Origin of the sequence: Dyella nitratireducens, assembly GCF_014642835.1 — a bacterium.
GTDB classification, from domain to species: Bacteria; Pseudomonadota; Gammaproteobacteria; order Xanthomonadales; family Rhodanobacteraceae; genus Dyella_B; species Dyella_B nitratireducens.
In genome coordinates, this window is the sequence record NZ_BMJA01000001.1 from 493,656 (window position 1) to 551,326 (window position 57,671).

The 57,671-nt window shown below is 57.5% G+C and carries 54 protein-coding genes; 28 read left to right on the plus strand and 26 right to left on the minus strand.

Translation table 11 applies throughout. The features are described 5' to 3' along the window. Positions 1-214: 214 nt before the first annotated feature. Complete coding sequence (locus tag IEX75_RS02235; RefSeq protein WP_229720602.1) at positions 215-640, minus strand: hypothetical protein; 426 nt, start codon at positions 638-640, stop codon at positions 215-217. A 151-nt stretch (positions 641-791) separates the two neighbouring features. Between IEX75_RS02235 and IEX75_RS02240 the strand changes: the two genes are divergently transcribed. Continuing rightward, positions 792-1,370 (plus strand): TetR/AcrR family transcriptional regulator, encoded by a 579-nt coding sequence (locus tag IEX75_RS02240; protein ID WP_188792625.1) that lies wholly within the window; start codon positions 792-794, stop codon positions 1,368-1,370. Positions 1,371-2,048: 678 nt separating this feature from the next. Continuing rightward, positions 2,049-2,804, plus strand: a complete 756-nt coding sequence (locus IEX75_RS02250) for a nuclear transport factor 2 family protein (protein WP_188792627.1) — start codon at positions 2,049-2,051, stop codon at positions 2,802-2,804. A gap of 171 nt (positions 2,805-2,975) precedes the next feature. On the opposite strand, the gene IEX75_RS02255 is transcribed toward IEX75_RS02250, so the two are convergent. Together IEX75_RS02255 and IEX75_RS02260 are read right to left on the minus strand one after the other, a co-directional pair. Beyond that, entirely contained in the window at positions 2,976-3,719 is a 744-nt protein-coding gene (locus IEX75_RS02255) for an SDR family NAD(P)-dependent oxidoreductase (protein WP_188792628.1), read from the minus strand. 2 nt (positions 3,720-3,721) lie between these two features. Further along, complete coding sequence (locus IEX75_RS02260) at positions 3,722-4,138, minus strand: DoxX family protein (protein WP_188792629.1); 417 nt, start codon at positions 4,136-4,138, stop codon at positions 3,722-3,724. A 92-nt stretch (positions 4,139-4,230) separates the two neighbouring features. Between IEX75_RS02260 and IEX75_RS02265 the strand changes: the two genes are divergently transcribed. Next, positions 4,231-4,626 (plus strand): winged helix-turn-helix transcriptional regulator, encoded by a 396-nt coding sequence (locus IEX75_RS02265; protein WP_188792630.1) that lies wholly within the window; start codon positions 4,231-4,233, stop codon positions 4,624-4,626. A 374-nt stretch (positions 4,627-5,000) separates the two neighbouring features. Here the strand turns inward: IEX75_RS02265 and IEX75_RS02270 are convergent, their stop codons facing one another. Next, positions 5,001-6,563: a HEAT repeat domain-containing protein gene (locus IEX75_RS02270; RefSeq protein WP_188792631.1), complete on the minus strand. Its 1,563-nt coding sequence runs from the start codon at positions 6,561-6,563 to the stop codon at positions 5,001-5,003. A 417-nt stretch (positions 6,564-6,980) separates the two neighbouring features. Between IEX75_RS02270 and IEX75_RS02275 the strand changes: the two genes are divergently transcribed. Then, a complete protein-coding gene (locus IEX75_RS02275; protein ID WP_188792632.1) occupies positions 6,981-7,361 on the plus strand; it encodes a DUF6547 family protein in 381 nt (126 codons plus the stop codon). Positions 7,362-7,548: 187 nt separating this feature from the next. Further along, on the plus strand, positions 7,549-8,175 hold the full coding sequence (locus tag IEX75_RS02280) for a hypothetical protein (RefSeq protein ID WP_188792633.1): 627 nt from the start codon (positions 7,549-7,551) through the stop codon (positions 8,173-8,175). A gap of 331 nt (positions 8,176-8,506) precedes the next feature. Here the strand turns inward: IEX75_RS02280 and IEX75_RS02285 are convergent, their stop codons facing one another. After that, positions 8,507-8,779: an XAC0095 family protein gene (locus tag IEX75_RS02285; RefSeq protein WP_188792634.1), complete on the minus strand. Its 273-nt coding sequence runs from the start codon at positions 8,777-8,779 to the stop codon at positions 8,507-8,509. Positions 8,780-9,284: 505 nt separating this feature from the next. On the opposite strand from IEX75_RS02285, the gene IEX75_RS02290 reads away from it, so the two are divergent. After that, positions 9,285-9,545 carry a Rossmann-fold NAD(P)-binding domain-containing protein gene (locus tag IEX75_RS02290; protein WP_229720603.1) on the plus strand — a complete coding sequence of 87 codons (261 nt, stop codon included), beginning with the start codon at positions 9,285-9,287 and terminating at the stop codon, positions 9,543-9,545. Between the two features lie 188 nt (positions 9,546-9,733). Further along, entirely contained in the window at positions 9,734-10,540 is an 807-nt protein-coding gene (locus IEX75_RS02295; RefSeq protein ID WP_229720604.1) for a glutathione S-transferase family protein, read from the plus strand. Between the two features lie 268 nt (positions 10,541-10,808). Here IEX75_RS02295 and IEX75_RS02300 read toward each other — a convergent pair whose 3' ends face one another. Together IEX75_RS02300 and IEX75_RS02305 are read right to left on the minus strand one after the other, a co-directional pair. Then, positions 10,809-11,192: a VOC family protein gene (locus IEX75_RS02300; protein ID WP_188792635.1), complete on the minus strand. Its 384-nt coding sequence runs from the start codon at positions 11,190-11,192 to the stop codon at positions 10,809-10,811. Between the two features lie 350 nt (positions 11,193-11,542). Continuing rightward, on the minus strand, positions 11,543-12,610 hold the full coding sequence (locus IEX75_RS02305; protein ID WP_188792636.1) for a 3-keto-alpha-glucoside-1,2-lyase-like domain-containing protein: 1,068 nt from the start codon (positions 12,608-12,610) through the stop codon (positions 11,543-11,545). Between the two features lie 516 nt (positions 12,611-13,126). Here IEX75_RS02305 and IEX75_RS02310 point away from each other — a divergent pair. From IEX75_RS02310 to IEX75_RS02330, 5 genes are all read left to right on the plus strand, one after another. Beyond that, positions 13,127-13,636, plus strand: a complete 510-nt coding sequence (locus tag IEX75_RS02310; protein ID WP_188792637.1) for a YybH family protein — start codon at positions 13,127-13,129, stop codon at positions 13,634-13,636. 83 nt (positions 13,637-13,719) lie between these two features. Next, on the plus strand, positions 13,720-14,844 hold the full coding sequence (locus IEX75_RS02315; protein ID WP_188792638.1) for a sensor histidine kinase: 1,125 nt from the start codon (positions 13,720-13,722) through the stop codon (positions 14,842-14,844). Further along, complete coding sequence (locus IEX75_RS02320; protein WP_229720605.1) at positions 14,837-15,616, plus strand: LytR/AlgR family response regulator transcription factor; 780 nt, start codon at positions 14,837-14,839, stop codon at positions 15,614-15,616. Before IEX75_RS02315 ends, IEX75_RS02320 begins: the two co-directional genes overlap by 8 nt. A gap of 515 nt (positions 15,617-16,131) precedes the next feature. Further along, a complete protein-coding gene (locus IEX75_RS02325) occupies positions 16,132-16,527 on the plus strand; it encodes a carboxypeptidase-like regulatory domain-containing protein (protein ID WP_188792640.1) in 396 nt (131 codons plus the stop codon). Between the two features lie 244 nt (positions 16,528-16,771). Further along, positions 16,772-17,161 (plus strand): hypothetical protein, encoded by a 390-nt coding sequence (locus tag IEX75_RS02330; RefSeq protein WP_188792641.1) that lies wholly within the window; start codon positions 16,772-16,774, stop codon positions 17,159-17,161. A 60-nt stretch (positions 17,162-17,221) separates the two neighbouring features. Here the strand turns inward: IEX75_RS02330 and IEX75_RS02335 are convergent, their stop codons facing one another. Beyond that, entirely contained in the window at positions 17,222-18,091 is an 870-nt protein-coding gene (locus tag IEX75_RS02335; RefSeq protein WP_188792642.1) for a LysR family transcriptional regulator, read from the minus strand. A 107-nt stretch (positions 18,092-18,198) separates the two neighbouring features. Here IEX75_RS02335 and IEX75_RS02340 point away from each other — a divergent pair, with 107 nt between their 5' ends. Together IEX75_RS02340 and IEX75_RS02345 are read left to right on the plus strand one after the other, a co-directional pair. Then, entirely contained in the window at positions 18,199-19,272 is a 1,074-nt protein-coding gene (locus tag IEX75_RS02340; protein ID WP_188792643.1) for an alkene reductase, read from the plus strand. 203 nt (positions 19,273-19,475) lie between these two features. Then, complete coding sequence (locus IEX75_RS02345) at positions 19,476-21,485, plus strand: CocE/NonD family hydrolase (protein ID WP_188792644.1); 2,010 nt, start codon at positions 19,476-19,478, stop codon at positions 21,483-21,485. A 52-nt stretch (positions 21,486-21,537) separates the two neighbouring features. Here IEX75_RS02345 and IEX75_RS02350 read toward each other — a convergent pair whose 3' ends face one another. Then, positions 21,538-22,425, minus strand: a complete 888-nt coding sequence (locus IEX75_RS02350) for an NAD(P)-binding domain-containing protein (protein WP_188792645.1) — start codon at positions 22,423-22,425, stop codon at positions 21,538-21,540. A gap of 319 nt (positions 22,426-22,744) precedes the next feature. On the opposite strand from IEX75_RS02350, the gene IEX75_RS02355 reads away from it, so the two are divergent. Next, positions 22,745-24,703: a glycoside hydrolase gene (locus IEX75_RS02355; protein ID WP_188792646.1), complete on the plus strand. Its 1,959-nt coding sequence runs from the start codon at positions 22,745-22,747 to the stop codon at positions 24,701-24,703. A gap of 58 nt (positions 24,704-24,761) precedes the next feature. Here IEX75_RS02355 and IEX75_RS02360 read toward each other — a convergent pair whose 3' ends face one another. From IEX75_RS02360 to IEX75_RS02370, 3 genes are all read right to left on the minus strand, one after another. Further along, positions 24,762-26,315 carry a peptide MFS transporter gene (locus IEX75_RS02360; protein WP_188792647.1) on the minus strand — a complete coding sequence of 518 codons (1,554 nt, stop codon included), beginning with the start codon at positions 26,313-26,315 and terminating at the stop codon, positions 24,762-24,764. Between the two features lie 2 nt (positions 26,316-26,317). Beyond that, positions 26,318-26,662 (minus strand): helix-turn-helix transcriptional regulator, encoded by a 345-nt coding sequence (locus IEX75_RS02365; RefSeq protein ID WP_188792648.1) that lies wholly within the window; start codon positions 26,660-26,662, stop codon positions 26,318-26,320. Between the two features lie 603 nt (positions 26,663-27,265). Further along, positions 27,266-27,901 carry a hypothetical protein gene (locus IEX75_RS02370; protein ID WP_188792649.1) on the minus strand — a complete coding sequence of 212 codons (636 nt, stop codon included), beginning with the start codon at positions 27,899-27,901 and terminating at the stop codon, positions 27,266-27,268. A 341-nt stretch (positions 27,902-28,242) separates the two neighbouring features. On the opposite strand from IEX75_RS02370, the gene IEX75_RS02375 reads away from it, so the two are divergent. After that, positions 28,243-28,758, plus strand: coding sequence for a hypothetical protein (locus IEX75_RS02375; protein WP_188792650.1), 516 nt, complete (start codon positions 28,243-28,245; stop codon positions 28,756-28,758). Between the two features lie 43 nt (positions 28,759-28,801). Here IEX75_RS02375 and IEX75_RS02380 read toward each other — a convergent pair whose 3' ends face one another. After that, positions 28,802-29,932 (minus strand): acyltransferase family protein, encoded by a 1,131-nt coding sequence (locus tag IEX75_RS02380; RefSeq protein WP_188792651.1) that lies wholly within the window; start codon positions 29,930-29,932, stop codon positions 28,802-28,804. Positions 29,933-30,235: 303 nt separating this feature from the next. Here IEX75_RS02380 and IEX75_RS02385 point away from each other — a divergent pair, with 303 nt between their 5' ends. Continuing rightward, positions 30,236-31,843 (plus strand): MFS transporter, encoded by a 1,608-nt coding sequence (locus IEX75_RS02385; protein WP_188792652.1) that lies wholly within the window; start codon positions 30,236-30,238, stop codon positions 31,841-31,843. A 453-nt stretch (positions 31,844-32,296) separates the two neighbouring features. On the opposite strand, the gene IEX75_RS02390 is transcribed toward IEX75_RS02385, so the two are convergent. The 7 genes from IEX75_RS02390 to IEX75_RS02420 all read right to left on the minus strand — a co-directional run bounded on the left by IEX75_RS02390 (position 32,297) and on the right by IEX75_RS02420 (position 39,213). Next, positions 32,297-33,556 (minus strand): hypothetical protein, encoded by a 1,260-nt coding sequence (locus IEX75_RS02390; RefSeq protein ID WP_188792653.1) that lies wholly within the window; start codon positions 33,554-33,556, stop codon positions 32,297-32,299. A 3-nt stretch (positions 33,557-33,559) separates the two neighbouring features. Further along, the gene (locus IEX75_RS02395; protein ID WP_188792654.1) at positions 33,560-34,795 is read right to left on the minus strand and encodes an ABC transporter permease; all 1,236 of its coding nucleotides are present in this window, start codon (positions 34,793-34,795) and stop codon (positions 33,560-33,562) included. A 10-nt stretch (positions 34,796-34,805) separates the two neighbouring features. Continuing rightward, positions 34,806-36,131: an ABC transporter permease gene (locus IEX75_RS02400; protein ID WP_188792655.1), complete on the minus strand. Its 1,326-nt coding sequence runs from the start codon at positions 36,129-36,131 to the stop codon at positions 34,806-34,808. 360 nt (positions 36,132-36,491) lie between these two features. Beyond that, positions 36,492-37,058 carry a hypothetical protein gene (locus IEX75_RS02405; RefSeq protein WP_188792656.1) on the minus strand — a complete coding sequence of 189 codons (567 nt, stop codon included), beginning with the start codon at positions 37,056-37,058 and terminating at the stop codon, positions 36,492-36,494. Positions 37,059-37,341: 283 nt separating this feature from the next. Next, the gene (locus tag IEX75_RS02410; RefSeq protein WP_188792657.1) at positions 37,342-38,079 is read right to left on the minus strand and encodes a RibD family protein; all 738 of its coding nucleotides are present in this window, start codon (positions 38,077-38,079) and stop codon (positions 37,342-37,344) included. Between the two features lie 18 nt (positions 38,080-38,097). Beyond that, positions 38,098-38,754 carry a GTP cyclohydrolase II gene (locus IEX75_RS02415; RefSeq protein ID WP_188792658.1) on the minus strand — a complete coding sequence of 219 codons (657 nt, stop codon included), beginning with the start codon at positions 38,752-38,754 and terminating at the stop codon, positions 38,098-38,100. Positions 38,755-38,790: 36 nt separating this feature from the next. Beyond that, entirely contained in the window at positions 38,791-39,213 is a 423-nt protein-coding gene (locus tag IEX75_RS02420) for a DoxX family protein (protein WP_188792659.1), read from the minus strand. A gap of 233 nt (positions 39,214-39,446) precedes the next feature. On the opposite strand from IEX75_RS02420, the gene IEX75_RS02425 reads away from it, so the two are divergent. Further along, positions 39,447-40,091: a TetR/AcrR family transcriptional regulator gene (locus tag IEX75_RS02425; protein WP_188792660.1), complete on the plus strand. Its 645-nt coding sequence runs from the start codon at positions 39,447-39,449 to the stop codon at positions 40,089-40,091. A gap of 21 nt (positions 40,092-40,112) precedes the next feature. Here IEX75_RS02425 and IEX75_RS24280 read toward each other — a convergent pair whose 3' ends face one another. From IEX75_RS24280 to IEX75_RS02445, 4 genes are all read right to left on the minus strand, one after another. Then, positions 40,113-40,934: a hypothetical protein gene (locus tag IEX75_RS24280; protein WP_188792661.1), complete on the minus strand. Its 822-nt coding sequence runs from the start codon at positions 40,932-40,934 to the stop codon at positions 40,113-40,115. After that, positions 40,931-41,479 (minus strand): YcxB family protein, encoded by a 549-nt coding sequence (locus IEX75_RS02435; protein WP_188792662.1) that lies wholly within the window; start codon positions 41,477-41,479, stop codon positions 40,931-40,933. The genes IEX75_RS24280 and IEX75_RS02435 overlap by 4 nt, the downstream gene beginning before the upstream one ends. Positions 41,480-41,706: 227 nt before the next feature. Then, the gene (locus IEX75_RS02440) at positions 41,707-42,243 is read right to left on the minus strand and encodes an SLOG cluster 4 domain-containing protein (RefSeq protein WP_188792663.1); all 537 of its coding nucleotides are present in this window, start codon (positions 42,241-42,243) and stop codon (positions 41,707-41,709) included. Between the two features lie 236 nt (positions 42,244-42,479). Continuing rightward, the gene (locus IEX75_RS02445; RefSeq protein ID WP_188792664.1) at positions 42,480-42,827 is read right to left on the minus strand and encodes a winged helix-turn-helix transcriptional regulator; all 348 of its coding nucleotides are present in this window, start codon (positions 42,825-42,827) and stop codon (positions 42,480-42,482) included. Between the two features lie 140 nt (positions 42,828-42,967). Here IEX75_RS02445 and IEX75_RS02450 point away from each other — a divergent pair, with 140 nt between their 5' ends. The 5 genes from IEX75_RS02450 to IEX75_RS02470 all read left to right on the plus strand — a co-directional run bounded on the left by IEX75_RS02450 (position 42,968) and on the right by IEX75_RS02470 (position 49,147). Further along, a complete protein-coding gene (locus IEX75_RS02450; protein ID WP_229720607.1) occupies positions 42,968-43,558 on the plus strand; it encodes an SDR family NAD(P)-dependent oxidoreductase in 591 nt (196 codons plus the stop codon). Between the two features lie 251 nt (positions 43,559-43,809). Continuing rightward, positions 43,810-44,922: an NADH:flavin oxidoreductase gene (locus IEX75_RS02455; protein ID WP_188792665.1), complete on the plus strand. Its 1,113-nt coding sequence runs from the start codon at positions 43,810-43,812 to the stop codon at positions 44,920-44,922. A 406-nt stretch (positions 44,923-45,328) separates the two neighbouring features. Beyond that, positions 45,329-46,282, plus strand: coding sequence for an MBL fold metallo-hydrolase (locus tag IEX75_RS02460; protein ID WP_188792666.1), 954 nt, complete (start codon positions 45,329-45,331; stop codon positions 46,280-46,282). 6 nt (positions 46,283-46,288) lie between these two features. Next, positions 46,289-48,361: a M61 family metallopeptidase gene (locus IEX75_RS02465; RefSeq protein WP_229720608.1), complete on the plus strand. Its 2,073-nt coding sequence runs from the start codon at positions 46,289-46,291 to the stop codon at positions 48,359-48,361. 225 nt (positions 48,362-48,586) lie between these two features. Further along, on the plus strand, positions 48,587-49,147 hold the full coding sequence (locus IEX75_RS02470; protein WP_188792667.1) for a hypothetical protein: 561 nt from the start codon (positions 48,587-48,589) through the stop codon (positions 49,145-49,147). A gap of 102 nt (positions 49,148-49,249) precedes the next feature. Here the strand turns inward: IEX75_RS02470 and IEX75_RS02475 are convergent, their stop codons facing one another. Continuing rightward, on the minus strand, positions 49,250-51,163 hold the full coding sequence (locus IEX75_RS02475; protein WP_423373279.1) for a M61 family metallopeptidase: 1,914 nt from the start codon (positions 51,161-51,163) through the stop codon (positions 49,250-49,252). Between the two features lie 680 nt (positions 51,164-51,843). Between IEX75_RS02475 and IEX75_RS02480 the strand changes: the two genes are divergently transcribed. Together IEX75_RS02480 and msrA are read left to right on the plus strand one after the other, a co-directional pair. Continuing rightward, positions 51,844-53,838, plus strand: coding sequence for a M1 family metallopeptidase (locus tag IEX75_RS02480; protein ID WP_423373278.1), 1,995 nt, complete (start codon positions 51,844-51,846; stop codon positions 53,836-53,838). Between the two features lies 1 nt (position 53,839). Next, positions 53,840-54,346, plus strand: a complete 507-nt coding sequence (gene msrA / locus IEX75_RS02485) for a peptide-methionine (S)-S-oxide reductase MsrA (RefSeq protein ID WP_188792670.1) — start codon at positions 53,840-53,842, stop codon at positions 54,344-54,346. An 84-nt stretch (positions 54,347-54,430) separates the two neighbouring features. Here msrA and IEX75_RS02490 read toward each other — a convergent pair whose 3' ends face one another. Further along, on the minus strand, positions 54,431-55,060 hold the full coding sequence (locus IEX75_RS02490; RefSeq protein ID WP_188792671.1) for a CGNR zinc finger domain-containing protein: 630 nt from the start codon (positions 55,058-55,060) through the stop codon (positions 54,431-54,433). Between the two features lie 156 nt (positions 55,061-55,216). Between IEX75_RS02490 and IEX75_RS02495 the strand changes: the two genes are divergently transcribed. From IEX75_RS02495 to IEX75_RS02505, 3 genes are read left to right on the plus strand one after another with little or no spacing between them, the layout of a single operon-like run. Further along, positions 55,217-55,909 carry an alpha/beta fold hydrolase gene (locus IEX75_RS02495; RefSeq protein WP_188792672.1) on the plus strand — a complete coding sequence of 231 codons (693 nt, stop codon included), beginning with the start codon at positions 55,217-55,219 and terminating at the stop codon, positions 55,907-55,909. A gap of 54 nt (positions 55,910-55,963) precedes the next feature. Further along, positions 55,964-56,827, plus strand: coding sequence for an alpha/beta fold hydrolase (locus tag IEX75_RS02500; protein ID WP_229720609.1), 864 nt, complete (start codon positions 55,964-55,966; stop codon positions 56,825-56,827). Positions 56,828-56,841: 14 nt separating this feature from the next. Next, positions 56,842-57,612: an SDR family oxidoreductase gene (locus tag IEX75_RS02505; RefSeq protein ID WP_188792673.1), complete on the plus strand. Its 771-nt coding sequence runs from the start codon at positions 56,842-56,844 to the stop codon at positions 57,610-57,612. The last annotated feature ends 59 nt before the right edge of the window (positions 57,613-57,671 follow it).

The window sequence follows — 57,671 nt, forward strand, 5'->3', positions numbered from 1 at the left end:
GTAGTGTTGAATGGGCTGGCAAACATAGAGACTTCGGTTGAGTGGCAGATGCCTGTCTAGAGCGCGGCGAATTTTCCCCAGACAGCAATGGGCGAAGGCCGGAATGACGACTCGGTCATTTAATAGACCTTGGTTAGCTTGCCGATTTTGCTCAGATCATCAAGCAGAAACGTGGGGATACCTTGTCCTCCATCCTTTTTTACGCAGTTACTTCTCAAGCCGACGCAGCTTGCTGAATCGCCGCGCCCAATTCCTCGTTGGAATAGGCCCTGCCGCCAATACCCCAGGTACCATCAACGGCATAGGTTACGTTGACGAAGGTGCGCTCGCGTGGATGCGAATCCGCTTTGTGCTGGTCAATAATCTCGGTCACTTCGCTGATGAACGCTTGCGTCACTTGGGCATTGGGAAAGGTGATGGCTGGAACTTTCACTTCGACGACGGCAAGCGACTGGGGTTGGCCACCGACATAACTTTCGGAAGCCGCACTGATGACCAGGTGTCCGACGACATTCGGCGTCATGAACGCGTTGCCACTTAAACCGTGCGCACGCAGCAGTGCCTCGGAGATGAGGGGGAACACCTCGCGTTCACCCTGAGAAGTGAGAAGCCCTTGGGTAACTTGGACTGAGATAGGCATTGAAGTAACTCCTTGATCTAGATGGGTCATCGAAAAAGAGCTCTTGTTAACGCAGCACGACGGTCATATAACGATCGTGATGTAGTGATCGTTCCATAACGATCGTTATGTCGTCAAGTGCCGCATAGCGATCGTTATCTGGAGGTGTCGTATGGCGCATAGAGCAGGCCAAAAAGAACAAAGCAGGGCCAAAATTCTTAAAAGCGCGGGCCGTGTTTTTCGCAGCCACGGGTTCGGCGGTTCGGGGGTAGACGGTCTGGCAAAAGACGCTCACGTGACCTCCGGCGCGTTCTATGCACACTTCAAATCGAAGGCGGATGCCTTCCGCGAGGCCATGACGGTCGGTTTGCAAGATTTGGCACAAGCTGTCGAGCACATGCGTCAACAACTAGGAAACCGTTGGCGCGCCGGCTTCATCGACTTTTACTTGGGTGATCGGCGCACCTGCGACCTCGCAGACAGCTGTGCGCTGCAAAGCCTTTCCAGTGAAGTCGCTCGCGCAGGGGACGATGCCCGGCAAGCCTATGAGACGGAATTACGCGCCATTATCGACGCCGTGGCGGCAGGCCTTGAAGGAAAGCCGAAGGCTCGACGCGAAGAAGCCACCGCGCTGCTTGCGCTTTTAGTGGGTGGCGTCACGCTTGCGAGAGCGGTTCAAGATCCCGCGCTTGGCAATGAGATTGCGGCTGCCGTCCGTAAATCCGCACTTGCGCTGAGTGCCCATGCCTAGCATCGGCGGCCCATGGCACTGACTTAAGCATCGTCGCCCTGGCGAAAACCGGGGTCCAGTGACGTTGAGGATCTAAAAAAGCAAGTCGCGAAGCATGAAGGACGCGCGCGCCCCGTGGCTGACATACACGCATCTAGAGCACTCATCTATACTCGGCCGATGCACCCTACCCTGCCATCCATCCGACGTTCACTGCCGCTGCGCGTACTCGCGGTCGTCGCGTGGTGGACGCTGACGTTGCCGGTGTTTGCGGCGAACATGCCTATGACTGCAGTGATGGGCGCCATGCCGGCGATGCACGCCGCCAACGCAACGATGCATCGGTCGGCTTCCTCGTGCGGCGCCATGAACATGCAAACCGGCTGCTGCCCTGATCATCATCACAACGCGCACCATCCGGCTTGTACGTGCCACTGCCCCACGTCCTGCACGAACCTGCTTTTGTCGATCGATTATGATGCCGCACTGACATTCGCCATGCATGCAGACGAAGGCATGCTCGCTGTCGCCGATACGCCGTCACCGATCACTTCTCCTCCGCTCAGGCCACCAGCCGCCTGACATCGCAACGCCGTCGCACGCCATGCACCATCGCTAATCCGCGATGGCCCGGCGTGCATACACGGCCGATACGCGAATCGTGATCGGCCCTCACCCATGGCTATGAAAAATACATCGATGAAAATCTCAAACACCGCAACAAAGCGCTCTCTCGCTGTCGCCATCACCCTTCTGATGGGAGGGGTCCCTGTCACCAACACCTTCGCCCAGGCCAGCGACGCGCCGGCCGATGTCAGAAACCAGCTGTATGCCAACGACAAACTGCTGCTCAATGCCATTCATCGTGGAGATCGGGCGGCGTGGGCGCGGCTGACCACCTCCGATTTCATGTATGTCGAAGAGGGGCAAGTCGCCCGGCGCGATGAGTTCTTGCGTGAACTCGAAGAAGACGGCCTCCTGCCGCTGATTATTCGCAACTACGAGGTCAAGATCATCGGCGACACCGCGCAGGTCTTTCATCAGGACGACGTATCGCAACGCCCCGGCGATATTGACGTAAGCAAGGCTCACCTGCTCATGACGGAAACCTGGCAACGCATCGATGGCAAGTGGTTGCTGCGGATCGTGCATACCGACCGCATCCGCATCAATCCGCCCCCGATAACGCTTACCTCAAGCCAGATCGACGAATTGGCCGGCACGTATCGAAACGCCAACAGCACTTACGTGATCCGGCGCGAGGGCGATCGCATCCTGGGCGGCAAGCCCGGCGGACCTTTTGTGGCGTTGAAGGCGGAAACACGCGACGTGCTGTTCCAGCCCGACAACGTCTACAAGCGGGATGTGTTTCAGCGCGATGCGAGCGGACGCGTTACGGGTTTCGTCGCGAGGAACGAAAACACCGATCGTCCGTGGGCACGTGTCGGGACGTGATGGGCGCATTTAATGCCCGCTCGGCATGGCGCTGGCTTTGATGTGTACCATTTTTGCTCGTCATTCCGGCCTTCGTCGGAATGACGGCTCGCTTGGAAAGGGAATCGAAGCAACTCCGGATTTCGATCGCATGACAAGCGAAAACATGGGCTGTGTGCTGAACGTTCCGACTTAGCGCGCGCTATCGATGATCGAACCGCCATCCGGAGTGAGGCTATAGCCCGTTAAGTACTGTGCGTCCTTGCTTGCGAGGAACAGGACCACGGGTGCGATGTCGTCCTCCGGTGTTCCGAAGCGTCCCAGCGGATTACTCGGAGGCGGTACGTTAGCCTCCGGGCCCCACGTCTCTGCCAGAGGCAGAACATTATTCACGGTGATTTTGTCGACGGCCCACTCGCGTGCAGCGGTGCGGGTAAGCGCGCGTACCGCTTCTTTGGCCATGTTGTAGGGACCATAACCGACAAGGCCCAGCACACCGGCCATTGAACCAAAATTGATGACGCGCCCTGCCCCGCTTGCCTTGAGATAGGGATAGCAAAGCTGCATGGTTCTTAGGTAGGCAATAGGCCCCATATCCAAATTGCGCTGCAACTGCGTAACCGTCAGATCGACGATGGACGAGAACGGCGCAGAGAAATCAAACGCATTGTTCACGAGAATATCGATGCCGCCGTAAGTCGCGACCACTGTCCCGACAGCCGCGTTGACCTGCTCCCATTTGCTGATGTCGCACGTAACACCGATTGCATCGCCACCCGCGGCTTTAATGCTTGCAACGACGGCATCCACGTTGGCAGGTGTAAGCGAAAGAACGGCCACCTTGGCGCCTTCGGCTGCAAACAGTTTGGCGGTGGCGCGACCGATGCCGCGGCCCGCGCCGGTGACAATCGCTACTTTTCCACTGAGTCGGCCCATGGTTAGCTCCTTTCATTGAGGGTTACTTGATGTACTGCCGCGGTCACGCCATGCGGCGACGGAACACCGCGGGCAGTGTTTTGAGTGGTGAAAGACACCGTCAAAAGCACGAGCCCCACGAATGCCGGCAGCGCGGCACCTGGCTTGCGAACACCGACATGTGCCAGCAACGCAAGCAGCAAGTGATAGAAGATGCCTGCATAGGCAAGGTCGCTTAACGGCACGCTGAAACGCGACAGGATGGCGACTACGGCCAAGATTTTTACAACAGTGAGGACCGATACAAGGTAGCCAGGGTAGCCAAGCTCAACCAGGTTCTGACGAACCCATTCACGCTTGGCGATATACATCGTTGCAGAGGTGAGGTAGAGCAGCGACAGCAGCGCCGTGCTGATCCAGTACGCGTAGTTTGCGGCCATGTGCAGTTCCTAGAGGGCATTTACATCAACTTTCCCCTAGGATTGGCCGCTAGATGAAAATGCACAAGTAGGATGAAATCATTGGGGTTAGTATGAAAAAGAATACTCATGGCGATGACGAGATCAACATGCACGAGGAGATGCGCCGAGCATTCGCGCTGCTCTCCGGCAAGTGGAAACTCGAAATCATGTGGCTGCTCAATCAGCGCATGTATCGCTTTGGAGAACTGCGCAAGGCCATTCCAGGTATCACGCAGCACATGCTGACGGCGCAGCTTCGTGAGCTGGAAGCAGACGGCTTGGTGTCGCGCACGGTTTTCGCGGAAGTGCCTCCGCGCGTGGAGTATCAGATCACCCAAAAGGCTCGCGGGCTCGGGCCAACGATGGAGGCGCTTACGGCCTGGTGGAATGAGTATGGGAAGACGGTACCGGTGAAACCTGCATCGCGTGGCCGCAAAGCCAGGGTGGTGAAATCCAAGCCGAAGTGACGCCCAAAATAGCAGGGCCACGCAGGTCCAAGGCGGCAATATAAAAGTGCAAAAACACGGCGGAAGCAGCTAAGCAAGAGTAACCACTTCAGTCCCTAAGGTTTCCCCAAGTTTTCTGCTTGATGATCTGGACAAAATCAGCAAGCTAGCCGAGGTTTATTAAATTACCAAGCCGTCATTCCGGCGAAGGCCGGAATCCATGCTTCGTATTCACCATGGATTCCGGCCTTCGCCGGAATGACGCCGAAGTAAAAATGCCAAGTATTGGCCGCGAAGAAGCCCATCCTTGAACAGCTCGAAAAACGTGGGGATACCTCAGGGACGGAGATTATTTAATCTCACTTAATTACCTCCGCTCATTTTCGCTGCATCCATCAATGCCGCACAATCGCCTGCTCAATTTCGCGATAGGCCACTTCATCCATTTCGCTGCGACGGCTTTCCAAGAGCTCTAGAAGGCTAGACCGACGTGTTGGTCCCAGCGGCGAATAGCGATTGCTATCTGCGACCAAATCGCCCAGAACCGTCACGAACCAAAGAAGTTCACGTTGCTCACTTGGACGAATACTAAGAACCATAGCAAGCCTGTCCCAATGATTCAGTTCACGAAGCAATCGCCTCAATTGTTCCCGGGTGACTGACGTGGCCGCCTCTGACGTAAGCGTTGTCATGAGACGGTTCAGGTCGAACCGAACTGCCCCATTCCTTACCGAAGTAGCCAATTCCCCCTGTATCCGCGTCGAAGGCGTTGACAGGATCTGCAGGAACTCGTCGTCTGAAAATTCCCCACCTGCGCGGATGATTCCTCGCATGCACAATAGGCGAACAAGCCCTCCGGGGTATGGCAACCAACGTTTGAACCGAGAGATATCCTGCGACTCCGGGTTGTCTGTGAGCGACGTCAAGGCCCCCAAAGTTGGTCGCAAGGCATCGTTATCGATGACCGAACGCCAATATTCGATCGCGCTTTCCGAATACCTTTCCCTCAATAAAAAGGCTGCCAAAGACCGTACGCCTGCGGCTTTGTCCCCCAGCATTCTGTGAATGACCTCGCGTGGCAGCGATGGATCGCGGTCTGCCAGGATACGAAGCGACTCGCGCCTAATAACGGGATGGTTTGCCCCTATACCGAACTTCGCCAATTCGTGCGTTCGCTTTTCCTCGCATCGATGTGCCGAATATCGAAGTGCGTAAAGTGCGATCCTTGGACTAGGGTCACTGATCGCAGAATCCAGCAGATCGAATCCTAACAGCGCATTCACTTCAAGGGATTTTTCATAAGCCCATGCTCGAACCTTCGCATTCGAGCTTTGAAGAAGGCTGCGCAGCGCACGTGGTGATTCACTGCGCAGTATCCAGCCTTCAACGCTACGACTGAACCATTCACGATCCAGACGTTCACGGTTTACCAATCTGATTACAAGCGGCCAAACAGCTACTACATCCTCTTCCCGGCAAAGATTCAAAAGCCTTACGGCCGATTGTTGTGCAATCTCCCTAACCATAGGGACCCAATCGGCACATCGAATGAGTGCAGCCGCAAGAGTCAGCTTCCCAGCAAACTCAGGCAGCAGCCTTAGCGCCTGCTCTCGAATACGCCCATTGCCATGACCCGCCGCCAAGAACAGCAGGGTTTGACGCATCGGTGTATTTATCTTCGATGTTGTGATTTCGGCAAGAACGCTTGCCGGCCAGTCACGGAAAGCTATTCCGTAGTAAGTTCTGAGCCGCTCGTCGATGTCGAATAGGCGCTCAACTGGCAAGCTTTGCAAAAAATCTTCTATTGGTACGGCCGCGTCGTTACCACTAAGCGGCCGTAGAAACTGAAACTGCTTGCTCAAGAAGTCCTCGGGCGAGAACGCCGATTCTCCACCGTTGTCTTTACCCGGCTCCTGTGCCCCAAGGAATTTGAAGAATCGCTTCCAATCTGTCGACACGTCGTTGCTCCCTAACACCCCAATCTAACTGCGTTACTCAGGACTTCCTTGCCCGCGACGTGCATGTCGCTCTCCATTCTGGTCACCACTCCCCTCTCCTACTTCATCTACAGCACCAAAGGTTACCGTGATGAATGGGTGATCTTTCCGATACGCACTTTGTTTGTCAAAGGATAGGGCTTGGCGGAAGCAAGCATTACGTAAATCATTGTTTCATAAAGGCACAAGCACACGTTGCCGATGGGCAGCACGCAAAGTGCGTACACAACACCGCCCTGCAGCACGTACTTTAGTTTCAAAAGTGCACGGACTTTGGTGTCCCACCCACGCTTGGTCAGGGGTATCCGCTTCCGAGCCGAGAGCGGACATTTGGAAAGTATGCGATTCTCATATGGACTTCCTTGGTAATCAGGTCCCATGCCAAGCGCCAACGACCCAGCTGCGACGTATAAGGCAATCATTGACCAGCTCGTGGATGAAACGCGCCTAAGGAGCGTTCTTGCAGAACGCGCCCATGAAAATCGACCATTTCCTCTTGCTAGTGGATGGTCCAACTTCAATGAACTGCTTTCATCACTTACGGAACATCAACGCAACTTGATGTCCGAGGTTCTTCGAGCGGAGCGTGTGAGTGCTATTCATGACGTCCTAGCACTGTTTTCTTGGTGGATTGAGAGTCAAGGCGTTGGTCTGTCACTCGATGGCGAGCCGATGCCAGTGGATTTCAGCGGCGAGGGACTGCACGGTGATTTCATCGGCCGCTGTGGTGATTGGGCTTGGCCGGACGATACCGCATAGCGAACAGAGGTAAAAATGGGATGAGGATGTTCAATATGCAGCTGGCGACCGTTACCTCCGACCCAAGAGTACGGCGATGCGTTATGCGCAAGTGAGGCAGCGTAGAACGTTGTCTTAGCTTTTATTGATCCGGTGCTGCAGCTGAACAATTCGCTTCAGGGCAAAGTCGTGGAGACAGGGGGCTAGGATGAAAATGGTGGTGTCAAGAGACTGGATTGATAACGCACCCGACGACACACAGGTAAAAGTGCGGACGTCGCGTTATTTTTCGGCACACCACATGATGAGCGAGGCAGCAAGGGAGGCCTTGGAAGGGGCATCTGAGCAAAGTGCTTTGACTGCAATCATCATGAGTGCCATGGCTGCTGAGGCGTTAGCTAACGCAGTAGGTGGACTGATACTCGGTGACGTGTGGAAAGATATCGAAAAAAATCTGTCGCCGTGGGGAAAATATCGACTGATCTGCCGAGAGCTAAAAATCCCGTGTAAGGGCGTAGTGGATTGGGAGCGCTTAAAAAGGCTTTTTACCCTGAGAAATGAGATCGCTCACGCGAAGCCGGAGCGCGTGGAGAGCACCTTGGAAATGACCATGGGCGAGCATAAGGCAAGTTGGCTCGGTGATATAACGATCTTCGGCGCCTCAAAGCTCGAAAAAAAATTGACCAAGGAAATGGCGCGAGAAGCGGTGGAAGCTTTTGAAAGGATCTGGGACATTCTGGTAGCTGCTTTGGACGGCGGCAATAAGAGCGTCATCGATGGCGACTGTGCATGGATTGATGTAGCACCAGCTGATGTGATTTCGCCAAGTTCGTAATGAGTTTTCACTATGAAAAAGTGGCTCCAGGTCTGCGGCATCCCCACGTTTTTCGAGCTGTTCAAGGAATGGCTTTTTCGCGGCCAATATTTAGCATTTTTACCTCGACGTCATTCCGGCGAAGGCCGGAATCCAGTTCAAAAACGCGGTGCGAAGCACTCAACATAAGAAGTGTTGTGTCCTTCGGACGCATGTTTAAACTGGATTCCGGCTTTCGCCGGAATGACGACTCGCTTCGACATTGCATTGACATAGCTGCGGATTTCACTGGAAAAGCAGGCAAAGACGTGGGGATGCCTCAGAACCCAGCACCGTTCTTCCAGCCCCATCGCTACTGCCATGTACGGCTTTCAGTCTCCAGCCAATTCTCATTCCCCAGACACTCAAGCACATCATCAACCTGCAGAATGATCGCCTGAAAAATAAAGTACAGCTCGGCGCGGCCGATGGTCATCGTGGTGTTGTCATCCACCGCGTTCTCCTCGTTATAGGTGATATGCGCCATCACATTCAGCATGTTTAGCAGACGTTTCAGGATTTCGTAGCCGTCTTGGGACAATAGATAGAGTTGCGGGCCGCGGGGCTCGCCTTGCATGTTTTCCATTTGTGTTCTCCACACGCTTAGGTCACGCCGCGTATTGCGCGCGGCGTGAAGGGCTTCAGGAAAAATCCTGCTTGTTTTGTCGGAATCAGCTGCTTCCGTTTCGACAAGTGCCCACTTCGGCCCGACGTCGCGCAGTTTGCGCGGCGGAGAAGTAGGGGAAATGCACCAGGGTGGGAGCACGAAGACGTGCGGGTGCCTTATGATCGGGGATAACCATGGTCAACTGTCTCGCTAGTTGGTTGTGGCCAGCGGATCGTTTGGGCTGTCACCCAGGCGATCCGCGCTACTTCTTTCATGTCGGGCGTGTCGCGGTCATCTCGCTGGATGGGCACGCCCGACTGCCGCACCTTCGCATAAAACATGTTCCATCATCTGTCGGTGGTGAGTGCTTTGACGCGTTGGCGAATGCCTACGCGGCGCAGGTGAAAGCGATCAAGCACGCTTAATGCGACGACACGTAATTTGTTGAACTGCGAGGGGCTTGCATAGCCGACGGCATGGTTCGATGGTTCGCACGCCGCGTTCCATCGCCGATTACGATGCTTTGTTCGATCCGATCCGAAAGGGTCGTGAGGAAAGGAGCGGCAAACAGTTGGGTGATCCCATCAAGGCTGCACGCGCCATGCTCGCCGTGATCGTTAGCGATACGCCTCCTGCGCATCTGTTGCTGGGTAGCGATGCGCTTGATCTGGTGCGCGAGAAGCTGTCGGGGTTGGCTGAAGAATTCAAAGGCTGGGAAATAGTCACGCGTTCGACGGATGGGTGAGGTGCTGGAACATTGCCTCTACTGCTCGTCATTCCGGCGAAAGCCGGAATCCAGTTCAAATACGCTGTGCGAAGCACTCAACATAAAAAAATATCGTGTGCTTCGCACGTCATTTTTTAACTGGATTCCGGCTTTCGCCGGAATGACGAGGGTTGGGTCTCTGGTAGTTGAAGCATCCCTAAGTTCGGATGCGTTGGACCGTTGAAACCCTGCGAAAAATTGCCTCTACGTTGCAACCCGTCACGTTTGTTACTCCCACCTTTCGAGTACTCGACGGCAATCTCTCTCGATCGCCGAGCATCGGAAACAACCGATCACGGCACGACACGAGGAGAAATGGCATGAAAGATATCGCTGTGTGGGGCTTCGCCTGGGTACCGCCCTTTGCCCAGGGCCTGGTGCGCGATCTGCGCGTGCGCTGGGCGCTCGAAGAGGCGGGGCTTCCCTACGAAAGCAGGTGGATCGGCATAGATCAGCGAACCTCGGAGGGCTATCGGCGCAAACATCCTTTTGGCGTGGTACCCGTGCTGGATAGCGATGGCGAAACCATGATCGAGTCAGGCGCCATCATTTATGCCATCGCCGAGCAGTGCGACGTGCTCATGCCGCGCAACCTTCGCATCGAGACGCTCGCCTGGATGTTCGCCGCGCTCAATACCGTCGAGCCATCGCTCTGGAACCTCTTCGTGATTGACCAACTGAAGAACGACGAGGCGTGGACGACGCTGCGCCGTCCCGGTGCGGTCGACGAAGTGAGGGATCGGCTGGCCGCACTTTCTGCCTGGCTTGAGGGCCGCGAGTATTTGCTTGGACGCTTCACGGCAGCCGATATCCTGATGGCGACCGTGCTGAGGTTCGTGCGGCATACGAATCTGGTGGCGGAGTTCTCGCCGCTCGATAGCTATCTGAAGCGTTGCGAGGCGCGGCCGGCATTTCAAGCTGCCTTGCGCAATCAGGCGGCGGGTTACGTGCAAAACGCTCCGGTCGCGGCCTGAGAGGTTGAGGTATTTCCACGTTTCCCGCTCAGCGGCACCCAAAAGTCGAAGAGATAGATGCGTGATGCCCCTGCTCGTCATTCCGGCGAAAGCCGGAATCCAGTTTAAACATGCGTCCGAAGGACACGACACTTTTATGTTGAGTGCTTCGCACAACGTATTTGAACTGGATTCCGGCTTTCGCCGGAATGACGATTCGCTTCGGCATGGAACCGATGTGAACCATGGACTTCGCTGGCATGGCGGAAAGCCAGGAACGAAGCCGTCTTCATGACTCCGAAGGCGGTTGCCAGAGCTCTACCTTGTTACCTTCAGGATCGATAACCCAACCGAATTTGCCATACTCGGATTCGTCGACCTTGTCCTCGACGTTGCAGCCTTCGGCCCTGAGGGCAGCCAACAGCGCGTGCAGGTCATCGACACGATAGTTGATCATGAAACTGGATGTGCTCGGTGCAAAGTGCGACGTGTCTTGCTTGAAGAGATTCCATGCCGTGACTCCTTCGCCATGCGCATGGTCGTCGGCCCATCGGAAAGCAACACCGCCCCACGCTTCCACTTTCAAACCAAGATGCACGCGATACCAATCCGTCAATGCCTTGGGATCTTTCGCCTTGAAGAACACTCCACCGATGCCGGTAACCCGTTTCATGTCGTCTCCTTGATCGAGCGATGGGGCGCAGGTCGTTTCGCACCTGACGCAGATTGAGCCACAAGTCGCCTGATACTTTCAGTCCGACCTTTGCTTGTCAAAGGACCCGCTTGGACGTGGAGAAAGCAATCCTAAGCAGCTATCTGCTGCCAGCACCTGCTTTGGAGTCATGCCAACATGTGGACATGGAACCCGTGTATGTACTGGCTGTACAAATACGGGGTTAAAGGGGAAGTACGTCGCTGAGCCCACACAACATCTCGGGAAGATGACATGAGTTTTCAAAGGCGCCATCGGAGGGGAATCCGATCGAATTGTGGCAACCTTCCTGATAGCACGAACAAGGATGGTTACTTTTCCGCAATGCCCTCAGCGCGATCCATTCGCATGATGAAACCCCAACCATAACGTCCTCGCATATCGGGCGTATTGCCATCGATGGCCACGACGATCTCGTTGGCGCCTTTGTGCAGCGGAAGGTCGAAACCGTCGTTTTCCAGTGAGAGTCGGCCGTCCGGGGGTTTGCGGCCGCCTTTTACGCTGTAGAGGTTCTTGCCGGAAAACACGGATTTGCCGTTCGCGAATACCCAGATCTCGCGCAGCCAGCCGACCGCGACATGTCGAACCTGATCGCGATCGGCGTACAGCGTCGTGCGGAGCCAGACCACCTGCGGTGGTGCTTGCTTGGGTGTCGGGGCGTACAACCGGCTCAGGTTGATAAGGCCACCGTAGTCGGCGGTGATCGGTGACCAGTGCGACGTGGCGGCGGGCATGTTCGAAAAGTCGAGATGGTCCGTCGTGCTCATCGACACGGGATCGGTACCTTGCCATCGAACAAGATAGCGGCGATCGCTTGCGGCAGGGTCTGCCGGCGCTTTGGGGTCGAGACCATCCGTCACACCGGGTGCAAGCGTAAGGTTGGCGTAGTAGGCCGTGCCCTCGAAGGCGATGGTTCCAGTGCCGCCATCGCCTTCCAAGTGCGCGACGCGCAGCGAAGGTTCTGTTCGACCGTTCACATACACGTTCATACGCTTGCCGGAGATGATGAGCCGGATGTGATTCCACTCGTTTTCGCGGAACGGCGCCGATGCTTGATATTGCGGGTAAACATCCCACAGTACGCGGCCTTTGATGATGGGGACGTACTGCAAGCAGTCCTGGGACGCGGGGCAGTCAGGGCTGACACGGATATAGAGCATCTCGGCCGTGTCACCGTCTTTCTGGTGAAAACGGATGCCCGGCATTTCTTCGCCGACAGGTTTGATGTCGAACTCGATGGTGCCGTTGCCGAAGTGTTCGTCTTTCAGCGCGACAAAGCCTTGTTCACTTTCGGAGGTCACCTGAAGGATGCCGTTCGGGAAGGCTTCCTTGGTGATGAATGTCGCATTGCCGGTGGACTGCCAGGTGGCAGCTTTCAAGGGGATTTGCGACGGGGGAGTCGTCGAGGCAAAGGTCGATGTCGTACTTATCATGCCGAGTGTCCACGCCAAATGGATCAATCTTTTTTTCATGGGTATCTATCGAAGGATGGATGCGTGCACTCTGGCGGCATGCCTGCTCGGCGTCTTGCAGGATGATGCGAAATGGATGTGTGGTGTGCCGAGACGGATGATGGGTGTAGTTGCCTGACGTCATTCCGGTGAAGGCGCACTGCTGTCCGACCAAATTTTCAGTTCACTGGATCTGCTCCCTCCCCTACGTGCAGTAGGAGAGGGTTGGGGTGGGGTGAAGCAACCTCGCGACGAACTCAAACGTGGCGGCAAGCTCGCACAACCCCTCCCCAGCCCTCCCCTGCACGCAGGGGAGGGAGTCTGTTTAGCGCCATTCCGTTTAAGAATGCGCCTGAGCCGCTTCGTAACATTTATGCCCCGCTGCCCGCCAGGAAACCCTATTTTCGTGACGTTTCCAAATGCGCCACACCCAGCGAGACATTTATGAAAAAGATGATTTTGATTGCCGCCATTTTCCTGACTTTTGGATGCAGCATCGCCGCTGCGGCTCCTTCCGATGACGCTGCCACCACCGCAACACAAGCTGTGGCAGATATCCAGCACGTCATGGACACCTATCACCATGCCGTGGCCAGCCACGATGGCCAAGGCGTTTCCGCACTGTTTCTGCACAACGGTACGTTGGTGAACGTCCTGTCCGATAAAGCTTTCGCCGCCGAAAAAGCGAAGGCCAACCCGAAGCCGAAAGTGCGCATCAGCAGCTATCAGGATTTTGCCAAGTTCGTATCCAGCACAAAATCGTCGCTTGATCCTCGCCATATCGACGTTCAGATCAAGAGCGACGGTACGGTAGCCTCGGTCTATTTTCATTTCGACTTCGTCATGGACGGCAAAGTGGAGAACCATGGCGATGAAACATGGCAGCTGGTCAAGACCGTCGATGGTTGGCGCATTGTCATCATCACTTATTCATCCAATCCCGGCGCCGCGTAAATCGATCTGACCGATTCGATAACGTGGGCTCGACCGATGCGCCCGTGTAGGATGCATGGGCGTTTGGCGAGATGATGAGGACGATGGTGCGCTCGATACCGAACCCTGCCCGGCGTGTGGGAAACGGCGCGGATTCCAAGTGGCGCCTGGCGCTGATATCCCTGCTGGCCTGGACCGCCGTCGGGGTTATTTTTGCGGTGCCACGTTTCGCCTCGACCGCCGCATGGTGGTTCACCCTGCGTGCCTCGCTGGCAGAATGGTGGACGTGGGGATGGCTGGCCCCGGCGATTATCGCGCTGGACCGACGCCTGCCGATCGCGGTGAACAGCCTGGGTACGCGGCTTGCCGTCCACATCGTGATCGGCATTCCAGTCACCTTGGTTTACAGCTATCTCGCCGCGATGCTTCAGGTGATCGTGGGTGTGAAGGCATGGCCCGATGCGATCGGCCTGGGACCTTTGCACGAAGCCTTGAAGGGCGGCTTTTTGTGGAGCCTGTTGGTCTACCTGCTGGTGGTCGGTGGTTGGCAAGCGGTGCAATACAGCCAGCATTACCTTGCTGCACAACTAAGGCTGGAACGGCTGGAGCGCAATTTTTCCGAGGCACGCTTGAATGTATTGCGCATGCAGCTCGATCCGCATTTTCTTTTCAACGCACTCAACACCATCTCTTCCCTCATTACCAGCCAGCCCAAACTCGCGCGCGGCATGATCGAGCAGTTGGGCGACCTGCTGCGTCTTTCGCTGGAGTCCGGGCGCCGGCAGCAAGTGCGTCTTGGCGAGGAGCTGGAGTTTCTCGGTCACTATCTCGCCATTCAGAAGACGCGCTTTGGCGATAGCTTGCACGTTGTCATCGACGTTCCCGCGTCCGCCCGTAACGTCATGGTGCCAAGCCTTATCCTGCAACCGCTGGTCGAGAATGCGGTTCGCCACGGATTGTCACCGCGACCCGGTGGCGGCACCGTCTGGGTGCGCGCAATGGTTGAGGATGCCGTTTTGCGCATCACGGTCGAGGACGACGGCGTTGGGCTTGGCGAGGACTGGACGGACGATCGCGCCGGATTGGGGCTAGGCGTCACGCGCGAACGCATCGCCGTGCTGCACGGAACGGAGCAGGCCAATCTGCGGATTGCTCCCCGCGAAGATGGCGGCACATGCGTTTGTGTCTCGATACCCGCAAGCACGGCGGAGGCGGATGGCGATGACTGAGCGAACCACGTATCGGGTTCTTATCGTCGACGACGAGCAACCAGCGCGCCAGCGCCTGCGCGAGCTGATGCACAACGATCCCGATGTCGGCGAGATGATGGAAGCGGAGAACGGACTCGATGCCGTCGAGGCGATTCTGCAAAAGCAGCCCGACATCGTTTTTCTGGATGTTCAAATGCCGGGGCTCGATGGCCTGGGCGTGATCGATACGATCGGCATCGAGCGCATGCCCGTCACGGTATTCGTGACGGCGTTCGATCAGCATGCCGTGCGCGCCTTCGAATCCGCCGCCATCGACTATGTACTCAAGCCCTTCGGCGATGAGCGCATGGAAGCGGCTTTCGCCCGCGCCAAGGCGCGCCTCGACGACAAATATGTGCGCGAATTCGGCCAGAGCGTGCTCACGTTGCTCGATAGCCGCCGCCTGGACAAACCATTTCTTGATCGCATCGTTATTCGAGAGCGCGACAAGACTGATCTGATCCGCGTCGAATCGATCGACTGCATCGAAAGCGCGGGCGTGTATGTGGCATTGCATGTCGGCCAGGAGCGCATCATTCATCGCGCGGCTCTCGGCGAACTCGTCGGGCGGCTCGATCCGCGCCGCTTCGTTCGTGTTCATCGCTCCACGGTCGTCAACATCGACAGCATCCTTCATCTGGAACCGGCAACGCACGGAGAATTCGATCTCGTGCTGCGCGGCGGCCATCGTGTCCATGTCAGCCGCACGTTTCGGCCGCTGCTTGAAGCGCGACTGGGACAACCGTTGTAATTCCTGGTTTACAAAAGCGCCACACGCAGCTTGCACGCAAGTTTGTGCTGGCAAAATCCTGGGTCAGGCATCAGCGCACGCATTCACGCTGTAACGAAGCGCGCCTAGGATTTAATTGCCATGACTTTTTTCCTAGCTATCGTTTGGACCTTTTGCAGATCCCGTGTCGGGTCGTCCACGGCAAGCTGTCGCCAACATTACAAAAAGGAAAAAACAAGACGCGAATCATGCTTGCGTCGGCTAAAAGCATTACGACTTTCACATGAGCCGTGTAACCTCTCTCTGCTAATTTAAACCTATCTTCGTCTTCCCTCATCCAAAGAGCGTGGTTTCCATTTGGGATGAGGGTGGCAAGTTCAGGCGTTACTGGAAGAAACGCTGCAGTCAGCCTAGGAAGGCAGAAACACTGGCAGCCACCCCACTGCCACTTTGACATTCGTCGTCGAATCAATCACTGCGCAAGTGATTGAACGGCTTGACGCGCCTTAATTCCCCACAAACCCACGAGCACGATCATGAAAATCTTTCAGACATCTGAAGTGAATCGCCATCAGAAACATACGTTCCGCTTCGCATCCAAGCTCATCTCGACCATTGCCGTGGGTGCACTGGGCGCCATGACATTCAGCGCCGCTCATGCCCAGGCAACCAGCTCCAGCATCGACGGCAAAGCACCCACGGACGGCACCATCACGGTTCACAGCGATACCGGCCTCACCCGTCATGGCACCGCCAACAGCAACGGCCGCTACACCATCTCTTCGCTGCGGCCGGGCACCTACCTGGTATCGCTGGAAAAGGACGGCAAGACCGTTGCCAGCCTGCCAGGTGTCCCGCTTTTTGCAGGCAAGGCGTTTGAAGTGGACTTTGCGTGCGACAACGATCAGTGCACGGCAGCGCCCGGTCATTAATCGCAAAAATAGCTGACAAGCATAAGGACAGGCTCACTTCCGGCATCACTGGACTTGCCGGAAAGCGAGCCTGTCCGTCCCCTCCCTGCCCGGCCAATGCACGCCGTTTGCGGTCGTGATAACGTGGTTCCCGAACACATCCTTGGCCATGCCGCGTTTTTTTCGAGGCCTTGGCAAGGTCATGCGTTCGCCAGCATGGATCGCCCGTGGTCGTATCAACTTTGACCGCAACAAGGGGGCCAGCATGGGACACGACAAGAGTCGTTCAGACGTTTCAGTGGGCAGCGTCGACTGGAACGATCCCAAGTTGAACGATCTTCTGAAGAAGGTCGACAACTGGAACATCGAGCATCGAAGCCAGCTTCCATCGCAGGACGTGCAGATCCGCGTCGCCTGCGGGTGGAACACCAGCGCCGTCAATAAACCTGCGTTGCTGATTTCCGAGCTGGATGACGTCATGGTGCTGGCTACTCGTTTTCCACTTCCGCATGGCGAGGAAGTACAAGTCACCAGCCAGACGGGCGGCCATTCGCGGATGTCCTGGGGCGTCGTGGTCGAAGAACGCGAAGGCCACCGCGCGGCGGATCGGGAGCAAGGTCTTTTCCTGAGCTGGTTGCGCCTTCGGATCCGCTAAGCCTTGGGTGTGCAGGCAATGGCAACCAAGCAAAAGACGCCCGCATGCTGAAAATGTGGTTCACGCCAAACGTTCCTTGAGGAACTCGATGAAACGCTGTGTCTTGGCGGGAAGCAACCGCGTTTCCGTGAGCGCATAGACCGGCATCGGCTTGCCATGCCAATCGGCCATCACACGAACAAGCCGCCCAGCCGCAAGGTCATCGGAGACGATTTCCTCCGGCACCAGAACGATACCCATGCCCAGCGTCGCCAGGCGACGGATCAAGCCGACGTTGTTGGCGGCAAACCGGCTGCCGATCGAGATCTCAATCGACCGTTTCCCTTTGTGCAATGTCCACACGCCGCCCCTGATGATGTTCAGGCATTCATGCCGCTTGAGGTCGGCAGGCTCTGCCGGTTCGCCGGTGCGCTTGAGATAACGGGGAGACGCATACAGCTGAGGCACCAGCGAAGCGAGCGGACGCGCTATCAGGTTTGAATTCTGCGGCTCGCCCATCCGTATCGCCACATCGAAGGGCTCGCTCACCAGATCGACTTGTCGTGGCGTAAGGTCGAAATCGAAGGTGATGCCTGGATAGCGCTCCGCAAACTCGGCGAACAAGGGCGCCATGTAGGTCACTGCGAAATCCACCGGTAACGATGCGCGCAATACACCGCTTGGCTGGGCCAGCATCTCGCCTAACTGTTCGTGCGCCAGCCTGGCCTCATCGACGATGCGCTTGCAACGCTCGAAGTAGATCCGCCCTGCCTCGGTCAGCTCCACTTTGCGTGTCGTGCGATGCAGAAGACGTAGCCCGATCGCTTTTTCCAGCGCACTGATTCGCCGCGACAACGTCGAGTTTGGAACACCCGTCGCTTCGGCGGCGCCCCGGAAACCTTTGGCTTTGACGACCTCGACGAACAAGGCCATATCGTTCAGCAGTTCCACGACACTGCTCCACAAATGGATCAATGTTATCCACCATACCGTATTTATCCCATTCGTGGCGCTCCCCATGATTGCCCTATCCAGCAACCACTGTCGAGGATTTCGCCATGAACCCCTTGTTCGCACCTGTTCGCGTCGGCCGCCACACCCTGCAAAACCGCCTGGTCATGGCGCCGATGACCCGTAGCCGAGCGGCCTTCGACGGCACGCCCGGGGAGCTCGCCACCGATTACTACGCACAACGCGCCGACGTTGGCCTGATCGTCACCGAAGGCACCCAGCCGTCGGAGGATGGGCAGGGTTACATGACCACGCCGGGCATTTACACCGATGCGCATGTCGCGGGATGGCGGAACGTCACCCATGCCGTGCATGCCAAGGGCGGCCGCATCTTCATCCAGCTTATGCACGCCGGACGCATGTCGCATCCCGACAACACGCCACACCATCGCCAAGGCGTGGCACCTTCCGCCATTGCACCGGGATCGCCGATGTTCACGGCGAAGGGCATGCAGGACATCCCTGTCCCGCGGGCGCTGACAACCGATGAAGTGCGCCAGACCGTTGCCGATTTTCGTCATGCCGCCCGCCGTGCGATCGAAGCCGGCGCCGATGGCGTCGAGATCCATGGCGCAAACGCGTATTTGATTCAGCAGTTCTTCGCACCGAGCGCCAACACGCGCACCGATATTTACGGTGGCTCCATCGAGAACCGCGCCCGCTTCGCCATCGAAGTAGCAACCGCCATTGCGGAGGAGATTGGTGCGGACAGGACGGCCATTCGCCTTTCACCGGGCACGGCCATGTGGGGCATCGACGAAGGCGCCGAAGGACCGGATCTGTACCGCTACCTGGTCGGCGAACTCAGCACGCTCGGCCTTGCGTATCTGCACATCATGCATCTGGGCAACGAGCCGCTGCTGGCAGACATCCGCAAACTTTGGAAACAACCGCTGATACTCAACCGGCCTGGCCGCCCGCGTGACCATATCGGTGCCGACGTAACCGCAGGGCTGGCGGACCTGGAGGCTTATGGCCAGATGATTTTGGCCAATCCCGACTTCGTCACCCGGCTGAAACTCAACGCACCGATGAATGAAGCGGATCGCAGCACCTACTTTGGCGGACATGCGGCGGGATATGTCGATTACCCCACCTTGAGCGAAGCCGTGGAAGCTTGAGCAAGCTGCGCATATTCGTGATGTTGGTGCCATCCCTATCGGGGATGGCACCTATCCGTGCATCCGAGCCGAACACGTCGAGCAGTTGATCGCGTGTGGTCGAAGGCCGGCGTGTTGGCGAACTGCTTATATGCCCTTAGTCATGGTTCCCTCAAGCTGTCAGCTGGCTGACACTCGGGAGACGCCTCCAAGGGGATACAACTATGCGCCTCACTCCGCTGGCTACTGCCTTCGCCGGTGCGTTGGCTACGTTTGGACTGTCACTGCTCGCGGCCAATCCCGTTGCCGCGCAGCAGAAACCCGACCCTCAGGCGGAATTGATCGCCAAGCACAACGCCATCGAGAAAGAGCTTGAGCAAGTCGCCGTCATCGACCGCAAGGTGATGATCAAGATGCGCGACGGCAAGTTGATGGCGGCAGACATCTATCGCCCCAAGGGCGCCGGCAAGGTGCCGATCATCTTCGTGCGCACGCCGTACAACTTCAATTTCTGGGATGTAAAGCTGGGCGCCCCGCGCGACATGACGCGCGAACTTGATGCGGTCAAGCACGGCTATGCCTATGTCGAGATCCAGGAGCGCGGGCACTTCTTCTCGCAAGGCAACTACGACATCCTCGGCATGCCGCTGAGTGATGGCACCGACGAACTCAAGTGGATGTCTTCGCAGCCATGGTCCAGCGGCAAGGTCGGCACCACCGGCTGCTCGTCGACGGCGGAATGGCAGCTTGCTGTCGTCGCGCAGAATGATCCGGCACTGGCTACCTTCAACGTACAGGGTTTCGGTGCCGGCGTCGGCCACGTCGGTCCTTACTATGAGCAAGGCAACTGGTATCGCGGCGGCGCGGTGCAGATGCTGTTTATCTCATGGATCTACGACTACGGCATCCAGAATCAGGTACGGCCGATGTTTCCGTCCAATACATCGCAGGCAGAGCTGATCAATGCCTCGCATTTCTTCGATCTGGCGCCGCAGATGCCGCCCGTCGATTGGGACAAAGCGTTCTGGCACCTGCCCGAGAATGACATCATCAAATCGGTGGGTGGTCCGCCGGGCATCTTCGAGACACACATGCCCGTCGCTACCGGTGGCGACATGATTGCGCGCGCGCCCAATGATGCTGCCTGGTACAAGGGCGGCCTGTGGCACGAGAACATGCAGATCAGCAAGCCGGGCCTGTGGTTTATGAGCTGGTTCGACGTGTCGGTGTCACCCAACCTGGCCGCGTATAACGAAGTCCGCCGCACGGCACCGAAGGCCGTCGCCGACCAGCAATACGCGGTGATCGCACCCGTGCTGCACTGTGCGTATACGCGTGCCACCGAACACACCATGATCGGTGACCTCGACGTGGGCGATGCCCGCTTCGATTACAACGACCTCGTCTACGGCTGGTTTGATCACTATCTCAAAGGCGAAGACAGCGCCGTCCTGGATAAGCAGCCCAAGGTCATGTACTACGTCATGGGCGCGAATCGCTGGGAGAAAGCCGACACCTGGCCACCGGCTGGCGCCAGCACGCAAGACCTCTACTTCACCAGCGACGGACAGGCCAATACGCTTTACGGCAATGGCAAGCTCGTCGCCGCGGCGCCGGAGGCGGATCATCCCGATCAATTCGTCTACGATCCAGCCAACCCGGTGCCCACCTTCGGCGGCGGCGGTTGCTGCCAGGGCAGCGCGGTGAAGTTCGGCTCTTATGACCAGCGTTCGCAGGAAGCACGCAACGATGTGCTGGTCTACGACTCCGAGCCCTTCAAGCAAGGCACTGAAGTCAGCGGACCGATCACGGTGACGCTATATGTCTCTTCCAGCGCGAAGGACACCGACTTCACCTTCAAGGTGAGCGACGTTTATCCCGACGGCCGTGCCTTCAACATCACCGAGAACATCCAGCGCATGCGTTACCGCAATGGCTACGACAAGCCGCTGGCATGGATGTCGCCCGGACAGGTGTACAAGGTGACCTTCCAGCCGATCGATACCAGCTACTACTTCCGCCCCGGCCACAAGCTGCGCGTGGATATCTCCAGCAGCAATTTCCCGCGCTTCGACCGCAACCTCAACACCGGCGGTAATAATTACAACGAAGACCAAGGCGTGATTGCCCATAACGCCATTCACCACGACAGCCAGCATCCATCCAAGATCACTATCACGGTGGTGCCGAATGCCGAGCCGGTGGCTGATGCGGGAACGAGCAAAGCCGATTAAAGAGTGATAGCAGGCGGAGGCAATCGAATCCGGTTCATTGCCTCCGCCCTGCTCAGGAAGCGCGCACCTTCCCCGTCAGCCTTTGCTGCACGCGATCAAGGCCCAGATCAACCGCTTCCCATACGCCCTCATCGCCCATCACCTGGCAGAAAAGTTCGTTGATGCCACCCGGCGTGGCGTGCTCTCGCATCAGTTTTGCGAAATCCAGCTCGCTTCCCTGCAGCGACGCGGCGAGCTCTCCAAACATCGCTCCAACGTATTGTTGCGCTTCCTGCCGCACGATGCCGTGAGCCGCCAGCCAAGCGCTTACCCGATTCAGATAAAGGAAATGCGCGGCGATCGTCGCCGTGGCGGCGGAGAAAAGATCGAAAGCCGTTTCGTCGGCAACTTCGATGACATGACCAAGCCGGGCGAACAGGCTGCGCGCCGGATCGGTCGCTGGATACAACGGCGTGATGCCACGCCGAATTGCAACGGATGGCAGCGGAATGGTGCGCGCGATGTTCTGCACCGGAGCAACAAGCTCGCGCAGAACCTTCAGAGGCATACCCGCCATCACGCTTATCACGCTCTGGTCCTTGAATGTCAGCTCGGATATCACTCGTGGTGCATCGGCAGGCCTTAAGCACAAAAACACGACGGCAGATTGATCAACCACCGCCTGATTGCTGTCGGCCACGCGGACATTCGGATAGGAGGCTGCAAGTTTCGCGGCCAGTTCCGCGTTGCGAGGCGAGAGAAGAATGTCCGGCGGCTCATCGCCTTCGCTCAAACCCGTAACGATAGCGGTGGCGATTGCGCCTACTCCAAGGACTCCCAGCATGGAATGATTTCCCTTGTTGATCTGTCGGCGGCTTGAATATAGCGCTCTCGCGGCATGCCAAGCATCAATGCTCCGAACGTGGGATTTCCGAGCGGCGGCGTCTTGCCTCGCCGTCATTCCGGCGAAGGCCGGAATCCATCGCCAGTACGAAGCATGGATTCCGGCCTTCGCCGGAATGACGGTGAGGTGCTACGAAACTTCCCCGGACAGCAGTGGGCGAAGGCCGGAATCACGATGCGTTCTGCAAATGGCATCGATGTGAACATCAAGTCCGAAGCATTGAGCCAAGCACTGGCAAGGAGAAATATCCCTGGATAAATTAGCGCCGCCAGGCACAGCAGCCATTGACGCTGAGGCAAAGGCCCCTTGGAAAACCCCAGGCCACGGACTGCATCGATTCCAAGACTTCGATCACTCACGACCGACAGGAACCCTTATGCGTCGACTTTGGATAGCCGTGATTGCCGCTGCCTGCCTCTTCGCCAGCATCCACTCGGATGCCCAAACCTTTGCGGCAGAACAGGCCAATGGCATCCCCGAAGCCCGCATCAATACAGGAAAGATCATCGCGCGTCCCCAACAAACCCTCCGTGGCTGGGGCATGTCATTGGCGTGGGAGGCGAACGACTTGTATGGCGGCGATCGCCAGCCTGCCCAAATCAAAAACCCGAAGATCCAAAGCGACTATATGGATCTGCTGTACGGCGATCCCGCGTCTCGCCTGACGCTTGGATTCACCATCGCGCGTTACAACATCGCTGGTGGCGATGATCCATCTCATACCCATATGCGCCCCGATGCGCAGCTGGAAGGTTATCAATCCGGCCCGGCGGCACCGTTTGATTGGAATCGCGATGTGCCGCAACGAAAAATGCTGCAGGAAGCAAAGAAGCGGGGCGCCGCCATCTTCGAGGCGGCATCCTACTCGCCGCCCTATTGGATGACGTTGAGCGGTTGCTCCTCCGGCAGCAAGGACGCCAGGCAAGATAATCTTCGACCGGACATGCAGGAAAGCTTCGTCAATTATCTGGCGACCGTGGTGAAACATTTCCGCGATGCCGAGGGTATTGTTTTTGAGAGTGTCGAACCGTTCAACGAACCGGATGGCGGGTGGCGAGCCGGCGGGTCACAGGAAGGCTATGCGGCCTCCATCGCCACGCAAAATGCCGTCATCCCCATGTTGGCGAACCGCTTGAAGCACGATGGATTGCAAACGGTCGTTGCAGGCGTGGATGCCAATAACATTTCAGCGGCGATCAGCATGGCAGGCCAGTTGAACCCCGATGCTGTTGAGGCACTCGGCCGCTTCGATACGCATGACTACCATCATGCCGTGGACGACCTGGCCAAGCTGGGGGAATACAAAACGCTTGGCGAGAAACGCCACACATCGATCTGGATGAGCGAACTCGGCTGCTGTTTCAAGAATCAGAACGAGAAAGACGCGATGTGGGGCGCGCTGTTCATGGCCGACTCGATCCGCATGGATCTGCGCGACCTGGGTGCTGAAGCCTGGATACTGTGGCAACCGGACTGGGAAGTGATCGCCTTTGATCCGAATGGCGGAGAGCCGCAGTTAAAGAAGCAGTACTACGCGATCGGTCAGTATTCGCGCTTTATTCGTCCAGGTTTCCAGATTATTTCAGCCGGAGGCGCCTACCACACCCTTGCCGCTTACTCCCAAGCGGCCAAACGCCTTGTCTTGGTGACGACCAACGACGATGCACCCGGCAGCAACGATCTGGATCTCACGGCCTTTACAGGATTGCCCCGTTCGGTACAGGTCTATCGCACCACCGCTGACGAAACCGTCAATCTGCGCGAAGAGAAGGCCACGCTCTCGTCAAACGGGCACCTCATTGACCCGTTGCCCGCTCACTCGATCACCACCTATGTGGTCGATGGCGTGACACCACGGCCTGACGCATCCGCAGACGTCATCGCTGGCACGCACCCAATCGTTGCGCAGGCGACTGGGCGATGCATGAATATCGTCACCAACGCGACGCAGCCAGGGGCGGCCATCATCCCCTATGCATGCGGCGCATATGGCAATGAGGTATTCAACTTCGTTGATCGTGGTGGCGGTTTCTATGCCATTCAAACCGTGAATGGCCTTGAGAACCTGTGTCTGAATATATCCAATGGCACAGGATCGCCGGGCGATGGCAGGACGCGGGGCGGTCCGGGCAATCTCATCCAATGGAACTGTGGTGAAGCGTCGTTGCCTGCCAATGAGCTCTTCCACCTGGAAGCCATCGGCACGGATACTTATCGCATCCACGTGAAAAATTCCGGCCTGTGTCTCGAAGAACCAGGTGGCGCAAGCACCATCCGTCAGAACCGCTGCAATGCGGCGTCTCCGAATCAGGTGTTCAAATTGGGAAATACATGACATGCGATGAGATGAATTCCGGCCTTCGCCGGAATAACGAACGTTGGACTACTGGCGATCAAAGCATCGAGGCCTGCGTTGCTGCCACGACCTGACTATCGGTGCTTGCCAGCCCTTCCCTGCAAGCTTCATGCGTCGAGGACAAGCGATTGATAAACGGCAGCAAAGCCAACGCAATCACTGCACCGGCCAACGCCAGCAAGCCGAGCTGATCGAATAGGTGTGTGTAGATCGGCAGGCTCAGCAAGGGGTTTTTCACCTGCGAAGGAAGGCTTGCAAGGTTCGCGATCATGGCACCGAGGTATTGCGCCACACCACCCGCCACAAAGAACGCACCGATCATGAAACCGCCCATACGGGCTGGCACATAGCGCGATATCATCGCCAGCCCGAGCGCGGCCACCAGCAATTCGCCCAGCGAATAAAAACCGTAACCCAGCAGCATGATCCACGACGGCACCATGCCGTGCACTGCCACCATGCCGCTCAATCCAAAACTGAAAAAACCGGCAGCCACCGAGCCAAAGCCAATGGCGAATTTCGCAGCCACCGGCAGATCGCGCTGCCCCAATCGCCGATAAAGCCAGGCCAGCATCGGCGAAAGTGCGAGAATCCACACCGCATTCATCGCCGGATACTGTGCCGGCGACCAGGTGAAAAGGTGATGTCCAAACAGCATCTGGTTGCCATCCACATTGCGCAGTGCAAACAGCGTCAGCGAGGTGGCCAGCTGCTGATAAAAGATAAAGAACAAGGATGCTTCGACCAGCAGGATCAACGCAGCCATCAGCCCCGCACGTTCCTGGCGCGAGCCACGCAGGATCATGTGAACGAAGATGCCGACCACGATCACGCCACCGGTGTAGACGCAATCCACGCCCATATTGCTATGGCGCAACAGGTAAATGGCGCCGAACAGCGTGACCACCATGCCCGCCAGCACCAGCACGAAACGATGCTTGGGCAGCGGACGGCTATCGGGCAAGGAGCCGACGCCATCGAGCTTGCGCAGCATGACCGCGTAATGGATCAGGCTCACCAGCAAGCCCGCGCAGCACAACGCAAACGCGACATACCAACCCCAGCGATCCTTGACCCAAGGCGTAAGCAACACGGCTGCAGCCGCGGCAAAGTTGCTGCCCATGTAGTAGAGCGTGAAGGCGCTGTCGAAATGCGCATTCGAGCCTTCGTAGATACGCCGCACCAGGTTGGCTGCGTTCGGCTTGAACAAGGCGTTGCCCACGATGATCACGCTCAGCGCCGTGAACACGTAAGACAAACGATCGCCACTCAAACACAACAGCAAGTAGCCCAGTGCCAGCGTCACCGCGCCCAGCAGCAGGCAACGCTTGGCTCCCAATACCTTGTCACCGATCCAGCCACCAATCACCAGCATGGCAAAAATCATCACCGAGAATGCGCCCCAGATCAGGTTCACCTGCGCCTCGCTCAAGCCGAGCCGCTGCACCATGAACAGGACCAGCAACGAAGCGGTGCCGTAGTAGCCGAAACGTTCCCACATCTCGATCATTACCACGGCCACGAAAGCACTTCGTGTACGCGTGGGTGAATGGGCTTGCGCAAGCTCCTGCGAACAAGTTGTTACATCCATGTCTAAGATGTCCTCCGGGAAATGGGTAGACGATGCAGCTTTGCGATACGGCCGGCCGCCTGTGCCAGTTCGGCACGCAGGGTCGGCGGCCCTAATACCATCACTTCGTTGCCGAGCCGCAGCAGCTCGCGCACGCCAAAATCAAGCGATTCGATGTAATCGCGCAGCTGAAAGCCGCCGTTGCGGCTGCGATCGACATAAACCGGAATACCCGCCGCGCTGAGCTGGTCGATATCGCGATGGATGGTGCGCACCGTCACTTCGAGTGCTTGCGCCAATTGGCTCGCGCTCATGCGGCCACATGCCTGCAACCGTAGCAAAATCGACAGCAGGCGGCTGGCCAGCATGCTCCCTCCCTGAATACATGACCCCGGCGACATATTTAGCGCGAGCGGGCCGCCGATACAACTGTATTCAAGTCAGGGCGGGGAGCCCCCCTGATCGTTTCTCCAAAAGAGTGGTCGGGTGGCTGAGATTTCCCCAGGTTTTTCGAGCTGTTCAAGGATGGGCTTTTTTGCGGCCAATACTTAGCATTTTTACCTCGGCGTCATTCCGGCGAAGGCCCACTGTTGTCCGGGGAAGTTTCGTAATACCTCACCGTCATTCCGGCGAAAGCCGGAATGACGGTGAGGTCATTTAATAGGCCTTGGCTAGCTTGCTGATTTTTTCAGATCATCAAGCAGAAACGGGGTGATACCTCAGAGTCGGGTGGGCACTCCGACCGATTAATCCGAACTTTGATTAATGACCTGCGTTCGCTCAGGGGGCGTCTGAACAAATCGGAATAGACGGCCGAAGCACCGTTGCGCAAGCAGTGCGTACGGGTATCGAGGTACTGGCGTCTCGATACCCATTCAACACAGGCGAAGACATGTTTTCGTTAGCCGGCTACGCGATACAAACGCATCCTCTATACGGTCCACCCGTACGAAATGCTACGGAGAGGTGTTTCACTGCTTGATGCCCATCAGCTTGAAAACCAGTGCTGCAACTGCCTTGGCCGTCTCGGGCGACAGTCCTCTCGCTTCAAGACTATCTTGAAGGCTGACGTCTTCATGGCCGCCATCGCCATCCCCCGTGGCTTGGACGCTGTCACGGCCATCCGTGGGTTGGGGGCGGCCGCCACCACCCGTGGGTTGGGTGCCACCGCCACCACCCGTGGGTTGGGTCCCGCCGCCGCCACCCGTGGGTTGGGTCCCGCCGCGACCACCCGGGGCTTGGGTCCTGTCGCGGCCATCCGTGGGTGGGGTGCCGCCACCACCACCCGTGGCTTGGGTGCCATCGCCAGCTGCGCCAGCAAGTTTGCTGCGGAAATAGTCCCTAATGCCTGCCAAGGCCGGCTTGACGTATGGCGAATCCTTGCCGAGAAGCTGCTCAACATGTGGCTCAAGCTGGTTAATCAAGCCCTCAATCTTCGAATCTACGTCTGAGACGGGCCTCGTGCTTGGGGAAGTGTCAGGCCTGAAATCGCCACCATCAGGCGTAACGCCGGGCTGTTGCGAGCCCGGCGGCATGGTGGTGCCTTCGGTGCCGCTGCCATAGGGTGTCGTCGGCGATAAGGCGGAGGTGCCCGATATACCGTTCATAAAAATTCCTCGTCATTAAGTTCGAATGCCTGCGAGCCGGGTTTTCATATCGGTCGACTCTTAAGCAGGTTAACGAGGCATGGCGGGGATGAGGGGCTAACTGTGTATTTGTATGCCACGTTATTTCCCGGCATGGCCGTCACGCTGCCGTTTCATCTTGCCGATGCGCATACTGATTCCACGCATGACGCTGCAAGAAGTGATCATATTTTTGCGATCACGCGTATAGGCTCTTTGCGTGGCACCGGCGACTGGCATTCCGATTAATCGGAACTTCGATTAATGACCTGCGGTCGAGCTAAGGGCGTACCGTGCGTGGACGCGCTTAGGAAGGGGATTCCATGAAGAAACCATCGTATAAGGCGTTCGCCGCTGTTGCAGGCATAGGGGGCGTGATGCTGGTCTTTGGAGCGAATGCCGCCAATTCATCCATGGAGAATCAGGATTCATCCGCGCTGCACACGTTATGGAGCAACTATCAGCAGGCCGTTGCGAAGAAGGATGCCAAGGCATTGCTCGATTTGTACGTAACCGCAGACGTGCCTGTCATGGGTGGCATTGCGCCTGAATCCTATGCGCTTATATCCGCCGCAAACAAACAAGCCGTGCCACGCACGCTTCTGATGACTGCAAAGGAAGATGTGACTGGTGAAATCAAGCTTCCACCTGATCAGACTGAAAACCTCGACATTCATTCCGACGGCGAAGTGGGATCGATCTCGTTCGACTACAAGGCCAAGATCGGTCACGGGCGAATTATCTGGACAACGGTCCGTACAAACGATGGCTGGAAAATAGCTTCCGTCGTGTACTCGATCAATGTTCCTGCTGCGGATCGCGCGGAAAAGCCCGGGTGAATGAAGCCATCGGCCTAATGGGGTCCGCGTTGGGGATCGGTCATCAGGATATCGGCTCGGGCATATATGGCCTCCGCTGAGCCCACATGCGAAGCACCGGCTCACGCAGTCGCAAGCATGGACGTTCCACGACGTAGTGAAGCACGGCACCGGCGACAAGCACCGCTGCCACATAAAGCAATACCGTCCAGTTGCCATGCCCGTCGACCCACGGCGCGAAACGGCCGTGCAGTTGCCCGTAAACCATCTTGTGGCTCAGGTAGAGGCTGTAAGACGCGGCCGCAAACCACCCTGCCCCGGGCACCCGGCTGCGCGCCAGCACACCGCGTTCACTCGCTGCGCCCGCCACGAGTGCCGTCATGGCCAAGGCGAGTGCCGGGTAGCCGAACACATTGGCAGCAAAGCTAAACCGCTCGCCATTGAAACCCCACATGCACAAGCCGGTAAGTATGACGCCAGCCATCGATACCGCATTCGCATGGCGTTCGATCCATGCCCAGCCACGCGTGCCATAGCTGCGTGCGGCGGCCAGCGCGATGCCGCCAAGCAGATCATCCAGGCGCGCGTAGGTGGGGATGTATAGAAAGCGCAGGTAGGTAACGCCGCCATCACCGCCACCGGCCTGAATCGGTTGAAGGAAGTGCATCCAGAGCCACGCGCGCAGCATCATGCCACCCAGCACCCATCCTGCGATGACAACGACACCGCGTCTCCATCGGCCGTTACGCGCAAGCAGTAATGCAAGCAGAGGGAACACCAGATAGAACTGTTCCTCCACACATAGCGACCACGCGTGCGAAAACGCGCCGCGGCTTGGGTCCATGAATAAGTTGAGCGTATAAGTGAGGAACTGCCACAACGGCATCATGCCCGGTTCTTCGCGCATCGACGGCCAGGCGACATAAATCCCCAACATCACGAAATACGCCGGCAAGGTGCGAAAGCTGCGGCGCAGATAGAAGTCGCCAAAATCCACGCGTCCATTCGCAGCAAGCGCGTTGAAAACCTGAGAACCGATCAGGAAACCGGACAGTGCAAAGAACAAATCCACGCCCATCCAACCGCTCCAGCGCAGCACGCCGCCACCCATGTACCCGGCGATATAGCTGTGAAACGGCATGACCCAAAGTATTGCCAGCGCCCGTAGCAGATCGAGGCCAGGTTTGCGTGCCATGATTTCCCCTATTGAGCCGGTGCGCGGCCTGCGACATCCATGCAATCCGGTGCTCGCTACGCTGCAGCGCCTACTTGCTCTCCGGACGCGCCAGTTTGCTCGGTATTTGTGGCATTGCTCTGGCACAAAGCCAGCTGCGACATGGCGCGCCTTGTTCGTTTGAGCGGTCATCGTGTCCACTGTGGAAAGCGGATACGGCAATGCTCGTCCGTCACTCCATCATCACGGCTATGCGCCCATCCCGCAGGTTGCATCACCTGATAGCGGAGTAAGCTCCGTCGAGCCCCGATCACGGTGATGCTCATGAGCCAGATTGGAAAACCTCCTTGCGAAGAAGGCGCCATCCTTAGCGGCGAACAGGCAACGCCTTGTTCGGCGTCCTCGCGGCGCTGGACGCTGGTGGCCACGATCCTTGGCTCCAGCCTCGCGTTCATCGACGGCACGGTGGTCAACGTGGCGCTCCCGAACATCCAGCGGACGCTGGGGGCCACGACATCGGATGTCCAATGGGTGATGGAGTCTTATGCCCTGTTCCTTGCTTCACTGCTGCTGGTAGGCGGTGCATTGGGGGACCGCTTCGGCCGCAAGCGTGTCTTCATGATCGGCGCGGGAGTGTTTACGCTGGCTTCGATCGGCTGTTCGATGTCTTCGGGCGTGGGGCCGTTGATTGCTGCGCGTGCCATTCAAGGTATTGGCGCAGCCCTGCTGGTACCGGGTAGCTTGGCGTTGATCAGCGCGACCTTTCCGCCATCGGAACGAGGTGCTGCCATCGGCACGTGGTCTGCATTCAGCGGCATCACCGCCGCTATCGGCCCGGTCATCGGAGGCTTTCTCGTCGAACATTATTCATGGCCGCTGGCTTTCCTGATCAATGCTCCACTGGGCATCGTGCTGCTGGCGATATGCGCGGCGAAGGTGCCCGAAAGCAAGGGAAATGCGGATGCCGGCCCCATTGACGTGCTTGGCGCCAGTTTGGTGACGATGGGTCTGGCTGGATTGGTGTTTGCATTCATTGAAGCGCCGAGCCGTGGCTGGACGGCAGCGCCAATCTGGCTAGCCGCTTTGATCGGCATCATCGCGTTACTGCTATTCGTGCGTGTCGAGCTACGCGCTGCATCGCCCATGCTTCCCATGGCGCTTTTCCGCGAACGTAACTTCGCCGGCGCCAATATGCTGACCTTGCTGCTCTACGCGGCGCTTGGTGGCAGCCTGTTCTTTCTGCCATTGAACCTGATCCAGGTGCAGGGCTATGGGGCCACGGCAGCGGGCGCTGCATTGCTGCCGTTTATCGCCACCATGTTTCTGTTATCGCGCTGGACCGGCAGCTTGGTGGATCGGTTTGGCCCCAAGCTTCCATTGGTGACAGGACCGGCCATAGCGGCTGTCGGATTCGCCATGTTTGCGCTGCCGTCGACCGAGAGCACGTATTGGACGTCGTTCTTCCCTGCCATTTGCATTCTCGGTCTTGGCATGAGTGTGACGGTGGCGCCGTTGACGACGACGGTTATGAATTCGGTAGGAAAAGAACTGGCGGGCACGGCATCCGGCATCAACAACGCGGTGTCGCGCGCTGCAGCGTTGCTCGCCATCGCGCTGTTCGGGCTCGTGCTTGTCTTTGCCTTCAACACGACATTGGATGCCGAACTTCGAAGCCTGCATGTACCGGCGGCGTTGGTTTCCACAGTTGTTGAACAACGTCAGAAACTCGCAGGCATGGAGATGCCCGGAGGCTATCCAGACGCCGTTATTAGCGCCATGAAGCATGCGGTGAAGTTGTCATTTGTTTCTGGCTTTCGGTGGGTGATGCTGGTTTCTGCAGCCTTGGCACTTTTAAGCGCGGTCAGTGCGTGGGTTTTCATCGAGGGGAAGCAAGCGGCGCGCGCAAAGTTCAACTCAGCGAAAAACAGGTAAAAATCCCGTCAAAACATCCTCTCACTGCCGTCATTCCCGCGAAAGCGGGAATCCATTTTGCTCTAATGCATTCATGAAAATGGATTCCCGCTTTCGCGCACTGCTGTCCGGGGAAAGTGCTGCTTGTTCTAGCGACATGGCTAAAAGACTCGTCGTCCCGGCGAAAGCCGGGACCCAGCGACTTGTAGATCGTCAAAGACACTGGACCCCGGCGTTCGCCGGGGCGACGAATCGCTAGCGTTGAATTTGCTGGCAAAAATAGGGGCTTCGATTGCCTGGCAGATGCCTATCTAGAGCGCGGCGAATTTTCCCCGGACAGCAGTGCACTTTCGCGGGAATGACGACCTTCTTGGCACTTCCCATCACGATGATGTTGAAAGTCGCTTAAGTAAATGCCGTCCTGGTGAGTAGCCTTTTCCTACACCATCGCGTGCCATTGTTTTCCGCGACCGCTCATTCACTCGTCTGAACTTTAAGCTGACGAAGCAACGTTTCCATTTCTGCCTGCAGAGGATGATCCGGCCAAAGCACGATGAGTTTACCGAGCAACACCATGGCTTCCGTGCGACGATCAGGCTGATTCGCAATCAGCTTGGCCGCAAGCAAGCCGTAGCGCGGCGATTCCGGTGCCTTCGGCCATTGCCGCAGATATCCGCGCGACAAATGGATGGCCAATTGCGTCATGCCCATGCGCGCCGCCCGCTCTGCCAGGGGGCCGGCATTGGCGGGATCATCCGGCACGAAGGCGGGATCCAATGCCACGCATTCCTGCACCAGGCTGAGTGCGCGGGGCATTTCGTCATGGGTCACCAGCGATGCGGTCCAGATCTGGCCATGTTCAAGCAAGGCCTGTGTCATACCGGATTGACGCAACAGGTCGCGATAGCAACGATGCAAGCTTGCAGGTGCCGCGCGTTCGCGCAATCGCTCGACCAGCAGATCGAGCGCGGCACGTGGATCCTTCACACGAATCGACTCCACCTCCTCGAGTAGCAACGCATCGGCATCCTGGCCACTACGGGCAGCCAGCCGTGCGGCCTCCGGTTCCATGCCAAAGATTTCATGGCGCTGATGGACGAGCGCCCCCATCAACTGAAAGTTGAAGATGATCAGGTAGACACAGGCAAACCCGTGGAGGGGGTAGCCCAGCAGCGTAGGCAAAAGGGGCTTGATCACAGCTCCCATGCCAACGATCACCAGCATGGTCAGCAGGTTTATCGTTGCCAGCAGGACGTACAAACCACCAAAGCGGGCCACGGTCCGCCACCAATGCGCGGGATTGAAAGCCACGTTCAGATCGCCATCGAAAGCCAGCGACATATCGATCGCCGGCAACACGATGATGAACGCCAGTACCAGCCACCACAGCCAAGGCACATCCCACGCGATGATGGCGATGCCGGCCAACATCACAAAAAGATGCATCACCGTCAGCTTGACGCCGGTCGACGTACTCTCTTCGACGCCAACATCCGGCGGATCAGCGTAGCCATTGGCTGCATGGATGAGGCACGTGGCGGCATAGCGCCACGCGGCTACCCAGTAAATGATGTGGCCTGCGATGCCAAGGGCGCCAGGCAGTGCACCGCTCAGGTAAATGAGCGCCAGTACAGTGCATGTGGCCAGCGCCGCCCCGCGCAATGGATAGCGCAGGCCCCGAATCAGCAATTCGCCAGCCGTAGCATCAGCGCGGGATAAAACGATTCTTGGCATGACTCAAACCGATCTCGTCGCCACGACGGGCGGTACGTTGGAAGCACGGCGCGCCGGTACCAGCACCGAAGCTTGAGCAAGCACGAGTATGGCAACTGTGCCGATGGCGACGTAGTGCGGTGGAAGACGCGTCATCTCGTAATGCGTCATCAGCCAATGATTGAGTTCGAATGCCAGCAGCACGCCGATGATCGCGCCGCTGCCGGCAATCAGCAGGTTTTCCAGCTGAAAGTAACGCAGGATGTCGATTCTGCGAGCACCGAGTGCGCGCCGCACGCCGATCTGCCGATGCCGTTGCACTACCCAGAAACTGGTCAGGCCGACGATGCCGGCGGCGGTAACGCTCAGCAGAATGAGGCAAATCAGGCCCATCAGCAGCGCGATGCCACGGTCCGAGCGATACGCCCTGGCGCGCAGTTCGGCAAAGGTATGGATGCCGGCATAAGGTTCAGGCATGAGCCGCATCGGATTGGTGGCAAACAGCGCCTTGCGGATCTCGCGCATCGCCTCGTCCGTGCGGCCGGGACGGGCGCGCACCATGTAGCCGGTCCAGGCATCATCTTGCCGCAGTGGCTCGATCACCGAGTTGTAGACCCAGTCGCTGTCCATCCACCTTGGATTCTGCAAGCGCTCGACGATGCCCACGATGGTGGCCGGCTTGCCGTCCTGATACACCGTCTGGCCCAACGCATTGCCGTTCGGAAAAAGCCGGTCGGCGACGGGTTTGCTCACGATGATGACGGGTGAACCGGGAGCGGCGCGTCCATGGCGGATTTCGTCAGCAGAAAAATCGCGGCCGGCAATCAGATGCAGGCCAAACGTGGAGCGCAAATTCTGGTCGCCGTAATAGTAGGCCACATGCACGGACTGGCCTTTCTGATCTGCATCGAGAGAGACATAGCCGTCTATATATCCGCTCAGCAGGGGGTTGCTGGTGGACGCAGCCACCTCCTGCACGTCCGGCAGACTTCGCAACGTTTCCAGATCCGCGCGCTGCAGGGCATCGAGCTTTTCGATGGCGGCGTCATCATCGCCAGAGGGTGCCGCCGGCCATTGTTGCACGATGCGGATCAGCCCTTCTTCGACCATGCCGGTCGGGCGCATCATTCGTTGCACGTGATGACCAATAATGAATACGGCATTGGAGACGATCGCCAGCGTCAACGCGATTTGCAGCACGATCAGCAGCGCAGCTACCTTGTGTCGCCGCAATGCGGCGAGGATCGGATGTAGGGTCATGGCGTAATCCCTACTGAGCCTTCAGTTGCCACGCGGGCAGCACGCGCGCCGCCCGATACGCAGGGTAGATTCCCGCGACCAGGGTGGCAGCAACGGCAAGCAGCAACGTGAGCGACAGCAGGTCGGGCTCGATCTTCGCCATGGCAGCCAGACGTGCCGGCAAGACTTGGCCCACACTGAGCATTCCCACCGCCGTAAACAACAGTCCCAACACACCGCCGCCAACGCCGATCACGCCCGCCTCGGTGAGGAACTGTGCATAGATGGCCGTGCGTGATGCACCCAGCGCACGCCGCACGGCAACTTCGCCGCTGCGGCGCAGAAACTTGGCCAGCAACAGGCCTACCGTATTCACCAGGCATACGATCAGCAGTCCCTGCGCCACCAGCAACGACACCCGTGTGTCGCTGGGCACCACGTGCTGATAATCGAGGAACGCCGGTACGTCGCGTAGGCGTGTATTGGGCGCCCAATGGAAACGCCCTGCTTTTTGCTGCTCGCTGGCATAGGCATCGAGATAGCCGCGATACTGCTGCACGGCCATGGCATCATCCAGTTCGACCATATAGCCGATCCATACGCAGTCCGAGCGCAGCAACGCAGTGAAGTCAGAACCGGGATCGACTTCGCCTTTCCTGCAACCATCCCAACCGGCCTGGGCGATGTTGTTGGCGACAGCGTATGGGAATGGCATGAACATGTCAGGCATGTCCGGCCCGTAGCCGACATCCACCGTGTAGTAGAAGTTCGGTTGGGGATTCCAGTCATTGGTGACGCCTACGATGCGATATTCGCGATTGTCGATATCGATCATCTTGCCGACGCTGTTGCCGCCGCCGAAAACCTCCTTGTTAACCTTGTCGCTGATCACCACCACGGGCGACAGGTGTGCATCGTCGTCCGCGCTCCAGCTACTGCCGTAATGAAACGTTACGTCCAGCATGGGAAAGAATTCGTCGTACACCGCATAACCGTCGATGGGGATCGGGCTGCGGTTGCGGCCGGAACTGCTTGGCATCACCGATGCCGAAATCGAATAGATTGCCGATTGCCGCTTGGCTCGGTGCTGCCGCATCAGCGTCATCGCATCGAGGTAACCGAACGCAACTTCCGGCTCGCCGCCAGCGCGGCGATTACCCGGACCCCATGCGTCGATCTGCGGCACGAACAGTCGATCCGATTTCCACGGAATCGGATCGGCGGACAGCCCACGGAATACCGAATACGTCGTCATCGACGCCGCTACGCCAAAACCAATCGTCAGAATCATCAGCGCGGTAAGCCCGGGGCTACGCCGCAGACTGCGCATAGCCAATTCAACGTAGTAAGCGAACATCCATTTTCCCCTGATGCGTCAATGCCCGTAAAAATCGGGGCTGTCTTTGATCAAAAGCATCGACAAATATTATCGCAAGCGCCTCTACAGTTACGTAGTTCAACGTCAATCATTCGGTATGGATAATCCCCTGCCATCTTCACATTCCATTGACATGAATAGTGAACGCTCTCTCAATTTCAAGATGGATGGCGAAAGCGAACACACTCACGATGGCACATCAACGCCTGCCCTGCTGCGCAAAGGCTCACGCAGATCAGATGGCGCATGTTGCTGCAGCAGACTGAGCAGCGCAGACCGCGATTTCAAAAGAGTATTGCGATCAGCGATGGAAATCGCAGCCGCAAGCGAACATCATCATCAAGCCACGGTATCGATAAACACACCACGCAGACCGGTGACGCCGCTCTCACTCAAGTTGCGCGCCAGCGATCCCAGAAATGACGGCAGGCTCGGCATGGTGCCGCTGGAAGCATCAGGTGCCATGCCGGATGACGAACCCAGTGACGTCCAGAGGCTTTGAAACACGCTGGTTAGATTACCGGCCCCATTTACGGCCGATGGCGTACTGCTCGAACTGTCGCTCAATGCCTGGGCCAGACCGGAGAACGCCGATGCCATGTTTCTGTATTGCTGTATTTGCGGCGATACCTTCTGTTGCAACGGAAGGGACGCAAACGCCGCATCGCTCGCGGTGGCCGTGTTATCCGAGCCAGCCACGTTAGCCGTAGGAACCAGTCCGAGTTGAGTCAATGCAGCCGCAATAGCCGAAGCCATCGGTTCCGCAGCCGCGGCTGAGGAGTCGGTCGAAACGGCGGGTGTCGATGCCGGAGATGAGCGAAGTTCTTTTTTGTACTGGCTGTCATGAATCGCAAAACGGCCACTCACCGATGGCGGCAGCGTATTGCTGATGCTTGGCATACTCATTGCAGGCAGGCCCCATGAACGGTGAGCGCCCAACATATTACCTCACCGATGCCGATCAGACCGCGAGCCACTTGATCTCGGCTTTCAGCAACACCTGCTTGTACTCGTCGTCCAGCAGGCATAACCGTGGCAGGCCTTTACTCAGCAATGCCTTCATGGCAGATGATACGGTGCATGCATCCTCGCCAAGTTCTGGACAAGGCGCGTCGCTCGCCATAGAAAGTGCCGTTCAACTCGCACGTTGCTTGCGCGATATTCCAAAATCTTTCGATGCGTTCGCCCGTCAGGTGATCGGCGCGCCGATGGATGCAAGGCCAGTGCGGCTTGCCATCGAGGCTTCCCGCATCAGATCGTAATCAATCACTGTCGTATCCCCCAGCAGCCTCACCTGCCGAACCATCAATCGATCATGACGGTGATTGATGAGATGCGAGGGAAGCCGCAACCGTGGCGCTCCCGGTTCGCCGACGAAGAACGGCGCAATCGCCAGGCGGAAACGATCGTAGATACGCTCGGAAAGGAACATCGAAAGCACCCTGCCGCCACCTTCGACAAACAGATGCCGGATGCCTCTACGTTGAAGCGTCTGGGCAATGCTGCGGGCGGAAATGGGGCCTTCGATGCTGACGATCGTCGCCCGTCCGGCATAACGCGATCGAAGCGTACCGGCGATGGACGATGGACAGAGCACGATGTTTTCCTGCCCATCGGCCTGGGAAAAATGCGCATCAGGGTCCAGGTCGCCGGTGGATGTAAGGGTCACCCTGACTGGCTGCGGTGGTAAACCTTGGTGGATACGTTCTTCGACCCGTTGCGGCTCCCGCACGGAAAGGCGCGGGTTATCGGCACGCACCGTACCGGCGCCAACGAGAATGGCGTCGGCTTGCGCACGTTCCCGCTGGATGTCCAGCAGATCCTCGTCGCTCGACAGCACCAGCCGCGGGGCAGAAGTGTCATCCATGTAACCATCGATGGAGCACGCAGCCGAAAGGTGGATGCGCATGTTGGCAACGGCGGACATGCGTGGCTCCGTGTCGCGTCAGGACTCTTCCACCGCACCCGGCAGCACGATGGTGTGGCGGGTGTGGCGGATCTTCGCCTCCAGGTAACGCAAGTTGTGGCGCCCGGAGAAAACACCTGTGGGCCGGACGGTGGCAACATCGATCCCCAGCGCTTCCAACTGGGCGCGCTTGTCGGGATTATTGGTGATGAGCGTGATGCGCGTGATGTCCAGCGCCTTCAGCATCTCGGCGGCGGCCGTGTAATCACGTTCGTCATCGTTGTGGCCCAGGGCACGGTTGGCCGCATACGTATCGTGCCCCTGCTCCTGCAGGCGGTAGGCATCCAATTTGGCGTAGAGCCCGATGCCACGGCCTTCCTGGCGCATATAGATGAGGTAACCGCCTTCCTCATGCAGGCGAAGCAGCGATTCCTGCAGTTGGGGGCCGCAATCGCAACGCGCGGAGCCCAGCACATCTCCCGTCATGCATTCGGAATGCACGCGCACGAGCGGCGCATCGGTATCGCGATCGCCGAAACGCAGCGCGAAATGCTCCTTGCCGTCGGAGAGTCCGTGGAAGCTGTAGATCGTGCCGGCTGCCTCACGGCCGTCGGCCAGGTGAATGGGCAGCTGCGCGACCGTGCGAATGCCAGGCGCTTCCGCCAGTGGGACAGCTTGCAAGCATGAAGAAGACATGAGGTTTGATCTCGTTACTTTGGTTGCAGCTATCCGTCAGCGCGCCCGTACAGGCTGCGCGCGGCGCCCCCACAGCACAAAGGCGGAGAGCGCCAGAAAGACGACATTGACCGGTGTCGCCGCCATTTCGCCACGGTAGATATGAAACGCCATGGCGCACATCTGCAGCGCCACACAGCCGACGGCAGCCAACACCGTCAGGCCGGGTTTGATACGTGTCACCGTGGGTAGGAATATGCCGACGCCGCCCGTAATATCAATGATAGCTAGCCCGCGTACCACCGCCGCAGGCAACTGCCCGGTCCAGGCCCACATAGCGGCAAGTTCCGGGATGGGCTTGAAAAGCTTCATCCAGCCGATGATCACAAAGCCGATGAAGACCAGGGCCTGAGCGCCCCAAAGCGCGGCGTTCAACAGCTTGCGTGGCTTGGGTGACGCGTCGCCGGCCAGTGATGACATGCTTTTCTCCTCGATAATGGGCAACATCAGCCCGCGGGGCGTAGCGGTGAGTGCGCCCCTGCTGGCAATTCGTTGTGGATGTGGCTGAAAGGCGTTTGCCGACGCAGCCTTTCCGCGAAAAGCTGAAACGATGCGTCTGTGCATTCCCTGCCGCCGGCAGCAACCCTACTCTTCTAGTTACGATACGATAATCTATATTATCGTTTCAAGTTCGCGAGTCAACAGGTCACGTCATGAGGCAATGGGCGGAAAACCACCCGAAGGGAAAACTTCTGGCACGCAAGCGCGCGGCCATTCTGCAGGCCGCGCAGGCAGCGTTCCTTGAGCACGGCTACGAAGGTGCAAGCATGGAAGGCATCGCCCAAGCCGCAGGCGTGTCGATCATGACGCTCTACCGACATGCACGACGCAAGGAAGATCTTTTTGCCGCCGTCATCGCCAATGTCTGCGACCACTCCAGCGAGGAGAAGCAGGCGGAAATGGATGAAATGATGCGGATGCCTGCCAGGGAACTCCTCCTCAAGCTCGGCGTTGTGTTTCAGGAATGGCTGGCCAGCCCCCAGATTTCCGCGCTGCTGCGCGTGGTCATCACCGAGATAAAGCGGTTTCCGGATCTTGCCGAAACCGTCTATGACGCTTTCTTCGTTGCCTGGGCGGCCAATCTCGACAGCTTTCTGTCGAACAAGGAACCCTGCGAGGGCATGAATGCAAAGACGCGCAGAAAGCTGTGCGATGCCTTCTTCAGCCGGCTGATCGGCACGGATGCGATTCGCGTGCTGCTGGGCATGAAAGGGGCTGCGGCCCATGAGCATCTTGATCGTGCGCGTGCAGCGGCGGATGAGCTGCTGGCGAAGATTGCTCACCAGGAGCAACGCTAGAAAAGGTTATTGGTATCAGCGTTACAACACGGGAAAAAGCCAAAATACCAGTCCAACAATGGCAATGAATACGCCACTGAGTACCTCGCCATAGCGTTCAATCGCGCCGAACCTCATGCGTTGTAGCGATGCAGTTGAGTACACGCAAAGCAATACGTAGGTCAGGATGGTGCTCGCTGCAAACACCAGCGCCATGACAAGAATAAGGCCCAAACCGTATTTCCCGGCGGCAAAGAACGCGGGGATGCCCTCAACCATCGGTGATGATCCCAGAATCAGCAGGAGTGCCGTGCGAGAGGAGGTTTTTCGCGTTGCCGCGTGATCATGTTGATGATCGTGACTGTGACCATGATCATGATGACCGTGATGATCATGACCATCGTGATGATGCTCATGCCCCGCAACTATCCTGATCCCGTTGCTGCCGCTACTCGCGGGAACAAAATAGGAAAAGTCGTGCGTATGCCCATGCGGACCATGGCTATGCCCGTGTCCATCGCCTGAGCGCAGATCGAGCCACGACGACGTCGCAATCCAAAGCCCAAAAGCAATGAGTGCCATGCTGGAAATAATATCGACCCAATGCCCGAACTTGGCAGCGACCGCGACACCGGCAAGCCAGACGATTGCGGCGAGGATAAGCGTCGTGACGACATGACCCGTACCGGCCTGGAGCGCCGCCCGGGCAGTCTCCGCCCTGCTCCAGCCGCGTTGACGAGCGATGAGCGTGATGGGTACCCAATGGTCAGGCACCATGGTATGCAGCACGCCGACGACAAGCACGGTGCCGACGAGCAGCGCCGCTGATCCTGCATTCAGTTGCTCGGAAGAAAGAAGACTCATATGTGAAATGTAGAGCTGCCTGTTTCGTTCTGTTGGATTCCTATGCTGCTATGTACAAGCATCATGAAATCGTTCAATTGCTCCGACTCCTTAAAGAATCGCTTTGGAACGATAAGGAAGATGACCCGCGACGTGTACAACAAAACGAATATCTCATTCTCCCGGAACTTGAAGAAGTCAGGCCAAGGAATAAGTACGTGGCCATTTTCGCTTTCGAAAGTTACGCCTTTATCATCCCAAGACAGCTTTCTCGTTCGATGTAAAGCCTTCTGTTCGGCAAAGCGTTCTTTCAACTTCTTGGGAAGAAAAATGTATCGACTAACCATCCGCCCAATGAACCCTCCAACCACAGCTCCGATCAGCGCCCATCCCAAGACAAAAAGGTCACGCGGTGCGTAGAAGACGATCAACAAGCCAGCCCCCAGACAAACCACGGCCATTATTCCGATAAAGAACCAGCGTGCTCTTGTCCGCTGCGCAGCGAATAATAGGCCTTGCAAGTAATCATCCTCGGTCAGCTGAATTGTGATCGACGCTCTTTCCACGATGAGCTCCTACCGGCCGTCATTCCAGGAAATCCAGGGTTACTCTGACTCCATTGCGAAGCGAATCGTCATTCCGGCGAAGGCCGGAATCCATCGCCAGTACGAAGCATGGATTCCGGCCTTCGCCGGAATGACGAGCCGCTCTGAAGCAGCATTGTCGTGAACTTCGATTTTCCTACCGAAACAAATGCAAAAGCATGGAGATACCTCGGGCGCTGGCCTCGTTCTTAAGCCATCGAACTACCAAGTGACTTGATCAAGCCCAGCTCATTGAGTTGGCTCTCAAGCGCACCCACCGAATCCCAGGGCAAGATAGGTGAATTTTGTCTTTCGTCCGGCGGATTCTCTAGCAATCCATCAGACCAACCGCCACAACCCACAAGAGGCAACAGCGGCCGGTGATGAAGCCAGGCAAGGCAAACTTCCGAAATCGTGCCGGCACGCCCTCCGATGACAATGCATGCGTCACCGGCAAGTGCCATGATCAAATTTCTCGCATCGCCCATGCCACAAGGTATGACAACCGTTGCTGGCCAGTCCGGTGCTGGCATGTCGGCCTCCGTGATAATACTGACGACCAACCCGCCGGCAGCCTGGGCACGTTGTGCTGCCACGCGAGTGGCGGGGCTTCCGCATCCACTGACCAGGGTAATCCCTAAACGGGCAAGCAGTTCCCCGGCATCGCCAGCCAGGTCGTATGCCTTGGAACCCGGTTCTGCACTTCCCAATACGCAAACTTGAGGTTGGCGAATACGCGTGGTCATGTCTGTTCTTATCCTTCGCTTTAGAAGTCGTTGTGCCATGGCCAGGAATAGGGATCACGACCGGCATGCGTGGAAAGACCGCGATAGCATCGCAGGTACTCAAACCCCATCTTGGATAAATTATTTACTTCAGCGCGTGAAGATTGACCGCAAAGTCGTGGTCGAAAAATCTGTGAAGGCAGAAAAAAGACCAGGAGGACTTTCTGAGGGAGTTGCTGAAGATCACCAAGGATTATCTAGGCGACGTCCTTTTGTGTGGGCAAGTTGCCAATGCGTTTCATGTGTTTTGCTCCCCATTCGCACAGAGGCCGCAGTACTTCGCGAAGCTCCGTACCGAAAGACGTTAAGGAATATTCCACGCGCGGCGGAACTTCGCGGAAGTCCTTTCGCTTCACGATGCCGTCCAATTCCATTTCCTTAAGTTCCTGTATCAGCATTTTTTCGCTGATACCGACGACGGCTCTCTTCAATTCGCCAAAACGGCGCGCATCTTGGCCTATTCCCCAGAGAATAAGGCACTTCCATTTGCCGCCAATGATGGCGAGCGAAGCCTCTAAGCCGCAACTATAAATTTTCTTTTTCATGGCATTTTCCTGTTCTCACTTACCAAAAGGTAATCGTCACTTACTAAAAGGTAGGTACTTGCCAATACTACATCGTTGAGCTGGAATGATCAGCACAAACCAGGCATCTATTGCTAGACGTTCACGCAACGAGACGCATCATGTCATTGAAACTTGCAGGAAAAGTAGCCGTTATTAGCGGCGGAACGACCGGCATCGGCTTGGCAACTTCCCAGCGATTTGCTACCGAAGGCGTGCACGTCTTTATCTTCGGCCGAAGGAAGGCAAAGCTTGATGAGGCTGCTAAACAGATCGCGCGCAACGTTACCGCTACTCAGGCGAACGCTGCGAATCTTGACGATCCCGATCGCGTCGCTGCAACGGTGAAGGCCAAAAAAGGTGTCGTCGACATTGTCGTGTCAAACGCTGGATATACGGAACAAGCATCCATCGACACCATCACTCCCGAGCATTTCGACAGAGCGTTTAACCTTATGGCTCGCGGCCCGGTTTTCCTAGTGCAGAAGTTTTCGCGTCAACATGCTCAGCCCCGGCGTCACCGATACTCCGATTCTCGACGCTCAGTCAGCGTCTCGAGAGGATATGGTAAAGATGTACCAAAGCATGGTTCCTATCGGCCGGCTTGCTCGGAAGAGGAAATTGCCAACGCGGCGCTATTCCTGGCATCCGACCAAAGTTCGTATGTGACCGGCGCGGATCTGATGGCCGATGGCGGTATTGGTCAAGTCTGAGTTTTTTCAGTCAATCGAAGAGAGCAAAGCCATTTTGTGGGCGGAGCAAATCGCGTGTCAAAGAACAGCGAACGAATCATTCTGTTAACGGACGCCCTCGGGAAACATGAAAACACTGTGTGTCCGCACCTGCAGAAGAAAGGATCCGCATTGTGCGCGGTGACGAGAGATCTCAACAGTGGCATGGCTCTTCGACTGATAAGAAATGACGCGCCCTAATCAACGTCCTCTTGCTCCGCTGAGACATCCCCATGCCCAATCTCAAAGCTTTATTCAACCCCTACCGGTTGAACACACTCGACCTACCTAACCGCGTCATCATGGCGCCGATGACTCGCTCCAAGTCTCCGGGTGGCGTGCCGACTGCCGAGGTTGCCAGCTACTATCGCCGCCGCGCCGAAAATGGCGTCGGTCTCATCATAACGGAGGGAACCGGAGTCGGCCGCGCGGCCGCGCTCAACGAACCCGACATGCCCCAGTTCCATGGCGAGGCGGCGCTCGCTGGCTGGAAGAAAGTGGTTGACGAGGTTCATTCGGTGGGTGGACGCATTGTGCCTCAACTGGTTCATGTGGGACATAAGCGGTCGGCCTCGGTACCGGACTGGACGCCTCGCGCACCTTATGAAAGTCCCTCGGGGCTCTCAGTGACGGGCGAGCCTGTAGGCCGATCAATGAGCGAAGCCGACGTGGCCGACACTATCGATGCCTTCGCGCGCGCAGCGTCGGATGCCGAGCGGCTTGGGTTCGACGGAATAGAGCTGATGGGTGCACACGGCTATCTCCTCAATCAGTTCTTCTATGACCATCTCAACTTGCGCAATGATCGCTACGGTGGCGCAACGCTGGTCGAGCGCTCACGCTTCGTAATCGAGATTCTGCATGCAGTGCGGTCGGTTGTCAGTTCCGGCTTCCCGGTGATTCTCCGCCTGTCGCAGTGGAAACCAAAAGACTTCAATGCACGTCTCGCAGAGACGCCGAAAGTGCTGGAAAGGTGGCTTGGCCTACTCGTTGAGGCGGGCGTGGACGCCTTCCACCTCTCGCAGCAAAAGTTCTGGCTACCTGCCTTCCCTGAGATCGATGGAGAGCTGAACCTTGCCGGTTGGGCAAAGAAGCTCACGGGTGTGACTGCCATAACGGTCGGCGCTATCGGCCTGTCCGGCGACGTTTATGAATCCCTCGGGGGCAGGAGCTCCCGATCCCAACCGCTGGATGGACTGCTTGCGCGGTTGGAGCGCGGCGAGTTTGACCTGGTAGCGGTCGGACGCGCGTTGCTCCAGGACCCTGCCTGGCTTGAGAAGGTGCGCCAAGGTCGCGTCGACCAAATTGCCGATTTCACACCGGCCGCGTTCGCCACTTTGAGTTAATCACTTCGGAGAAGTTAGGCCCGAGAACCGCAACATGGCCACGCCGGCCGAAAGTCCAGTCGGCTGGCAGCCGGCCCGCATCTGCCTTTGGTATCAGCCACCGAAGACGATACATGGCATTGACGTCTATGACCTGGAATACCTCGCCTTTTCGCACAAAGAGTGCAACACCGCATGAGGCAGATTTACCAATGCGTTTCCGTGTTCACAATGGTCTTGATAACGGTAAAAACTGAGCATGGCATCAGTCGACGAGTTTCAATCAAGACCTTTTGTGGGCGACCCTATTTGCGAGCATGTTAGGTTTGGCTCAGCTATACCGGGCTCATCCGTCTATTCAACCTGCCGGCTGCGTTGGAGTACATCATTGTGACTCGGCTCGATTCGTACATCACGAGCGAAATCCATGAAGAATTCCATTGTGCTTGTTGCATACGCCATGTGCGCTTCTGTGTGCCTAAGTGCGGCGGGTCAAAGCCCGGCGCCTTTTTTATTGCGAGACATGGGGTCCGGAGCTTGGGCGGCGATCGATAACTCGACCGTTAAGCCCAATCTGGCAGGCTCAAATGCAGGCTTTGTGATTGGCCCGCAAGCGGTCCTGGTGGTGGATACATTTGAAAGTCCGGCAGCGGCGCAGAAGATGTTGGGAGCGATCAGAGCGAAGACCAATTTGCCTGTGCGGTATGTCGTGGATACTCACTACCACCTTGACCACGTGGCTGGGAACCAAGTCTTTGCAAAGTCGGGAGCTATCATCATGGCCCAAGAAAATGTGCGCCCTTGGATGCGAACAGAAAACCTGAAGTTTTTTGGTGAGAAGATCACGCCAAAGCAGCGTGATTGGGTGAAAGATTTCTATCTCCCAGATGTGACATACGCACAAGGAGCGACAGCATATATCGGAATCGATCGTGGCGAAGTACTGCGATTCATGGCTGGTCACACCGGAGGAGATACGATCATCTACGATGCTCAGGCGAATGTCGTTTTCTGTGGCGATCTTTTCTGGAATCACGCGCTGCCGAATTTGATCGATGCGTCGACCAAAGAGTGGGTTGAATCGTTGAACGTGCTTCTTCACGACTACCCTTCGGCAAAGTTTGTTCCGGGCCATGGCGACGAAATTGGGAATGCATCGGATGTTCGGGCTTTTCGCGATTACCTGGTGTTTCTTCGTCAGGCAGTTTCCCGTGCACAGGCAGATGGGGCAAGCGGCGTCGACGTTTTGAGAGTGGTATTGCCCCAGGTGAGCGAACGCTACGGTAAGTGGGCATTCTTTGACTTTGCCGGACCTGACATTCAGCAGACGGACGAAGAACTTCGACACCTCAAGAAACTGCCGCGGCAGCCTTTGAAATGATCTGCCGTGGCCATCGTCTTGCCGATACGGATAGCTTTCATCGTTTCTGCGGATGAATGGAATGGCTCCCCACGCAGAGCCAATAGTAAAAAGGTTTTCAGCCATTCATCCGCCCCTCAATTCCGCAGCACTTTGCGTCGAGATTCCGGGCGTCTGCAAGTTCAAGAAGATCAACAAGTCAATTCATTCGTGTTGAGGTGTTCCATGTGTCGTGCACGTCGTAAGCTGTTGTTTCTATCATTGCTCATAATGAACACCTGCCAATCGTGGGCACAAACGCCGTTGAATCTTTCCGTTGACCTGCGCGACGCTCCACGTAAATTGCTTCATGCGACAGAGATTCTTTCCGTGCAAGACGGTCCATTGACCCTCGCCTTTCCGGAATGGATACGCAACGAGCATGAGCCCGCTCCCTTAACGCAGCAGGTAGGCCTATTCATTAAAGCCCGGGATGGCAGCGGAGTTGTCGGCCACGCTCTTTCCTGGAAACGCGATCCGCTCGACCTGTATCTCTACCATGTGACCATTCCGAATGGAGTGCGCTCTATCGAAGTTAAATTCGATTTCATTACATCGGACAGGAATGGGGACGCCCGCGCCTCCTCAGATGCAAACCTCGCGGTGCTGGATTGGAACACTGTCGTCCTTTACCCCTACAACGGACCCGATACGCGTGCCGCCAATCTCACCGTCACGCCATCGGTCATCTTGCCAAGCGGTTGGCATACGGCCACGTCGCTCAAGGCTGTAGCGGGGGCAATGCAACAGACCAGTTCGATCGTAAACTTTCAGCCGGTATCGCTCGAACAACTGGTCGATTCCCCGATGATCTCCGGACGCTACTTCCGAGAAATCGCACTTGCCCCTGACGTCACACCCAAGCACTACCTCGACATAGTGGCGGATCACCCGGAAGACCTCGATGTCCCTCAGGCGCGAATTGATGAACTGAACCAGGCCGTTCATCAGGCCGGGCTACTGTTTCGTAGTCATCACTATGACGAATATCGCTTTCTCATTACGCTTTCGAACAACATCTCGGGCGCAGCGATCGATCACTCACAATCCTTGGACAATCGTCGTTCGGCCAACTTTTTCCGGAACGAGAAAAAGCAGAAGCTTTACGCGGATTACACGATCCACGATTTTCTTCATAGCTGGAATGGCAAGTATCGGCGACCAGAAGGACTCGCCACACCCAACTTTCAAACTCCTGTGATTACGAGCGGAATATGGGTATACGAGGGGTTGACAGACTATCTTTCCAACGTGGTGACGGTGAGAGCGGGTGGCGCGACCAAGGAAGAATTTTTGGATGCTCTGGCATCGAAAGCTGCCTACTACGACCGCCGTCCAGGTTTGCAGTGGAGAAATCTTGACGACGTAGACACGATGGCCTATCCGCTTTGGAGCAATGAGGATTCCAATTACGATAACTGGCGTCTCAACGGCTTTGATTTCTACAGCGAAGCGAACTTGATCTGGCTCGACGTCGATGTGACTATCCGCAACAAGTCGAACGGGAAGAAATCTCTCAACGATTTTGTGGCTCTCTTCTATGGTCTCGGTGGAGATACCGGCCCAAAAGTTGTTCCATACTCATTCAACGACATAGTAGCTTGCTTGAATCAGATCGTTCCGAACGACTGGGAAGGCTTCCTTAACGAACGCCTTCACACCCTGTCAAAAGCGCCCCTTCAAGGCATCACTGGAGCTGGCTACAAGCTTGTCTACAAAGAAGGTGCTGACAAAGACTTTCAGTATTCCCTTGCCATGAGCATCAGATCGGACGGCGTGATCTCCGATGTCTTGATGGACGGAATTGCCTATCAGGCAGGTTTCGGTCCGGGGATGAAAATACTTGCGGTGAACGGCCAACCGTTCTCCAAAGCAACACTGCAACAGGCCTTGGATTTCGCGAAAACGACGACCACGCCCATCGACTTCAAAGTTGACAATACGGGCGTAGACTCGGACCTGCGTCTCGACTATCACGGTGGGCAACGGCATCCCGTGCTGGAGCGTGTCCCGAATACGCCGGATCGGGTCGCTGAGATCCTGCAGCCGTTGAGTAATTAAAAAAGCACTTTCGCGCGAAGACATCCTGATGCCAAAAAGTTAGCAAACCGCCCCTACGAACGCAGACGGCCGTATATGAGAACGAATGCCTAGTCATTTGCGATGGATACACAGGGTAGCCAAAGTTAGCCACCCAACCTACTTGCCGTCACTTGACAGGGCAAATTCGCCAGGAGTAAACAAGCGCCGCACCCACACAATCGTTCATTTGCAGGAGTAAGGGATATGAGCCGTGCAAATGTAGTTTCGTTTGTTCTCGCCGCATCGCTGATTATCGGTACAAATGCCACGGCCAGTGGCGCGTTACCGGGGGATATTTCGATTCCCGCCCAATCCACCCCGGACAGCGGAATCCCTCAAAATAAGACCGAGATGGCCATGAATGTGCCTTTGCTGATTTACGTGGATGCCAGGGCGCAGGTTCGCTCCATCCAGCATTCGCAGCGCCTGCCAGCCGACGTGAACGACCTGCTTTGGCAAAGCGTCAGGCATTGGACCAAGACATCCGCGGTCATCAATGGCAGGCACGAAGGGGCACAGCTGCTTATGAATGTGATCCTGCATGCAAAGCCGCAGCCCGACGGCAAGACGAACGTCTATTTCACCCTGGCTTCCGAGGGGCCGGTACTGCGTGGCTACTGGTTTATGCAGGGCAACCATTTATATGGCCATTGCTCGATCTCGGCCGGCAACATGGCCGCCGGTGATGGCGGGAAAGGAACACGATGCTATTCCCTGCTTGCTCCCGTTACCGAGCCCTCGGCAGCGGGGGCTGCCGCCAAGTAAGTGCGCGGGTAAATCGTTCGCTTTAATCAGCGTGCCAACCCCAAAAAAAGCGCCGGATGGCCAAAAACCATCCGGCGCTCTTATTTTCGATATCGGCAGGGCTTACTTGCGCGGCGCAATAATCTCATCCAGATAATCAGGCGTGCCTTCAACCCGTACCAGATGCGGGTATTGCAGACCGTCGTGATAATCCACCGCCACCGTGCGATAGCCGCCCTGATACTTCAGCAAGAGCTTGATCGGTGCCGTGTTGTTCTTGGCCTCCGTGATCGCGCTTTTCAGCACGTCGGTCGAGTAGTTCTGGCCATTGACGGCGACCAGCGTAGCGCCGGTGCTGATGCCTGCCCTGAAGGCAGGGCCGTCCCAACGCACGTCATTGATCTGGCCTTTGTCTCCCACCGTCAGGCCGATCGACCAGGCGAAGTTGTACATATGGCGTGGCGACTGCGGGCGGCTGTTGTACGCCTTCTCGTAGGCGCTTTCCTGATCGGTATAGACCAGCTTCCAGCCAGTACCGGCGATGCCGTTTTGCAGCGGCGGATTGAGCTCATCGACGTGCGCGCGCAGGAAGCTTGCCCAGTCGTAGGGGGCTACACCGTTGAGAGCGGCCGCCACGTCATCGAAGGTATAGGTCTTGGTGACGTAGCTGCCGTTGTCGACGCCGAAGAACGCACGCGCGAAATCGTCCAGGGATTTATGGTCATGAGTGAGCTGACGCAGCTTGGCATCCACTTCCAGCCACATCATCTGGCCGCCGCTGTAGTAGTCCTCGCTCATCTGCCAGCTGCGGTACGGCAGGCTGGAACGGCGGGCGGCCGTAGGATCGTTGGTGGTGTCTTCCAGCGTACGCCACTGGAAGCCTTCTCGATTGCGCTCATAGTTGGCAGCCACCATGGCCAGCGCATCGCGGAATTGCTGTGGCGTCCACATACCGGAGCGCGCGGTCAGCACGAAGCCCCAGTACTGGGTTTGCCCTTCGTAAACCCACAGCAATGAATCACCCATTGGCACATTGAAGTTGGGCGTCCACAAATCGGCGGGGCGACGGAATTTGCCGTTCCATGAATGGGTATATTCGTGGGCGAGCAGGTCGCGATCCGGTGCAGCATCGCTCCAGGCAGTGAAATAGTCGGGACCCAATCCGTTCTCGCTGGATTGGTGATGTTCCGTGCCATTGCCTTCCAGCACATCCGACAGCGAGAACAGGAAATCGTAGTGATCGTAGTGGTGTGAGCCGAACAGCTTGGTCGCCTGCGTCACCAGGTTGCGATGGACTTGCAGTTGTTCGGGCGTCATTTCCAGGTACTTGGGCTCATCGGCGACGATGTCCAAATGCACCGGCGCGTCACCACCTGGGTTGAGATCCACGCGCTTGAAATATTCACCGGCATAGATCGGCGAATCGACCAGATTGTTCAAAGTCACCGGCTTGAACGTGGTGGTGTCACCTGATTGCGAAGCTGTTTCCAGCGCGGTGCCGAACTGCCAGCCACGCGCGAAAGTGACACTCGGCGCAAAAGTAATGCCGCGCGAGAAATAGCCGGCCGGATAGAGCAGCACCTTGCTCCACTCCATGTCCATCATGCGGTCGGTGATCTCGAAGCCCTCGCTATCTGTGCGACCCGACAGATATTGGAATGACGCATCGATGCTCGACACACCCGCAGGCACATCGACATGGAAGGCATACACGTTGTACTCGTCGCGCTTCCACTTCAGCGGTTTGCCGCCGGCGGTGAGCTTGAGGCCGGCCAGCAGGTTGATCGGTCCGGTCGGTGAATGGTCGCCGGGAATCCACTGCGGATACAGCAGGGTCAGCGTGCCCGCTTGCACGGGAATGGTTTCATGCACACGGAAGATGCCCTGCGCCGTATCGTTGGCATCGACATGGAGCGTTACGGTGCCGAGGTATGGCTGGTCCTGCGGCGGGGGAACATTGTCGGTGCGTGCCTGCTGCGCATTCGCGCCAGCTACTGCAAGTCCCATTGCTATCGCGAAGGCCAGGCGCGAAAACATGCGATGCGTAGCAACGGTTGAAACAGCGATGGGGGCGCGGGACATGAAAGGACTCCGGCAAGCACGTGTGGGGGGCAGTACGTTAGCACCAGCAAGGGAGCCTTGCATTAGCTCGTCGTCATTCCGGCGAAGGCTGGAATCCAGTACAAACATGGCGTGCGAAGCACGCAACATAAAAGGGTATGAGCGCTTCGCACAGCGTATTTAAACTGGATTCTGGCCTTCGCCCACTGCTGTCCGAGGAAAGTGTTGTTTGTTTTAGCGACATGGCTAAAAGACTCGTCGTCCCGGCGAAAGCCGGACGTAGCGCGAAGCGCGGAGAACGTCCGAATGGACGGCCCCGAAGGGGTGAGCGAAGCGAATCACCCAGCGACTTGCAAATCGTCAAAGACACTGGACCCCGGCGTTCGCCGGGGCGACGAATCGCTAGCGTTGAATGAGCTGGCAAAAATAGGGGCTTCGGTTGCGTGGCAGATGCCTATCTAGAGCGCAGCGAATTTTCCCCGGACAGCAGTGGGCCTTCGCCGGAATGACGACGAGGGGTAGCCAGCATCAACATCGAATAATGACTTCCGGCATTCGACACAGCGATAAAAAACTTGCCGCGCAAGCTTTGTGTATCTATCACTGGTCGCCGCCAAAGCCTTGCAGTATGTTTCCTCGCTCGTGCCAGGACGGCCATCTCCCCGGCGACAAGGCTCCCCATGAAAACCCTTCGAATACTCTGCAGTGCCGTGCTGGTAGCGCTGTCTTTGCCTGCTATCGCGAGTAGTGCGCACGCGTCCACTTACAACCCGCTCGAGACGTTTGCGCCGTTTGTCTATCCACAGCCGGCCAATGCCTTTCGCACTGCCAACGGCCGGCCTGGCCCGCTGTTCTGGCAGAACCGTGCCGATTACCAGATCAAGGCAACACTGGATCCCGTTACCCGCAAACTGACGGGTGAGGAAGTCATCACCTATACCAATCACAGCCCCGATGACCTGGACGTGTTGTGGCTGCAGGTGGAACAGAACCGCTATCTTCCCGACGCACGCGGTGCATTCGGTGACGAAGCCTTTCCAACGGAATTTACCGACGGCGAGCACATCGCATCGGTTGCCGTCGAAGGCGCAGACGGCACACTGCAGAAGGCGGATTTCGTCATTTCCGATACGCGCATGCAAGTGCGTTTGCCGCAGGCGTTGAAGGCACACGACGGCGCTCTGCGCCTGCATATCAGTTATAGCTACACCGTACCCGGCGAGTTCGGCGGCCGTACCGACGTCAATCCGACCAAGAACGGCGACATCTTCGAGATCGCGCAGTGGTATCCGCGCATGTGCGTGTACGACGACCTGCGCGGCTGGAATACCGATCCTTACCTCAATAACGAGTTTTATCTCGAATACGGCGACTACGATTATTCGGTCACCGTGCCGTGGAACATGATCGTGGTGGGTTCCGGCGAACTGCTCAATCCGCAGGACGTGCTGACCAAGACCGAAATCCAGCGGCTGGACGAAGCGCGCCACAGCGATCGCACGGTGATGATCCGCTCGGCGGATGAGATCAACGACCCGCACAGCCGGCCCAAGCAGAGCGGCACGCTCACCTGGCACTTCCGCATCCAGAACGCCCGCGATGCGGTATTCGGTGCATCCAAGGCCTATATCTGGGATGCCGCGCGCATCAACCTGCCTGATGGCCAGACTGCTTTGGCCGAATCGGCTTATCCGATCGAAAGCGCCGGCAACGATGCCTGGGGCCGCGCGACTAAATACCTGAAAGCCTCGACCGAGTATTTCTCCAAACAGTGGTTCCCCTACCCTTACCCCACCGCCATCAACGAGGCAGGTTCGGCCGGCGGCATGGAGTACCCGGGCATTACCTTCGACGCGAAAGAGGCCAAGGGTAACGAGCTGCATGCACTGATCGCGCACGAGATCGGGCACACCTGGTTTCCGATGATCGTCGGCACGGACGAACGCCGCAACGCGTGGATGGACGAGGGTTTCAACACCTTCATCGACGTCTATGAAGCGGATGCCTTCCATCACGGCGAATATGCACCCAAGCGCGATGTGGAATACGCGCCCGGCGGCGGCAATCCGGCCGACGAAATCGTCAAGGTGCTGACCGATCCGGATGCGCCGCCGCTGCTGACGCGTGCGGACGAGATCAAGGAAAAATATCGCCACCCGGTCACGTACTTCAAATCCGCCTACGGCCTGATCCTTCTGCGCGAACAGATCATTGGTCCGGAACGCTTCGACCCGGCGTTCCGCAAGTACATCCAGACGTGGGCCTACAAGCATCCCAGCCCCTCCGATTTTTTCCGCTTCATGGAAAGCGAAACAGGCGAAGACCTGAGCTGGTTCTGGCGCGGCTGGTACGAGCACAACTGGAAGCTCGACCTCGCGCTACAGAACGTTGCCCCGGTGGATGGCGATTGGCACAAAGGCGCAGCCGTGACGATTGCCAACCTCGACCGCCTGGTGATGCCGGCCACGCTTGAAGTGGTCTACAACGATGGCAGCAAGCAGGACATCCGCATACCGGTGGAAACCTGGATGCAGCATCGCAGTTATGTCGTGCGCGTCGCGGGCAACAAACCGGTAACGTCGGCGACACTTGATCCGCAGCATGTCATCCCAGATATAGATCGCAGCAATAACAGCTTTACGGTGAAGTGACATGACGACAAAAACTGAAACGGCGATCCTGGCCGGCGGCTGCTTCTGGGGCGTGCAGGATTTGTTGCGGCGCTATCCGGGCGTGCTGTCCACCCGCGTGGGTTATACGGGCGGCGATGTGGCCCATGCCACTTACCGCGATCACGGCACGCATGCGGAAGGCATCGAGATCGTGTTCGATCCGGAACGGATCAGCTATCGCCAGATTCTGGAGTTCTTTTTCCAGATTCATGATCCAACCACGAAAAACCGCCAAGGCAACGATGTCGGCACGAGCTACCGCTCAGCCATCTTCTATCGCGACGAAACACAGAAGCAGATCGCCGAGGACACCCTTGCCGATGTCGACGCATCCGGCCTATGGCCCGGCAAAGTGGTCACGGAGATCGCACCTGCGGGGCCGTTCTGGGAGGCGGAACCGGAGCATCAGGATTATCTGGAACGGTATCCGCATGGCTATACATGCCATTTTGTTCGGCCAGATTGGAAATTGCCTAAGCGTGGGTAGGCTGCCTTAAAAATACGCGTTGCACTGCTGCCAGATAGTCTGGCATTGCAATAAGCAGCGTTCGCTGCATGCACAAGAACAAGATCAATCTTTCTGCGTCGCCTTCAGGCGATGCCGATGCGCCGCCTGCTTCGCGCGATTGCCACAAAGCGACATGCTGCACCATCGGCGCGCATGTCCGCGCGTGTGATCGGCGAACAGCAACGTGCACGTCGGCCCTTCGCAGGCCTTGACATAAGTAAAGTCTTCCGCGCAAACCAGCTGCGCCATCGCTTCGGCGATCGGCAGCAACAACGTTTCCGGCGATGACCAGCGGCGCGTCTGCATCAGCTGCAGCACGAAAGACGCATCATGGTCTTGCGCGACGATTTCGCTATAGCGTTCATCGCGCTTCATCAATTGATTGAGCGGCTCAAGCTCGGCCAGATGCACCGCCTGCAACGGGTGCCCCTTGTGTGCCCGCACGAATGCACGAAACCACTCCCGCAACGCCCGCGCCTGATCAGCCAAGCGATCGAGCTCACCAGGAATCGCCCGCCCCCGCATCACGCTGATCACCTCGTCCGGCACCAGCCGCGCCTGTTTGAGCCAATGGAGCAACCCCTCCCCGTCCTCAAGCCAATCCAACGGCACGTCCACGGGTGTGGCTATCGAATTGAGGAAATCCAGGCCGGGGGAATCGGCCAGGAAAAGAGCGGGGATCGACTGTGTCATGGGGCTACCTCCTGCCGCGCAAAGTAACCGGCTAAAAACATCTTGACAAGTTATTTTTTGAAGAATAACCTGCAAGATAATGTTGAGGCGGTTAGCAGAAATTCAACCCTGTGGTCGCCCTCGGCTCACCCCAGACCAGCATCAGGAGCGAGAAAAATGAACACGAATACGGCAACCGTAGTGCTTGTCCATGGCGCATGGGCTGGCGAGACGGCCTGGAACAAGGTCACCAGCATTCTCCGGATTGATGGCATCAAAGCAGTTACTGTACGGCTGCCCCTCTCATCCCTGGCGGACGACACGGCGGCGCTGGACGAAGCGCTGGAGCAGATCGAAGGACCGGTCGTCCTGGTCGGCCATGCCTATGCCGGCGCCGTGATCGGCTCAGCGCAAAGCAGCAAGGTCCAGGCGCTCGTGTACGTCGCAGGGCTGGCGCCGGACCGGGGGGAAACCGTGGCCGAGGTGTTCAACCGCTTTGAACACGATGCCCTGACGCCGCCGCTCGCACCGGACAGCGAAGGCTGGATCCGCTTGCCCGCGGACGCTTTCGCCACCGCTTTTGCCCAGCATGCGACGCCGGAAGAACAGCAGGCGCTCGCAGCAACCCAGCCACCCATTGCGCCGGCAGCCATCACCGTTCCCGCAGGTGCGCCGCTCTGGAAACGCGTGCCGTCGTGGTACTTGCTGGCCGAGCAGGACCACATGATTCCGGCGCAAACGCAGCGCTTCGTCGCAACGCGGATGCAAGCGCACATCGCGTCATATCCCGTCGATCACGTGCCCAGCGTTACCGCGCCTGCGCTGGTCGCGAATCTCATCGTGGATGCGGTGAAGCACAGCGGCCACTGACTGCGCTTTGTCCCACGATTCCTTTGCACTCCTCATCCAACCGGAGAAACTGCCATGTCTGCCATGTCTGCCATTCGCTATCACCACGCCAACGTCGACGGCCTGAAGATCTTCTATCGCGAAGCCGGTTCGCCCGATAAATCCAAATTGCTGTTGCTGCATGGCTTCCCGAGCTCGGGGCACATGTTCCGCGATCTCATTCCGCTATTGAGCGACGATTTCCACATCATCGCGCCCGATCTGCCCGGTTTTGGCCAATCGGATATGCCACCGCGCGAGCAATTCACCTACACGTTCGACCATATTGCGGATGTGATCGACCGCTTCACGGAAGTCGTGGGCTTTGATCGCTTTGCGGTTTACGTGTTCGACTACGGCGCACCCACCGGCTTCCGCCTGGCTGTCAAACACCCGGAACGCATCACCGCCATCATTTCCCAGAACGGCAACGCCTACGAAGAAGGCTTGAGCGACGGCTGGAATCCGATTCGCGCGTACTGGCAAAACCCCTCGCAAGCCAACCGGGAAGCATTGCGGGCGTTCCTGGCACCGGAAACCACGCGCTGGCAGTACACGCATGGCGTAGCGGATGAATCGCTGGTGTCGCCGGATGGCATCGCGTTGGATAACTACTATCTTGCGCGTCCAGGTGCGCATGACATTCAGCTGGATCTGTTTCTCGATTACCAGAGCAACGTGGCGCTCTACCCCACGTTCCAGGCCTACTTCCGCACGCATCGTCCACGCTTTCTCGCGGTATGGGGCAAGCACGATCCGTTCTTCCTGCCGCCGGGTGCGGAAGCGTTCAAGCGCGACATCCCGCAAGCGCAAGTCCAATTCGTCGATAGCGGACATTTCGCACTGGAAACGCACGCGAAGGAAGTAGCCCAAGCCATCCGCACATTTCTTGTTGCCTGACTGAGGAGAGCGCCATGTCTGCATCAACCGCCATCGTGACAGGCGCAAGCCAGGGCATCGGCCGCGCCACCGCCATTCGCCTTGCGCGCGATGTCCAATCGCTGGTGCTCGTGGCGAGAAGCCGCGAGCATCTGCAGGAAACCGCCGAAGCCGTGCAAGCACAGGGCGCCAAAGCACTGATCATCGACCTTGACCTGGCGGACAAAACCGCTGCAAAAGCCGTCGTCGAGCAAACGCTGGCGGCCTTTGGGCGGATCGATGCGCTGATCAACATTGCCGGCGCCGTGCCGCAAATCGATCTCTTCGAGATGACGGATGGGCAGTGGGACGATGGCATGGCGCTCAAGCTGCACGGAGCACGGCGACTGACCATCGAAGCATGGCCAGCGCTGAAGCAAGCCAAGGGCTCGGTGGTGTTTACATCCGGCAATTCGGCCATTTTTCCGAAAGCGCCTTACGCGGCCGTCGGCACCATCAATGCTGCGATTGCGGCGCTGGCGAAAGCATTTGCGGATCGCGGCATCGATGAGGGCGTGCAGGTCAACAGCGTGTTGCCTGGTCCCGTCATGACAGGGCGCCGCCGCTCCTACCTGGAACGCTGGGCACCTCGGCATGGCATGACGGTGGAGGAAGCGACGGAACATTTTCCGCGCGAAGCCGGGATTGCACGCTATGGCACACCGGAAGAAATCGCTGAATTGATGGCGTTCCTCGTCTCACCGGCAGCACGCTGGATGACGGGGTCGATGCTTCGCATGGATGGCGGTGAAGTGAAATCGGTTTAGCGCGCTCATACGCGTGTAGAACGACTTTCGCCTCGAAGGCCGTCATTCCGGCGAAGGCC

Bases quoted from the DNA above. Each gene is read 5' to 3' on its own strand.
- IEX75_RS02235 (WP_229720602.1), bottom strand. From the start codon at position 640: ATGCCTATCTCAGTCCAAGTTACCCAAGGGCTTCTCACTTCTCAGGGT.
- IEX75_RS02240 (WP_188792625.1), top strand. From the start codon at position 792: ATGGCGCATAGAGCAGGCCAAAAAGAACAAAGCAGGGCCAAAATTCTT.
- IEX75_RS02250 (WP_188792627.1), top strand. From the start codon at position 2,049: ATGAAAATCTCAAACACCGCAACAAAGCGCTCTCTCGCTGTCGCCATC.
- IEX75_RS02255 (WP_188792628.1), bottom strand. From the start codon at position 3,719: ATGGGCCGACTCAGTGGAAAAGTAGCGATTGTCACCGGCGCGGGCCGC.
- IEX75_RS02260 (WP_188792629.1), bottom strand. From the start codon at position 4,138: ATGGCCGCAAACTACGCGTACTGGATCAGCACGGCGCTGCTGTCGCTG.
- IEX75_RS02265 (WP_188792630.1), top strand. From the start codon at position 4,231: ATGAAAAAGAATACTCATGGCGATGACGAGATCAACATGCACGAGGAG.
- IEX75_RS02275 (WP_188792632.1), top strand. From the start codon at position 6,981: ATGCCAAGCGCCAACGACCCAGCTGCGACGTATAAGGCAATCATTGAC.
- IEX75_RS02280 (WP_188792633.1), top strand. From the start codon at position 7,549: ATGAAAATGGTGGTGTCAAGAGACTGGATTGATAACGCACCCGACGAC.
- IEX75_RS02285 (WP_188792634.1), bottom strand. From the start codon at position 8,779: ATGGAAAACATGCAAGGCGAGCCCCGCGGCCCGCAACTCTATCTATTG.
- IEX75_RS02290 (WP_229720603.1), top strand. From the start codon at position 9,285: ATGGTTCGCACGCCGCGTTCCATCGCCGATTACGATGCTTTGTTCGAT.
- IEX75_RS02295 (WP_229720604.1), top strand. From the start codon at position 9,734: ATGCGTTGGACCGTTGAAACCCTGCGAAAAATTGCCTCTACGTTGCAA.
- IEX75_RS02300 (WP_188792635.1), bottom strand. From the start codon at position 11,192: ATGAAACGGGTTACCGGCATCGGTGGAGTGTTCTTCAAGGCGAAAGAT.
- IEX75_RS02310 (WP_188792637.1), top strand. From the start codon at position 13,127: ATGAAAAAGATGATTTTGATTGCCGCCATTTTCCTGACTTTTGGATGC.
- IEX75_RS02315 (WP_188792638.1), top strand. From the start codon at position 13,720: ATGGTGCGCTCGATACCGAACCCTGCCCGGCGTGTGGGAAACGGCGCG.
- IEX75_RS02320 (WP_229720605.1), top strand. From the start codon at position 14,837: ATGACTGAGCGAACCACGTATCGGGTTCTTATCGTCGACGACGAGCAA.
- IEX75_RS02325 (WP_188792640.1), top strand. From the start codon at position 16,132: ATGAAAATCTTTCAGACATCTGAAGTGAATCGCCATCAGAAACATACG.
- IEX75_RS02330 (WP_188792641.1), top strand. From the start codon at position 16,772: ATGGGACACGACAAGAGTCGTTCAGACGTTTCAGTGGGCAGCGTCGAC.
- IEX75_RS02340 (WP_188792643.1), top strand. From the start codon at position 18,199: ATGAACCCCTTGTTCGCACCTGTTCGCGTCGGCCGCCACACCCTGCAA.
- IEX75_RS02345 (WP_188792644.1), top strand. From the start codon at position 19,476: ATGCGCCTCACTCCGCTGGCTACTGCCTTCGCCGGTGCGTTGGCTACG.
- IEX75_RS02350 (WP_188792645.1), bottom strand. From the start codon at position 22,425: ATGACGGCGAGGCAAGACGCCGCCGCTCGGAAATCCCACGTTCGGAGC.
- IEX75_RS02355 (WP_188792646.1), top strand. From the start codon at position 22,745: ATGCGTCGACTTTGGATAGCCGTGATTGCCGCTGCCTGCCTCTTCGCC.
- IEX75_RS02360 (WP_188792647.1), bottom strand. From the start codon at position 26,315: ATGGATGTAACAACTTGTTCGCAGGAGCTTGCGCAAGCCCATTCACCC.
- IEX75_RS02365 (WP_188792648.1), bottom strand. From the start codon at position 26,662: ATGCTGGCCAGCCGCCTGCTGTCGATTTTGCTACGGTTGCAGGCATGT.
- IEX75_RS02370 (WP_188792649.1), bottom strand. From the start codon at position 27,901: ATGAACGGTATATCGGGCACCTCCGCCTTATCGCCGACGACACCCTAT.
- IEX75_RS02375 (WP_188792650.1), top strand. From the start codon at position 28,243: ATGAAGAAACCATCGTATAAGGCGTTCGCCGCTGTTGCAGGCATAGGG.
- IEX75_RS02380 (WP_188792651.1), bottom strand. From the start codon at position 29,932: ATGGCACGCAAACCTGGCCTCGATCTGCTACGGGCGCTGGCAATACTT.
- IEX75_RS02385 (WP_188792652.1), top strand. From the start codon at position 30,236: ATGAGCCAGATTGGAAAACCTCCTTGCGAAGAAGGCGCCATCCTTAGC.
- IEX75_RS02390 (WP_188792653.1), bottom strand. From the start codon at position 33,556: ATGCCAAGAATCGTTTTATCCCGCGCTGATGCTACGGCTGGCGAATTG.
- IEX75_RS02395 (WP_188792654.1), bottom strand. From the start codon at position 34,795: ATGACCCTACATCCGATCCTCGCCGCATTGCGGCGACACAAGGTAGCT.
- IEX75_RS02400 (WP_188792655.1), bottom strand. From the start codon at position 36,131: ATGTTCGCTTACTACGTTGAATTGGCTATGCGCAGTCTGCGGCGTAGC.
- IEX75_RS02405 (WP_188792656.1), bottom strand. From the start codon at position 37,058: ATGAGTATGCCAAGCATCAGCAATACGCTGCCGCCATCGGTGAGTGGC.
- IEX75_RS02410 (WP_188792657.1), bottom strand. From the start codon at position 38,079: ATGTCCGCCGTTGCCAACATGCGCATCCACCTTTCGGCTGCGTGCTCC.
- IEX75_RS02415 (WP_188792658.1), bottom strand. From the start codon at position 38,754: ATGTCTTCTTCATGCTTGCAAGCTGTCCCACTGGCGGAAGCGCCTGGC.
- IEX75_RS02420 (WP_188792659.1), bottom strand. From the start codon at position 39,213: ATGTCATCACTGGCCGGCGACGCGTCACCCAAGCCACGCAAGCTGTTG.
- IEX75_RS02425 (WP_188792660.1), top strand. From the start codon at position 39,447: ATGAGGCAATGGGCGGAAAACCACCCGAAGGGAAAACTTCTGGCACGC.
- IEX75_RS24280 (WP_188792661.1), bottom strand. From the start codon at position 40,934: ATGAGTCTTCTTTCTTCCGAGCAACTGAATGCAGGATCAGCGGCGCTG.
- IEX75_RS02440 (WP_188792663.1), bottom strand. From the start codon at position 42,243: ATGACCACGCGTATTCGCCAACCTCAAGTTTGCGTATTGGGAAGTGCA.
- IEX75_RS02445 (WP_188792664.1), bottom strand. From the start codon at position 42,827: ATGAAAAAGAAAATTTATAGTTGCGGCTTAGAGGCTTCGCTCGCCATC.
- IEX75_RS02450 (WP_229720607.1), top strand. From the start codon at position 42,968: ATGTCATTGAAACTTGCAGGAAAAGTAGCCGTTATTAGCGGCGGAACG.
- IEX75_RS02455 (WP_188792665.1), top strand. From the start codon at position 43,810: ATGCCCAATCTCAAAGCTTTATTCAACCCCTACCGGTTGAACACACTC.
- IEX75_RS02460 (WP_188792666.1), top strand. From the start codon at position 45,329: ATGAAGAATTCCATTGTGCTTGTTGCATACGCCATGTGCGCTTCTGTG.
- IEX75_RS02470 (WP_188792667.1), top strand. From the start codon at position 48,587: ATGAGCCGTGCAAATGTAGTTTCGTTTGTTCTCGCCGCATCGCTGATT.
- IEX75_RS02475 (WP_423373279.1), bottom strand. From the start codon at position 51,163: ATGTTTTCGCGCCTGGCCTTCGCGATAGCAATGGGACTTGCAGTAGCT.
- msrA (WP_188792670.1), top strand. From the start codon at position 53,840: ATGACGACAAAAACTGAAACGGCGATCCTGGCCGGCGGCTGCTTCTGG.
- IEX75_RS02490 (WP_188792671.1), bottom strand. From the start codon at position 55,060: ATGACACAGTCGATCCCCGCTCTTTTCCTGGCCGATTCCCCCGGCCTG.
- IEX75_RS02495 (WP_188792672.1), top strand. From the start codon at position 55,217: ATGAACACGAATACGGCAACCGTAGTGCTTGTCCATGGCGCATGGGCT.
- IEX75_RS02500 (WP_229720609.1), top strand. From the start codon at position 55,964: ATGTCTGCCATGTCTGCCATTCGCTATCACCACGCCAACGTCGACGGC.
- IEX75_RS02505 (WP_188792673.1), top strand. From the start codon at position 56,842: ATGTCTGCATCAACCGCCATCGTGACAGGCGCAAGCCAGGGCATCGGC.